Consider the following 57,671-nt stretch of genomic DNA (forward strand, 5'->3'; position numbering starts at 1 on the left):
CTCGCGGCGCGGGCGGACGCGGACGATCTCACGCGGCTGCACCAGGGCTTCTCGCGCGCGTTCGACGACATCGCCCGGAGCGGCCAGCCGCGCGCCTCGTTCGAGATGGCGCTCGTCCGGCTCGCCCGGAGGCCGCCGCTCCTGCCGATCGACGAGCTCTTGCGCCGCCTTGGCGATCTCGAGCGGCGCCTGAACGGCGGAGGCGGCGGCGGGGGTGGCGGTGGCGGCGCGCCGGAGCGCGGGCCGCAGCGGCCCGGCGCGCCGTCCGGCGGAGCGGCGGCGCCCCGGCGCGGGGCGGCATCGGCCGAGGCTGCGCCCGAGGACGCGCGCGCCTCCGGCGCGGCGGCAGCCGGCGCGGCGAGAGCGAACGACGCGGCGACAGCCGGCGCGGCGAGAGCGAACGACGCGGCGGCGTTCAATGGCGCGCCGGCGGCGAACGGCGTGGCGAGAGCGAACGGCGCGGCCGCCACCGGCGCACCGGCGAGCGGCGTCGCCTTCGCGAGCGGCGCGGCGGGCGCGGGCGGGGCTGGGAGACCGACTGGCGCGGCTGCGAACGGCGTGGCGGCAAATGGCGTGGCGGTGAACGGCGCGGCGGCGAACGGCGTGGCGCGAGCGAACGGTGCGGCGGCCGTCTATGGCGCGCCGGGCGGGAGCGGGGTGGCGAGAGCGCACGGCGGCGTGGCGGCGAACGGCGGTGTCGCGGCGAGCGGCACGTCGGCTGCCAACGTCGTCCCCTTCGTGAACGGCGCGCCGGGCGTGCACGGCGCCGCGACCAGCTTTGCAAGCGGCGGCGCCGCGCCGGCCTTCGCGAAGGCGCCGCCGTACGCGAGCGGCGCGGTCGCGCCCGCGTACCGCGCCGACAGCGCTCCGCCACCGTCGCCGCGCGGCGCGCTCTACTCCGTTCCGCAGAGCGCGCCGCCGTTCGCGGCGCCGAGGTCGAGCGCGCCGCCCTCGGCGCAGGGCCCGGCGCCAGCGTCGAGCGCGCCGCCCTCGGCGCCGAGCCCGGCGCCAGCGTCGAGCGCGCCGCCGCCGCCATCGATGAGCGCCGAGGACCTCGCCACCTGGCGCGCGGTGATCGCCGCGGTCCGGGTGCAGCGGCCAGCGCTCGCCTCCGTCCTCGAGCACGCGGCGGTGCTGGAGCTCACGCCGACCCGCGTCGCGCTCGGCTACGAGGCGAACTCGTTCCTGTCCGGCCAGGCCACCGAGCCGGCGTCCCGCGACCTGCTCGCCCGCGTCCTCGGCTCCCACTTCGGCGCCCCCGCCGAGCTGGTCTTCGAGACGATCACCCGCGGCAGCGCCGGCCCGTCGCTCGCCCAGGTCGAGACCGCCGAGCGGAAGGCCCGCATCGAGGCCGCCAAGCGTGCGGTGGCCGACCACCCGCTCGTCACGGCCGCGATCGAGCTGCTCGGCGCGGAGCTCAAGGACGTGCGGCTCGCTCAGGACTTCGCGGAGGGGTGAGGGCTCCGCGCCGCCGCGCCATGCGCCCCGGCGCGCCGGGCATGGCCTTGGGCTGACGGCGGGGTGGCCTCAGCCTCCGTTTCGCAGCCAGCTGCGGAACGCCTTGACCGCCTCGTGTTGATCCGGCCAGCGCACGAAGCGCGCGAGCGCGACGAGATCCAGATCCGGAATGAGCTCGCTGGCCGCGATGGGCTCGTACTGCTCGCCGCGCAGCGCATGAATGTGGAACGCGTCGCGCTCCCAGAGCCAGACTTCGTGCACGCCGAGCCCGCTGTACACAGGCAGCTTGTCGAGCCCGCCGCTCGTCAACACCACCTCGATCGCGATATCTGGGAATTCCTTCAGCGTGCCGCCAACGCAATAGCACTCGTCGGGCTCGAGGCCGCGTGACTTGGCCTCGCGCCGGAACGTGGTCGAGCCGTAGCCGTAGAGAGGCACGTCCCGCTCCAGCGCGAAGAGCTCGATGAGGCGGGCGATGCTCTTCTTCGCGACTTCGTGATCGGTCGACGGGCTCATCAGCTCCAGCGTTCCATCGCAGAAGGTCATCCGCAGGCCAGGGGTGTCGAGCTCGTCCCGCAGCCTCACGTAGGTCTGCCAGGGAACACCGTGGAGCACGAACCTCTGCTCCTCCGCAGGAGCGGTCGAGGACGGAAGCGGCATGTGCGCAGCGGCTACCATGGGCTCGTGCCGAGAATAGCACGCTCGATGAGCCGCGCGCGGCTCGCCAGGAACTCCGCCCGATCCTCGACCGTGCCGGGGCCGACGTCGATCACCTCGAAGCCCGCCGCGCGGTAGAGCGCGCCGAGCCGCTGGTTGATCCGCTCCGCTTCGGCCGCGCGCGCCTCACTGCTCTTGCCCCAGCGCGGCTCCTGGAGCTCCGGCATCACGGCGAACAGGAACACGAGCGCATAGCGCTCGAACGCGGGCTCGCCTTCCGGCCAGGGGTACTCCGCTTCTCCGCTCGTGCGCAGGTAGTACTCGACCGGATCGAGGTACCCGCGCTCCAGCCAGTCCCCATCGCGCGCGTCCGCCTCGATCTTCTTCTGGGCCTCCAGCACGAGCGCGGCGAACTCCCGCTTTCGGCACATCGGACAGAGGTGCTCCGGCGCGTCGATCGGGCGAAACGGCGCGTCCGGCGCGTGGCCGTGGGTGCGCGCGCCGAGCTCGTCGAGCACGCGCCGGTGCGCCTCGCCGTGCACGCGGCAGCCCCGCGTGGACGCGAGGTGACGGAGCGTCGTGGTCTTGCCGCACGAATAGGCCCCTGTCGCCACGAAGAGAGGTTTGCCCATCACCATCCCACCTAGCGCCGCGCCCACCACAACGAGCCTGCGCCGCGCTCGATCGCCCGCCCGGCGCGGGACATGAAGTGAGCGACGGCTTCCATGACGCCCGCGTGATCCTCGTTGTGGTCATGGCCCGCCAGGACGGCGCCCGGCTTGAGCCTGGGCCACCAGGCCTCGAGATCGGCGAGCACGGCCGCGCGGTCGTGCGAGCCGTCGAGGAACACGAGATCCAGGCTGGCGTCGGCGAAGCGCGCCGCCGCGTCCGTGGACGCCATCCGGAGGACGTCTGGCTGGATCCCGAGCGCCGCCATGTTCGCCCTGAACGCGCCGGGCACGTCCTCCGAGGCGAGCATGGCGCGATACCTGTCGGCGTACTTGTCGCTCGAGCCTTCCCAGGTGTCGACGCAATGGAGCGCGACCCCGTTCCTCGCGGCGAGCCGCCCGACGTACGCCGTGGAGAGCCCTTTCCACGAGCCCACCTCGACCATCGCGCCGCCCCGGATGGGGCGCACCAGCGCCCGGTAGGCGAGGCCTTCCTCCTCGGAGAACCAGCCCTGGATGGGCGCGACCCGGGTCACCGGGAACAGAGCGAGCAGCGCTGCTCGCTTCTCTGCAGGATCGCGGTACTCGTACTGCCGGTCGCACAGCTGGACGAAGCAGCGGGCGTCGTGCGCGATGAACAGAGGCCGCTCGATCACCGCGAATTTCTTGAGCGACGTGGACCGCTCGGGCTCGCGCTCCCCTCTCCGGATCTCGCCTTCGGTCGTCGCGAAGATCACGTCTTCGTGCCGGATCGACCGCCCTTGATCCGGGCCGTCGGTCCAGGCCCTCTCTCCGGGGTATCCTGCGCGGTCGGTGCCGTGCTCGAGGAGGCGAGCCAGCTTGTCCGCCTCGCTCGCGCGGAACAGGAGAGGGGGCGGAGTGCCGCGCTCTTCGAGCTCGTCCAGGACCTCCTCGAGGAAGAGCAGATTCCGGCCGATGTAAGGAAGGGGGATGATGAGCGGTGTCATGACGTGGTCAGCGAGGCGCGCATCGAAGGGGGAGGGCCGAGGACGCCATCCCAGGGTTGCCAGGTCGAGGCGAGCCTCGCATTGGGATGGAAGATGAGCTCGTGGACGACGCCCGGGCCAGAGCGCTTCGTCTCCTCGAGCTGGGCGAGGTCGGCCTCCTCGAAGACGACATCCATGTCCTCGAAGCGGAACACCTCGACATAGTAGTAATAACCCACGATCTGCCGCTCGAACGAGAACCGCGCGTCGGCGCTCAGCGCGTCGAGGAGCGGCTCGAGCCGGACGCGCGCGCGATCGCTGTATTTGACGACGTGGTTCTCGACCACAGCGGTCGGGTCGGTCTTCATCAGCTGCCGGAAGATCACGTTGTCCACGCCGAGCGACCGGGCGAAGCGCAGGTAATCGACGATGGTCTCGACCGCGTCGATCTGCCCGTCGAGGAGCACGCAGGAGAGGCGCACCCGGGTGCCGCCCGCCGTCGCCGCCGCCACGACGCTGCGCAGCTCGTCGGCGCGGAGGCCGTCCTTCATCACCATCAGCCGTGCGTTCCTGTCGTGATCGGGGTGGGCGCGGCTGATGTTGAGGTGCTGGACGCCGGTCTCGACGATCCAGTCGATCACCCGCTTTCCTTCGCGCTGCTGGAGCAGCCCCGAGCCGTTCGTGGTGAGCGTCCGCTTGCGGCCCCGGTGGGCCTGCCCGAGCGCGAGGATGCGGGGCAATCGCGGATCGTGGCTCGGCTCCCCGCCCGTCACCGAGATCGTCGGATCGAGCGGCCGGAGCGCTTCCAGGGACGCCGTCATGGCATCGAAATAGCGCCCGTCGTCGTCCTCGACGCTCTTCTGCACCGACAGGCTGCGCCCGCGCGAGGCGGGCCTGAGCTCCTCGACGCAGAAATGGCATTTCGCGTTGCAGGGCTGACGGCTGTAGATGGAGAAGTTCGCGTTGCGATAGACCTCGATTGGCCGGCCCCACAGGTCGAAGCGCACCGTGTCGCCGGCCGTGCTGTTGCGCTCGAGATCGAAGGCGCGGCTCTTCAGGCGGCGCCATTCCTCGCGGAAGGGACGTGCGCTCACGGCAGCCTCCTCATCGCGTCGGAGCGCGCCACGAGGTCGGGGCCAAAGGCGCTGCCGTCCGGGTTGAGCATCGTGAAGTGGGTCCCGACGAGGAAAGGCTCGTCCCAGTCGTCGCGCTTCTGCGCGAAGCCATAACGCTGGAGGTGGAACACGTTGGCGAGCTCGAGGAGCCCCGCGTCGCGCACCGCCTCGACGACCCACGCGTCGCCGTCGGCCTCGGTCTTGCGCAGCCGGACGTTCAGGACGAGCTGGCGATCGCCGCCGAGCGCGGAGAGCCGCTCGCGCAGGGCGCACGCGAGGGCGAGCAGGCCGCTATCGTTCTCGAGGAGGTGGTGGTTCACCGAGAGCTTGATCGTGGCGGGCTCGCCGAGCTTCTGGAGCCAGGCGTCGAGCCCGGCCGGATCACGCGGGATCTCGACGCCGTTGGTCACCACGACGACGCGCGCGCAGCGGGGCTCGGCGCGGGCGAGGCGGACCATCTCGTCGAAGTGCGGGTGGATCGTGGGCTCGCCGCCCTCGAGCTGCACCTCGAAGGGGCCCTCGGCCGGGAAGCTCGCGAGGTAGCGGTCGAGGGCGAGGAAGGTCTGCCCCCGGGGCGACGAGCAGGTGCAGCACCACGGGCAGGAGCGGTTGCAGTGGTTCGAGGTGGCCACGTAGAGCCGGTGCGGCCGCTCCGCCGTGGGGCGGTCGAGCGGCAGCGTGCCCGTGAGCGTGGCGTTCTGGGGGCGCGTCGCGGTCGGCATGGAGCCTCCTGCGAGGAGGATACGGCGGCGGGGGGAGGGGATGAAGGAGATCCGCGGAAGCGGATCACGGCGATGGGGCCATCGCGCCGAGGCCGAAGTGGGAGGCGTAACCGAGGGCGATGGGGCCGCGGACGGGCTCGGCGAAGGTGAGGCGCAGGCCGAGGCTCGCGGCGATGGGAGGGCGCTGCATCACCAGCCAGGGCGTGGTCGTCCTCATCCTGAGCTCGCCGTCGGAGCCGCGAGCTACGCGTACAGCGCGTATGCGGGTATCCCTCCGCCGCAGAAACGCGGTGGCCCCATTGAAGCGCGCGGTGCTGTCTCGCGCGGAGGCGCTCGCCGTCGCTCTCCGCCGCAGAAAGGCGGCGTCCCCATTGAAGCTTCCTTAAGACGGTTGGTCTCGCCAACAAGTATTTGCCCTCTCCGCCGCAGAAAGGCGGCGGCCCCATTGAAGCAGCATCTGGTAGGGATGCCCGTAGGTGTAGGCGAATCTCTCCGCCGCAGGAAGGCGGCGGCTCCATTGAAGCTGCCGCACCTCGAGCGGGGCGCGCTCGATCATGTCGCGGTCTCTCCGCCGCAGAAAGGCGGCGGCCCCATTGAATCTGAATCCTCCCCCTCCACCCGCCGCGGCCCGTGACGCGACGATCACCGACACCATGCGAGCGGCGCCCTCGTTCTTGGGCCTTTTCGTCCACCGCGCATCCCCGAGCGCCAGCCCGCGTTGGTGGCCCGCGCGGTTCTACTTTTCGTGATCCGGCCGGCTCGTCCTAGCCTCCTCGCCTCGTTGGCGTCCCCACGTCCAAGGGCTACTGCTTCGTAATCGTTCGCGGATCGATTCAATGAATGCAACAATTCGCGTGCTTGCAAGACTGAGCGAGCATATGAAGACAACCGTTGCTGGCACTCGCAAGTGCCCGAGGTTGGTCAGGAATGCGATCCAGCCCGTGAACGGTTACACTGCTTCCTCCTGACCAACGTGCCCCGCAAGACGCACGGCCCGCATCAGGTAGGTGATCTCTAATGCGTCCGCTGGGAGAGCGAAGCTGCAGTTCTCGATGCCGGGCACCGGATGGGCGACCGTCGTCGCGCCGTGAGATTGCCATAGGCTGCCCGATCGTCGATTCCGACTGCCGTCGTTTCAGTTGACAACGCCGTAGCCTTCGGCGTTACCATCCTCCGGCATGAAGCCGCTCACATCCTGGCCGGTTGTGGCCGGGCTCGTCGTCATCGCTCTCGGCTGCAGCGGCGGCGGCGCGGGCGCCGGCGGAGCGGGCGAAGTGGGCCCCGGCGGCGGCGCAGGCGGAACGAGCGACGGTGGCGGCACGGACGGCGCTGTCGCAGGCACCGGCGGAACGACCTCTGCGGCCGGCACCGGTGGATCGCTCGCGGGAACGGGCGGTGGCGGGGATGGCGGCGGCGCGGCGGCCGGCGGCAGCGGCGGCGACTCGGGCGCGCAGGGGGGCGCCGGCGGCGGCGCGGGCTCGACCTATCGGCCCTGCCCGACCGACGGTACGGCGTGCAAGATCATGCCGTTCGGCGACTCTATCACCGACGGATACAACGGGGACACGCCGGGCGGCTATCGCGTCGAGCTGTTCCGGCTCGCGCACGCGGCGGGCAAGAACATCACGTTCGTCGGTTCGGGATCGAACGGACCGAACACCGTTGGCGGCGTGGCGTTCCCGCACAACCACGAGGGCCACAGCGGCTGGACGATCGCCCCCGCCGGCGGAAGGAGCGGCATCTCGACGCTGGTGTCGACCGTCATGCCGCAATACAAGCCCGACATCGTGCTCTTGATGATTGGAACCAACGACGCGATCGACAATTACGACATGCCCAACGCCCCCGAACGTCTGGGCGCGTTGATTGACAGCATCTACGCGCAGCTCCCCAATGTTTTCATCGTGGTGGCGGCGCCCGTCCCGTCGCGCGGCGACGCGAGCAAGGGGGACGACACCGCGCTCAGCGCGCGCATCAAGACCTACGACGGCGCCATTCCGGCGGTGGTGAAGGCCCGCGCGGACGCAGGCCGACACATCATCTCCGTCGACATGTACACGCCCTTCAATCCGAACAAGACCACGTTACTCGAAGATCAATGGCACCCCAACCTCCAGGGCTACGTGCTGCTGGGCGGGCAGTGGTACGCGGCGTTGCAGCCTCTGCTCTGACGGCGCGGTCGCTCAAGGGAGGCGCGCGGAGCCTGACGCCCGGCGCGGCATGTGCAGGCTCGACCAGGGGGTAGGTAATCTTAGAACGCCTAACAAAACCGGACCGAGCCAGGCGGCGGAGGGTGGGTGTAGCGCTAGACGGCGGCGCCGGCTGCCCCGCGCACGGGCGCTCGGGGGAGCACGGCACCTCGGCCGGCGTCAACGCGCTCTTCTTGCGGGGCAGGCGCTGCCTGCAGCGGCGGGGCTCGCGGGGCGCGCTGGCGCTCCGCCGGCGTTGACGCCGCTCGACCGGCCGCCGAACATCCGCTCCCGTGCAGGCGCCCTCGCCCTCGGCCCTCTTCCAGCTCCTCCTCGACGCGCCCGGGACACCCGATCTGGAGGTCGTGCGCTTTCGAGGGATCGAGAGGCTCTCACGCTGCTTTTCCTTCGATGTCACCGCGCGGCTCGACGCCGGGGCGATCGATGAGGCGACCCTTGCCGCGACGCTGATGGAGCGGCCTGCGTCCCTGCGCGTGCCCACCTCGGCGACCGAGGCGCGCGCGGTGACCGGCGTCATCACCCGGGTGAGCGTCGAGGGCGCCGACGGCGACGGGCGCGCCGTCATCCGCGTGCGCATCGAGCCGCGGCTCGCCCTCCTCGGCGAGGGGCGGCAGAGCCGGATCTTCCAGGAACAACCCCTCTCGGGCGTCCTTGGCGCGGTGCTCACCGAGGCGGGGCTGTCCCACCGCTTCTCCCTCGCCGCGCCCCGGCCCCCGCGCGTCTACTGCGTCCAGCACCAGGAGAGCGATCTCGCCTTCATCACCAGGCTCTGCGCGGAGGACGGCGTCTTCTTCTGGTTCGAGCCGCCCGACGGCGGCAACCCGGCGGCGTCCGAGGTGATCGTCTTCGCCGATTCCCCCGGGGCCTATGCGCAGATCGCCGGCGATCCCACGCTCGCCTACCGCCAGGCGACCGGCGCCGCCGCGCTTGCTCCCGAGGAGCGGCACGTGACGCGGTTCGTGCGGAGGCAGGCCAAGGCGCCGCGCGGCGCGCGCGTGAAGGGCTTCGACTTCGCGCGGCCTGCGCTCGATCTCGGCGGGACCCGAGGGGAGGCGATCCGGGCGCGCACGACGTACGAGCACCACGATCACGACGAGAGGATCGACGCCGGCGCCGAGCGGGCGCAGATCGTGCTGGAGCAGGCCCGGGCCCGCGCGGATCTCGGCGAGGGCGCGTCGTGGTGCCGGCGGCTCGCGCCGGGGCACAGGTGCTCGCTGGAGGGCCACGACGTCGCCGCGCTCAACGGGCGCTACGTGCTGACCCGGGTCGAGCACGAGGGCCACAACGCGCACCTCTCGGGCAGCGACGGGCCGAGCTACGAGGCGCGCTTCCGCTGCGCGCCCGAGGCCGTGCCGGTGAGGCCCCCGGCGCCCCGCGCGTCGGTGCGGCAGGCGCTCGAGACCGCGACCGTCGTCGGACCGCCCGGCGAGGAGATCCACACCGACGCGCTCGGCCGCGTGAAGGTGCAGTTTCACTGGGACCTCGACGGCGCGCGCGACGACAGGAGCTCGTGCTGGCTCCGCGTCGCGACGCCGTGGGCGGGCGCGGGCTGGGGCTTCCAGTTCGTGCCTCGCGTGGGGATGGAGGTCCTCGTCGGCTTCCTCGGCGGCGATCTCGACCGCCCCGTCGTCGTGGGCGCGCTCCACAACGGCCTCCACGCGCCGACGCACCGGCTGCCGCGCTCGCGCTCGCGGAGCGGCATCCGCACGCAGTCGACGCCGGGCGGCGGCGGATACAACGAGATCGCCTTCGAGGATCGGGCCGGCGGCGAGCAGGTGGTGATCCGCGCCCAGCGCGATCTCGACGCCTCGATCGAGAACGACGCCACGGAGACCGTCGGCCGCGACAAGACCCTCAACGTCGCGGGGAAGCAGGTCATCCGCGTCGAGGGCGACCGCGACGATCACGTCACGGGGGCGCTCGTCGAGGTCGTCGAGGGCGGCGCGTCGAGGAGCTGCGGCGGCGACGCACGCGGCCGCACCACCGGCAGCGTCGCGGAGGAGATCCTCCAGAACCGGAGCGTCGAGGTGCACGGCACGGACACGGCCACGCTCCACGGCGGCTCGACGACCGTGGTGGGCGGCCCGCACGTGCTCCGTGTCGACGCCGAGCACACGCTGCTCGTGGGCGAGGGCCGCGACGACGGCCAGGCCGAGGTCTCGGTGTCACACAAGTACCTGCTCTCCTCGGGCAGCGTGATCCGCGTCCGCGCCGAGGACTCGATCGTGCTCGAGTCGGGCCAGAGCTCGATCGAGGTCACGCCGAAGGGCGTCGTCATCCGGGCGAGATCGATCGAGATCGTGGGCTCGGAGCGCGCGTCGCTGTCCGGCCCGGGCCCGGCGGTGCGGCTCGCGAGCGACGCGGAGATCGTGTCGAAGGTCGTCAAGATCTACGGCGAGGAGGCCTCGATCGAGCTCGGCAAGAAGGCGAGCGTGAAGGGCGAGCAGGTGCTCCTCAACTGCGACGAGGGCGCGCCCGAGCCGCCGGAGGACGGCGAGGCGCCGCCCGGGACGAAGAGGTTCAGCATCCGGCTGACCGACGAGAGGTTCGAGCCCTACGCCGGCAAGCGGTTCAAGATGGTGTGCGAGGGCCTGAAGCTCGACGGCGAGACGGGCGGCGACGGATCCATCGAGGCGGACGTGCCGGAGGCGGCGAGGACGGCGGAGATCATGCTGTGGCTCGGCGCGTTCCCCACGGGGCAGGTGCGGCGCTACTCGATCCAGATCGAGGACCTGCCGGCGCCGACGTCGATCGCCGGAGCGCAGATCCGGCTCAAGAACCTCGGTTATTACCGGGGCGCGGGCAAGGGGGAGATCGACGACGAGACGCGCGCCTCGCTGCGGAGGTTCCAGAGCGACCACGCGCTGGAGCCGACGGGGGAGCTCGACGGGGCGACCGCCGGGTCGATCGTCGAGCGGCACGGGAGCTGACGCGACGCCAAGGGAGAGAAGAGACGATGCCTGCTCCGAGCGCACCGATGGGAGTCAAGGTCCCCGCAGGCGGCCCTGGCCACGCCTCGCCGCCAGCCGCGTTCGAGGCCGAGCCGCCGCGGCTCACGACGTGCCTCAACATGACGCCCGTCGACTACCCCGACGGGACCACGGGCGCGCCGGAGTTCCCGGCGCACGAGCTGGATCTCACCGACGCGACGAGCATCGAGCAGATCCTCGCCCACATCGACGCGCGGATCCACGCCCCTCTCGACGACGCGTGGGCCGGCCCGCCGGGCACGGACGGCGAGGACGAGTGGGTCGACGACCCCGCCGAGGAGGCCTGGGCCAAGGCGCTCAGCGAGGCGATGTTCGGCCAGCGGTACGGGGGGCCGGGGCAGTGCTACTTCGGCGATTCGAAGTGGGACTCGTTCATCTTCTCGCGGATGCAGAAGACGTCGATCGACTACATGAGCCAGGACGTATGGGGGCTGCGGAAGAAGGCGACGGCGCCGGCGACCTGGCTCGAGGTTCAGATCTTCAAGAAGCAGCTCGAAAAGAGGAACACGGATCTCGTCGCGATGATGACCGACAACGACGACCCGGCCATCTCGATCTGCTGTGCGTGCGAGCACAACGCGACGTATGGAACCATCACGCGCGGGTTCACGCTCGAGCAGCACATGAACGGCGCCTGTTGGGCAGCCGGACAGAACCCCGGTCGCCCCATCTTCGACGCCCAGCAATTTCCGGGCGGCAGGTGGTACCCGACCAAGGAGGCGACGCTCGACGTCGCTGCTGGCCTGGAGAAGACTCCACCGATCGGCCCTGGGACCATTTATTGTTACAATCCGTTCGGCGACAACAAGATGGTGACTGGCTATGTCCCTATCGCCTGGGTCGTGACCGATGCGCAGGGGCGCCCGACGGTCGACCAGAAGCATGCGGACCACGTGCTCAACGATCTACCTGAGAAGCACTCGAAGCACGACGCGCCAAAACGGATGGTGACGAGCAGCGCCGACCAGCAGTCGAAGATCGACACACTGCTCTATTCACCCTCCGCGCCGACCTCCGAGGCAGAAGCAGAGAACATGTATGTGGGCGTCACCCTGCCCGCCACAGGGCAGCGCAAGGGCTCGCACATCTTCTTCGTGCTCCGCGTGAGCAAGGACGAGAAGCGGATCCAGAAGTTCGACACGAGCAACGGCTACCCGCTCGACAAACATGCAGGTGACACCGTGATGGACCCGCTCGGCAAGGAGGGGATCTACGATGGCATCTCCCTCACCACAGCTCCTCCTGGCAACGTCTTCTGCGGGATGGGCGTGCTGCCCGAGGCCCCCGTGGCGCTCGACGTCATGGCGGCGCACATCCGCCGCGCGCGCCCCATCGGCCTCATGCGGCTCGTGATCGCGGAGCGCCGCCCTGGGCGCGAGCTCAGCGACCGACACGTGCTGTTCGTCAGCAAGCTCATGCGGATGTACGATGACAAGGACCAGAATTTCTGGGTGAGCAAGTGCGCGTGGTCGCTGCGCAACACCCCCGGGTTCACCAGCATCCAGCCCTGGTGGATCATCTACATCCCGCGCATGGAGCTCGCGAGGATGATGTGGACCAAGGGCGCGCGGAGCCGGAAGCTCTCGGAGATGGCGCGCGACGTGTCCGTCATCCGCCGCATGAAGTTCGACAGGGAGCAGGCGAAGAAGACGAAGAAGGATCCCCCGCCCGCGCCGGGGCTCCGCTACGGCGAGGACTACGTGGCGCAGATCGTCCTCACGAACGATGACCGAGGAGGCGCGCTCTACTGGAGCCGGGCTCGGTCGGAGCTCAGCTTCGGGGTGACGAACGAGCAGATCCAGGGCAACCCGCTGCCGAACGCGATCAAGGACAGCGTGACGCCCGTGGCGCGGCAGGGGCGCGATCCCAAGCTCGAGGTGCCCTGGAACGGCGAGCGCTTCGACGACCGTTACAGCGACATCGACATCGCGATTCCATCGCTGTTCCGCGACGGCGAGGACACGAGGACGGCCGCCGAGCAGGACTCCATGCCCATCGCGACCGACGACGAGCACGCCAACGCACTCAGGGTGTGCATGATCGACGACGAGCCCAAGGAACCCGGCATCGTGGAGCTTGTATGAGAGCGCTTGCAACAGCGCTGTCCTCCGGACTCCTCACCTTGCTCGGGTGCTCAGGAGCGCCGTCGACGACGCCGGCGCCCGCGGTGTCGCGAACGGCCGCGCCTCCCGTCACAGCGGCTGCGCCACCCACCGCGAGCGCGTTGCGAGCAGCTCCTACGGACTGCACGAGATCCGATCCTTTCGAAAAGTGCAAATGGGCCTGCGACCAGGGCGCGCTGCGGAGCTGCGTGCGGGTCGGGGACATCTACCGACAGACGGATCCGAAGCAGGGGGCGATCGCGCTCGAGGCGGCGTGCAATGGCGGAGAGCAGAGCGGGTGCGACCGGCTCGCGGCGCTTTACCTCGGGGACTCGCTCGAGATCGACTACCCGCGCGCGGCTGAGCTCTACGGAAGGGCCTGTGACGGCGGATACCTGCCGGCGTGCGGTCATCTCGCTCAGCTCCGCTTCCGGAGCGAGCCGGGCGTCGAGGCGCGAACCGATGAGGAGCGAACCGCCGCGGTCAAGCTCCTGGAGCGGGCCTGCGAGGCCAAGGACGGCGACGCCTGCGGCTTCCTGGGCGCCGTCCATTTCGTACCCATCCATGGGACGAAGAACCAGGCTAGGGGGAGCGAGCTTTTGGCAGAAGGCTGCTCCCTCGACAGCGAGTGGAGCTGCAAGCATGCCACCGAGATGTGGCGGACCGCCGATCTCACCGCGCTCGGGAACATCAAGGAGCACGAGCGCACGGCGCGGATCGAAGGGTTCGTGAAGCGCCAGCAGAAGCTCCGGCAGGCAGCGTGCGAGGACACAGGCCTCTTCTGCAACGTGCTCGAGGGGGTGCGCGCGAGCACGGCGAGGGCGCGCCTCGGCGAGCTCTGCCGGACGCGCAACCACCTCGCATCGTGCAACGACCTGGCGTTCATGCTCGAGCGAGGAGAGCAGGGAGACAAGGACTTCGCTGGCGCAGCGCCCCTGTTCGAGATCGCTTGCAAGGGCGGCATCGGAGGCGCGTGCTACGAGCTCGCCGCGCTCCACAAGTTCGGGAGCGGCGTGGCGAAGGACCTGCGCAAGAGCTTCTCGCTCATGGAGCGAAGCTGCGCGCTCGGCTTCGCGCAGGGGTGCGACGTCCTCGGCTCGATGTACCTCGACGCGGAGGGCACGGAGCGCGACGTCTCCCGCTCGATCGCCGTCCGCCGGCGGGCCTGCGGCTGGCACGACAGCAATGCATGCCGTACCCTCGGTGTCTGGCTCATCTCCCACGACGGCGAGGAGGTACGGGAGGGAGAAGGGATGCGCGAAGGCGCCGAGCGTCTCCGCGAGGCATGCAATGGCGATAGCAGCCCGAGCTGCCTCGATTACGCCCTGCTCCACGACAAGGGCTGGGGCGTGCCCAGGGACCCGAAGAAGGCGCGCGAGACCGCGCAGCTCGCGTGCGATCGAGGCGATCGCGAGGCGTGCGGGTGGCTGAAGAACCCCGCGCTCCACACCCCGAGATGGGTGAAGGAGCGCGAGCAGCGGCTGGCGAAGCGCAAGGCGCGCGGCGCCGCGGCCGAGGAGCCGAGATGAGCGCGGCAGAGCGAGGGCGGCAGGCAGGGGGCGCGCACCAGCGCGAACCCCAGATCGAGGGGCTCACGATCGAGCGCTACGCGGAGGTGATGGCCTATCGCCGCCACTTCCCCGCGGCGCGCGCGACCGAGGTGCTGCTCCGGCTCGGCATCCAGCCGGCGCGCTGGGAAGCGGCGACGCGCGGCTGGGGCACGGCGATGAGCAGCGCGCTCGCCCGCGACGAGCCGGAGATCCTGACGCGCTTCGCGAAGGCCCTCGCGACCCAGGAGCGGCGACTTCGCGAGTTCCCGCCGCGCATCGAGTCGCTCGGCGAGCCCGTGGCCCAGCAGGGGGACATCGACGGCGCGCGCGCGTTCGAGGGCGAGCGCGCGGCGGAGCGGCCGTCGTACCTGCGCGACGAGGCCGCGAGCGCGCCCCGGGAGGCCGCGAGCGCGCCGCGGCCCGCTCCGCCCGCCGAGCCGGCGCCCAGCGCGCTGCGGAACCTCCACGGGACCGCGGAGATAAGCCGGTTCGTCCCCCGGCCCGCGCTGCCCTTCCAGGAGCTCGATCCGGCGCGCGGGCCCAGCAAGAAGCGCTGATCCCAAGATGGACCCTGTACCGCCTGGGCCAGGAGTACGACCGAGCGCTGCTCGGTCCATGCCGGCTCGGACAAATCAGCGCGGCTGCAGGTCACCTCGCCCAGAGGACCGAGAGATCGAGCTCGATGGCGTCGAAGGGCTCGGCGCGGACGCGGGCGGCGTCGCGGTGGACGACGGCGGGCCCCCAGCCGCGATCCGCGCCGAGCACGTAGACCTCCAGCGTCCGGGCGATCGGGTCGACCAGCCACGCGTGCCGCACGCCCTCGCGTGCGTAGATCGGCATCTTGTCGTCGCGGTCGACGCCCTCCGTCGAAGGGGAAAGCACCTCGCAGATCCAGTCCGGGGCGAGCGCGAAATACGCCGTGTCGGGCATCTCGGGCATGCGTTCGCGGCGCCAGCCGGTGAGATCGGGCACGAGCGCGTCGAGCTCGCCCGGCGCGTCCGGGTCGGGGAAGCGCAGCTCGGGCTCGTCGATGATGTGCCAGCCGCCGGGCCCTCCGTCGCCCAGGTCGAACGGTCCGCCCAGCTTGATGCCCAGCCTGGACGACGCCCGTGCATGTCGCGGTGCCGGCCGGGGGAACACGTGCAGGGTGCCGCTGACGAGCTCTGCCACCTGGTGCGACGGAACGGCTTCGAGGTCGGCGTACGTGGCGCGGCGCTGTTTGTCGGCGGCTTGGCCCATAGGGGCCAGGTCTGCCCGGGGGCGCACAGCGGGGCAAGGCGGTAAGGCGCAGGGTCGGGTCGGCGCGCCGGCCGGCTCGCTCATTGCGCCACGAGGTCTCCTGTCGAGCGCGGCGCGACCTCGTAGGTCGTCTCGTATTGCGCGGCGAGGCCGGTCACCGTGATGTCCTGATCGATCGCGAGCGACGCCGTGTCGATGACAGGTTGCCCGTCCACGATATGCACGAAGACCTGGATCTCGCCCGAGCCGTCGTCGATGTACACCTTGAAGCCGTAGGGCTGGTCGTCCTCCACGGCCTTGGTCACGCTGCCGCTCACGCGCACCAGCAGGCCCTCGACGGGCTCTCTGACCTCTCCTGTCGTCACGTCCTTCGGTTCCACGGAGCCGGTCCCATCGAGCTCCGTGACGGAGGCCGCCTCGGCGTTGAGCACCGTCTGCTGGGCCGTCTGCCCGAGCTTCCCCGTGACGCGCACCCTGGTGCCGAGGCCGACATCGAGCGCCTCGGGCAGGCTCACGTAGATGCCCCCGGTGCTGTCCTGCAGGGCGAAGCCCTGCTCGCCGGTAGCCGAATTGAATGTGCCGGGCGCGACGGTCACGACACCGTCGACCGTCGCCGTGGAGCCTTCGGCCAGGCCGCGGGCTTCGGAAATGGCGACCACGACCTCCTCGTCCGGAGCAGGCGACTCTTCGTCAGAGCTGCAGGCCGTCGTCGCGAGGACGCAGGTGGTGATGGCGATCGAGACGATGCTGCGAGTCGAAACGGTCTTGCGCATTCCCCGTCCCTAGCCGTGCTGTCGCCCAGGGACAAGACATGGCCCGGAGCGCTGGATCTCGGTATACCGCCTTCGCCTCGTCGTCATTGCGCGACCTGCTGAGCCGCGCGTTCCGTCTCGCCTGTCATCAACGCGGATCCGCGTGAACCACGACGTGGAACGAGCCGGCGGAGGAGGCGAGCCCGAGCGACGTTCCCCCTCGCTCTTGAAGCGCTGCTCGGGAGCACGCCGGTGCCGCGGGGCGACGTTCGCCGGATCAGCCAGGGATCAGGCGCGCAGGCGCGTAACCCGGGCTCCGATCCTCGTACAGCTGGGGGCTCGGTGGCGGTTCCGCCTCGCCCCTTGGCACCAGCCCCCGTCGATTCTGTGACGATCCCAAGAATCCCCCGCAATTCTAAGCATGAGCCCTCTCTCTCCCCTCCCGCCTCCTCCCGCCGACCTCGTCCAGCACAGCACCTGGACGTCGATGCACGCGACCGCTGTTCACGTGCTCCCGGGGATGCTCCGCTACCTCGGCGTGGTCGAGGACGACATCGACGACCTCTCCCAGGAGGTCCTCCTGGGCGCCTACACGAGCCTCCCCCGGTACAACCCCGCCTATCCCGCCGCAGCACCCAGCTCTGCCTCACTGCCGCCGGTCGCCTCGCCGTTTCTCCAGGACTTCGTGTTGACCCTGCCCGCTGCCGCCGCGGACACCGGCCAGGAGCAGCAGGAGCAGGACGACCCGGCGTCGCTCCCGCTGCCGGCGCCGCGCAATCCCCCTCGGTCATCGCGCCCGCACGGCCTCGGCCCGCGCTGGCGAGCCGAGTCCAGCTGGCTCTTCGGGATCGCCTGGCGAAAGGTCCGGCGCCATCTGGAGCGCAACTACCGGCGCCTCGAGGTGCCGGTGGGCCTCGCGGACGAGGCGTTCTTCGAGGGCGCCGACGTCGCGCCGAGCAGCGAGCAGCGCATCGCCACGAACCAGCGGATCGCGATCGCGACCCGCCTGCTGGCGACGATCGCGCCCGAACGGCGCGCCATCCTGATCATGGCCGACATGGTCGAGATCCCGTTACGCGAGATCGCGCGCTCCCTCGAGCTCAACGAGAACACCGCTTCAAGTCGGCTGCGCCTCGCGCGCGAAGACTTCCGTGCCGCCGTGAAGCGGCTGCGCCCCGAGGAGCAGCGCGCGCTTCGGTCCGGCCTGCTCATGGTCCCGCTCTTCTCCCTCGTCTCCTCGCGCTCCGCCGCGTCGCCGGCCGTCCACTCCGGCGCCTCCGCCATCGTCGAGACGAACGCGCCCGCGACCCGCCCCGAGCTGCCGAGCGATCTCGGGCCCCAGGACCTCGCAGATCGACCCGGGCGCGCAGCTCGCCTCGCGCGCCCGCTCGCCAGATTCATCCGCCCGGCGCTGGTGTGGGCGACGGCAGGCGTCGGCGTCGCCGTGCTGTTCGCCGCGCTCGCGCCAGCGCCGGCCCTCTGGGCCCACCGCCTGGGCCCGATCGCAACACCGCTCCTCCTCTCGCGTGCCGTCCACCCCGATGCGCGACCGGAGACCGGTCCCGGTGGGCGATCGCGCTCCGATGCGCCGCGAGCCGATGCGATCTCGGACAAGGAAGCTCCACCCCCTCGTGCGCCCACGGCCGCGCCGGCAAGTGCCTTCCGCCAGCGCAAGCGCACCGCGCCGGAGCAGCACGCTCCCTCCGCCCAGGATCGAGAGCCGCTCGCCGACGAGCTGCGGCTGCTCGACGCCGCCAGGCAGGCGCTGTTGCAAGGCGACAGGGCGATCGCGCTGGAGCGCATCGCCGCCCACGAGCGACGGTTTCCCGAGGGGCAGCTCAAGTTGATGCGCGAGCGCTTGCGAATGAAGGCGGCGGCGGCGCGGGCGACGCCGGCCGGCGGCGCGGCGGGGCAGAAGCTTCCGTGACCGCGCGGAGGAGGCACGTGCACCGGACATCGCGCGGCGAGAGCGCGAGCATGAAGCGGGCGGCCCACGCAGCCCTCGCCTCGATCGCCGCGGCCGCGATCTCCGTCGTTGGGGTCACACCGGTCCGGGCCGAGCCCATGGCCACGCCGCTCCGGGTGCGGATCGAGTTCATCCGCGGGCCAGGCGCCGAGGATTGCCCGGACGAGCAGTTCCTGCGCGCGGAGACGGCCCGGGCGATGGGAGGGGTCGACCCCTATGATGCGGAGGCTCCGTTCACGATGACGGCGTCCATCGAGCGCCGGCGCGGCAAGCTCGCTGCCTCGCTGTTCCTCCGGGATGACGACGGTCACGGACGCTGGGCCGACGGGTTCAGCGCGCGCGACGACTGCAAGGTCCTCGTCACCGCCATGGCCCTGTCCATCGCCTTGCTGCTCGACGACGCCACCGAGCTCCCCGCACCACCGGTCGCACCGGCGAAATCCGCTTCGCCGTCCGCGCCGCCCGAGGAGCCCTGCTCACCGGAACGGCCTTGCCCGCCGAAGCCGGCCCCTGCGCCGCCATCACCCCCGCGCACGGCGTCGCCCGTGCGCGGGGCCCCCCGGAGCCGCGTGTCGCCGGTTGTGGGGGAGGGCTTCCGCTGGCTGGCAGGCCTGGACGCGGTGACGGGCCTCGGGATGACGCCCGGCGTTGCCATCGGCCCGGCATTGTCCATCGGAGGACGCTGGCCAGCGTGGTCGGTTGCGCTGGAAATCCGCGGGCTCGCCTCGCTATCGCAAGAGATCGAGAAGGTGCCCATGGCAGCGTCGCTTTTCATGACGAACGCTGCGGTGTGCCTGCATCGCCACGTTCTGTTCGCCTGTGGAGCCGTGGAGCTCGGCATGCTTCGTGTCACGCCGGAGGTCCCGCTCGGCGCGGCATCGTTCCTTCACCTCCGTGTTGGGCTCGGTGGTCGGATCGGCATCGACTGGCCTTTCTCGAAAGGCCTCTCTGCACGGGGGCACTTAGGCGTGGCTCCCACCCTGGTCGGCGCCGCGATCGACCGTCGTCCGAACGACCGGATGTCCGACAGTTCGCTCTGGACCTCACCCGACATCGCCGGCACGCTTGGGTTCGGCCTCCAGGCGAACCTGTGAGCGAGCCGGCGGCGGAAGGGGGGCGGGACGAAGCGATTCGTGCTCGAGTACTATGAGAAATTATCCCTCAAACTTGTAATGGTTGACCGTGAAGCTATCTGTCGAATCTTTGCGTTGTGCCGAAGATACGCGTCTGAGTAGGCTCTCTGCTATGCGCGTTCCCCGCCTTCTCCTGCCGTCGTTGCTGCTGGTGATTGCCTGCAATCAAGAACCGATCGTCATCACCGGCCCTTGTACGCCCGGAGAAATTGAGCATCAGCTGCACGGCTGCGGACAGCCGCCCGACACCGGAACGGGCGGTGCCGGCGGCCAGGGTGGCGCCGGTGGCGACGCCAGCGCCGGCGGCCAGGGCGGCACCGGCGGCGACATGCACAGCTCGCTGTGCTCCGGCCAGTGCACTCCGCCTGCGCCGCTCGGCTGGTTTGGCCCGGCGCTGCTCTGGTTCGGCCCACCCGAGGCCGTCCCCGACTGCCCCGCCGACGCGCCCACGCTCGGCTACGAAGGCTTCGCCGATCTCCAGCAGCCGCCGATGGACTGCGCGATCTGCGCGTGCGACCCGCCCGAGGCCTCGTGCGCGCTCCCCACCGGCTGGGCCGCATCCTCGTCCGCCTCGTGCCCCGGCGATGAGCCGGGCGCCGTGATGACCTCCTTTGCCGCGCCCGACGGCTGGGACGGCGCGTGCACCGCGGCGAACCCGATCCCCGAAGATCAGCTCTGCGACGGCGAGGCCTGCGTGCAGTCGCTCACGATCGCGGCGCCCTCGATCACGACCGGCGCGTGCGCGCCGCGCCTCGACGCCCCGCTGCCTGTCCCCAGGCTCGATCCGTGGGCGACGCGGGCCAGGGCGTGCCTCGCCGGCGCCTACACCGCGTGCGAGGACGCGACGACATGCGTGCCAGCGGCGCCGTCGGGCTTCCTGACGTGCGTCTACCACGAGGGCGACGACGCCGGCTGTCCGGAGGGGTACGCCGTCAGGCATGTCTTCTTCGAGGACGTGATCGACGGCCGCGAGTGCACCCCGTGCGGCTGCGGCGATCCGACCGGCGCCTCGTGCACCCTCATGGCGTCCGTGTTCCGCGATGCCGCCTGCACGGACCTGCTCGCGTCGAACCTCGTCAGCTCAAGCGTCCCGTTCTGCGTCGTGACGCCTCCCGGCGCAGGCCTGGGGAGCAAGTCGGCCGTGATCGCGGATGTCGAGCCGGGCGCGTGCCCGCCGCACGGTGGCGAGCCCGTGGGCGAGCTCCAGGCGAGCGCGCCATCCACCTTCTGCTGCACGGCCTGACTGGCTCCTTCCCGGAAGCCCTTTTGCACGAGCAGATCGCGTCCGCGCCGCCCCTCAGCGCATCTCCGCCCCCGCCCTCCGCGGCAGCCGCGCCGTGAACGTCGTCCCCCGCTCCGCCTGGCTCGCCACCTCGATCGTCCCGCCGTGCGCCCGCGCGATCTGATGCGCGATGAACAGCCCGAGCCCCAGCCCACGCCCCGCGCTCGCTCGCCCCTCCGCGGGCGACGCCTGCTGCCACGGCTCGAACAGCGTCGCCAGCCGCTCCGGCGCGATCTCCGGGCCCTTGTTGTGCACCTCGATCAGCACGTCGCCCCCGCGCGGCCGGATCGCCACCCGCACGGCGCTCCCGGGCTCGGCGTGGTCGACCGCGTTCTGCACCAGGTTCGTCACCATCTGGGCGATCCGCTCGGGATCCCACAGCCCCGCGCCGCTCCCCCGCAGATCGAGCCGGATCGGCACCCCCGCGCGCGTCGCCCGGAGCTCGTCGATCGCCCCCTTGCAGAGGACATGGAGGTTCCCCGGCCTCCGCGCGATCGGGATGCTGTCGCCGAAGCAGCTCCGGGTCAGGTCGAGCAGGTCGTCGATCGTCCGCGCCATGCGGCGCGCGCTCGCCGCGATGCCCTCGACGCTCGTCGCCTGGCGCGGCGTCAGGTTGCCGTGGCGCACCAGCGTGCTCGACGCCAGCGTGACCGCCGTGAGCGGCGTGCGCAGGTAATGGCTGAGCGCGGCCAGGAATCGATCGCGAAACGCGAGATCGTCCAGCCGCGCAGCCTCCGCCCGCTTGCGATCGGAGATGTCGATCGCCGTGCCGATCATCCGGACGCTGCGCCCGGTCGCGTCGAAGAAGGTGCGCCCCTGCACGCAGACCCAGCGCTCGATCCCGTCGCGGATCCCCACGAGGCGGTACTCGATGCTGTACTCGCCGCCGCTCTCCTGGGCCTGCGAGCGCAGCACGGCCTCCTGCACGCGCGCGCGATCGTCCGGGTGGATCGCCGAAAGGAAGAGCTCGTAATCGACGGCCGACGCCGGCTCCAGCCCGCACACCTCGCGGCAGCGGTCGTCCCAGCGCAGCTTGCCGGTCACCGTGTCGTAATCCCAGACGCCGACGCCGCCGGCCTGCGTCGCGAGCCGCAGGCGCGCGCCGCTGTCCTCGAGCGCGGCGCGCGTCGCCCGCTCGATCTCGAGGGCGCTCGTCCACATGCTCGCGTCCACCAGCGCGTGGAGGACCTGCGCTTCCCCCACCCCGAGCGCGATGCCCTGGGCGACGCACTCCTCGAGCAGCGCGGCCCGGAGGTGCGATAGCTCCCGCAGCGCCGCCTCGATGCAGCGGCCCCGCGTGACGCAGCGGCGCGCGTGGTCCTCGACCCGCTCGTACGCGCCGCGGAGCGCCGCGTCCTCGCCGGCGAGCCGGCTCGCCGCGAGCGCCTCGATGAGGTGCTCGAGCAGCGCCGGCGCCGCGTCGACGAGCACCGGGCGCTCGCCCCGCCGCGGCGCCGGCGCCCTGGGATCGTCGAGCACCCGGCGCGTCCAGCGATCGAGCACGTCGCGCTTGCAGCTGCGGAGCCGGGAGGCAGCGGAGGTCTTTGCTAGGGGGCCGGCGTCATCCATCGATACAAAGCGAGCGCTCGCCGGCGCGGATGTCACGTGAGGACACCCCCTGATTGGCGCGTAAGTGACCGTCACCGGGCGCGACGTCTCCGCCCTCGGCCCGCCGGCGCATAAGGCCCCGGCCGATCGGCGTCTGCCGCGCCCCGGCGCTAGCACCACTGTGTCACGACCGGGCGGGATGAGCCGAAGCTGCCTCAGGAATCTCCCGGAAAGCGGGAGCCTTTCTGCGGACCGGAGCGTGCCGCCCGATGGGCGCGACGCAGCCTGCAGTACCGTGGAGTACACGATGGACGCTGCCGCTCACCGGCGGCTGGACGCCTACTTCTCGGACATCGGGGCCATCCTGGCCCATCCGCTGCGGCGCGAGGCGTTGGCGATCTACGCGATGGGGCTGCTCGGCGAGGCGGAGCGCAAGAGCATCGAGCCGCTCGCTGCCCGAGCCTGCCGACTTCGAATTGTACCTAGCTCGGAGCTGGGCCGAGGAGCCGGCGCGACGCCCGCATTCCTGCGGCCGTGCAGTACAAGAGCAAGATCGACTTCGCGCTCGGCATGCTCGAGCGCGCCGTGCGCGAGGGGATCCCCGGCGACATCGTGCTCGCCGACTCTTTCTACGGCAACGCCCATGAGCTCCGGGAGACTGTGCGCCTGCTCGGGCTCGACTACGCCGTGGGGATCGATGCCCGTCGCCGAGGCGCAGGACCTCGATCCCGGTCGGGCGGAGCTCCGGTGCGCCATGACATGTCACGTGACATCGCCCCGGTGCGCCATGACATGTCACGTGACATCGCCCCGGTGCGCCGTGACATCTCGTGGCTCCTCTGCCATCTGAGCCGGCTGACACCGCGGCGGCGGCCCGCGAGGTCTCTCCCCGGGCGCCATGGGCTGGCGGAAAAGCAGATGTAGGCGCCTGGTACGTACGTTGCTTTGCGTTCCAGCGCTCTCGGAAGGGCGACGCCATCTCGACGACTCATCCACGCACAGAAGAGGTGGTGTTTGCTCCGCGGCTCGCGGTGCCATGGCTCCGACGGCGAGGCGCTCCGGCCGTAGGCAGAGGAGAAGGCGTGTGCTCATCCATCCGGGTCAGTCCCGTCGGGGGACGACGGCGAGGTACTGAGAATGATGAAGATCGATAGGCTCTGGTTCGCCATGCTCGCGGCGGCGCTCGCTGGCTGTGCCTCCGAGACCGGGGAGCTCGAAGGCCCCGGCGCGCTGGGCACGGAGGAGCTGCTCACGTCCGAGTCCCCCCTGACCAGCGGCTTCGCCGGGCAGCTGTCCAACCTCGTCGCTCGCTGGAGGCTGAACGGAACCACCATCTGCTCCGCGGTGGTCATCCCGGACTCCGTCGGCCCCACGATCGATACAGGCTGGGCCATTACGGCCAGCCATTGCGTCGTGGATACGGATCCGACCCTCTACTCGGTGGTCACCAACAACGGCTTCCCCTCGAACGTCGACAAGCTCTACTGGCATCCGATTGCCGAATCGAACCTCGGCACCGTCAACAACTACGGCTCGGTCGACATCGTGTTCGCTCGCCTCGCGGGCCCCTCGCCCTTGATCGCTGACGTGAGCTTCCAGATGCTCCGAGCGAACAGGGACGTGTTCCAGGAGAGCGCGAGGATGAACGGGACCTGGACGTTCTCGAGGGACACCGGGCACGTCTCGCCGGACCCGACGTACGAATCTCGGATCCTGGTGGACGGCATCACGTCTGAACCGGGCGACTCCGGCGGCCCCATCTGGTACAGCGCAGACCCGAACAACGGAAGCACCCTCGAGGGAATTCACCTAGGGAGCGGCCATGCGATCCACACGTCCAGCTTCGGCGAGTGGCTCCTGAACGCGATGGCATGCGGGCCGTTCGACACGAGCGAGCCCGACACCGGCTTCTGCACCCCCCAGTGCAAGTGCGGCGCCGGAGAGGGAGACTGCGACTCCGACGCCGATTGCAAGGCCGGGCTCGTCTGTGGCCAGAACATCGGCGACCTCGTGGGCCTGCCCGCCAGCTACGACCTGTGCGTCGAGCCTGGTACCCGCCAGTCGAGCAGCACGAGCGGGTACTGCGCCTCGGTCGGCGGCTGCCAGCTCTACGAGGGGGACTGCGACACGCACGACGACTGCCGGGATGACCTGGTCTGCCGCCCGGACGTCGGGTTCGCCATCGGCGAGCCCAACTGGGTCGACGTGTGCGATCTGCCGCGAATGCCAGGCACCAAGGCCTACAACGACAGCAAGGATCCAGTCTCGGGCAGGTGCACGGTGGATGAGCCGTGCGCGCTCGGGGACGGCGATTGCAATCCCAGCAATCACGCGACATGCCGCGGCAACCTGAAGTGCAAGGAGAACGTCGGCCAGCAGTTCGGCTTCCCGGGCAACGACGTCGACGTCTGCGTCCACCCGGACTTCTACTAGCTCTGCTGTCCGGGAGGCGGGGGTTCCAGACGCACGCCACCAGCAGGCCCACGTTCGCGGATAGGAAACCTGGCGGGCGGAACTAGAACGCGCCCAGCACCCCGACCCCGCCGCCCTCCGGGCCGATGAGCGGCACGATGCGCGCGTGCGCCCGCGCTGGCGAGCCCTGCCGTGCCCCCGCGGCGCTCGCGCCCTCCGCCCTCGATGGGCCCGAGGTCAGCACGAGGACCGCCCCCGCGGCGAGCGCGGCGACGCCCACGCCGACGCCGATCGTGGACACGAGCGCCTTGGTCTCCGCCGCGTTGATTTCTTTGCGACCTTCCGGCGTACACCGCTTCTCCGGACAGAGCGCTTCGTCCTTTTCCGCGTCGCTCGCTTGCCCCGCGGCGAGGATGCCGAACACCGCGCCGACGCCGAGCACTGCCACGCCGGCGCCCCCGATCACGAAGCCCGCGGTCTGCAGGCCGCGCCCGCCGCTGCGGCCGCCGACGGTGCCGCCGGCTGGCGGCGCCTGCGGCCCGGCGGGCTTGCTCGTGGGCGCCACCGGCAGGAGCTTCGGGATGGCGATCGCCTTCAGATCGGCGCTCTCGCCGACCTGGACGGTCGTCGACCAGACCGTGTAGCCGCTCGCCGTCGCCTCGACCTCGTGCGCCCCAGGATCGATCGGGATCGGCGTGCCGAGCGCGGCCGCGGGGATGTCGCCGCCGTCGACGCGGACCAGAAGGCCGGGCGTGTTCTCCGCGTTGAGCTGGATCTTCGAGAGCCTCGGCTCCAGGGCGTCGATGTGCTCCTGCGCGAACGCCTCCCGCGCGGCGTTGCCCTCCTTCTTCGAGGCGAAGAGCGCCTCCTTGAACTGCCCCCACGCCGTCGCCGTCTTGCCGAGCCCCTCGTTGCACAGGGCCAGGTTGAGCAGCGTCCCCGTGCCGGGCCGCAGGCGCTGGCTCTCGGCCAGCTTGGGGCACGCCTGCGCGTACGACTTCGCCTCCATCAGGCGGCGCCCCTCCTCGAACAACGTCTGGGCGAGCGTCGGATCGCCGCCCGCGCCCTGCGCCGCGGCGCCCGAGGGCGCGAGCAGGGCGGCCGAGGCGAGCACGACCGCGGCGAGGGCGAGGCGGGCGCGACGGATCGCGCGGGGGGCATGGACTGTCGAGGGGATCATGGCTGTGGGCTCAGTGCGGATCGTTCAGGTCGATGCCCTTCGGAGGGCGCTGCGTCGTCGTGGCTTGCGACGGGCGGGCGGCCGGCGTGGTGCGTCCCGCAGGCGCGCCGCCCCGGGCGGCGGTGGGTGCCGTCCTCGGCGACGCCGCGGGGGAGCTCGCGGCCGCCGCGGCGTTCGGCGCGGGGGCGCTCGCGGTCGCGGAGGCGCTCGCCGCCGCTGCGTCAGCCGTGGTCGCCGCGTCGGCTGCCGCCCCTGTCGGTCGGATCGTCGGCCCGTCCGGCGTCGTCGTCCCGGCGGCAGGCGCGGGCTGCTCGGGGGTCGGCGCCGGCGCCGGCGCGGCGGTCTCCGTCGCGCTCACGGCGACCGTCGGCGCCGCCGCCGTGCCCTCCGTCCCGTCGGCGCCGCCCCGGCGGAGCATGTAGACGCTGCCGACGATGAGCCCCAGGAGGAGGGTCGCGGAGATCAGCGCGATCGCGAGGATCGCGGAAGGGGAGACCGATAGCCCAGGGATCCGACGCCCGTCCGACGAGATCCCGAGGTGGGTCGACGACGCGAAGGTCGCGGCGGCGCGGGAGCTCATCGGCGCGCTGTACGGACCGGGGATGATGTGCTGCTGCGGCGTGGGCGCCGGGAAGCCGTTCGGCGGGATCGGGCTCGGCCTGCCGTCCTCGGCAGGGCGAGGCCCGAAGGCGCCGTTGCCCGGCGACGGGGAGTGCGAAAACGGCGACGATGGATGGGGGTAAGGCGTCGAGGCGTGGGCGACGGGCGACGGCGCCTGCGAGAACGGCGTCCCGTGGGGGAGCGGCGTCGGCGGGCGCGGCTGCGCGGTGTCGTGCTGCCAGGCGGGATGCGAGGTGGGCCCCGGCCACGACGGCTCGCGAGCAGCCGGGCCAGGGATCCTCGAGTCCACCCCAGCGAGCGACGGCTGTGACGCGCGCTGGCCGCCGGGGATCGCGGCGTGCAGCGACAGGCCGCCCATGCGCGCGATCCGGGCCAGGGTCGTGTACGTGCGCGCGGGCGCGAACGGCGCGAGCGACACGATGAGCTCGGCGACCGACGCATGCCGGTGCTCGCGCTCGCGGGCGTACGCCTTCTCCAGCACGGCCGCGAGCGCGGCGGGCACGTCGGGGCGGATCTCCCGCAGCGGCGTCGGCGTGCCTGTCAGCACCTCCGCGCAGAGCTGCGGCAGGGTCTCCGCGAAGTACGGCTGCCTGCCGGCGAGCAGCTCGTAGAGCGAGACGCCGAGCGCATAGATGTCCGTCCGGTGATCCACCGAGCGCGTCTGCCGCATCTGCTCCGGCGACATGTACAGGGCCGAGCCCAGCGCCGCGTCCGTGCCCGTCAGGACGTCGACCGCGCCGGTCGCCATCTTGGAGATGCCGAAGTCGAGCACCTTGACGAGCGGCGAGCCGTCGACGCGCGTCGTCAGGAACAGGTTCGCCGGCTTGAGATCGCGGTGGACGATGCCGAGCCCGTGGGCCTCGACGATCGCCTCGCTGCCCTGCGCGATGTAATCGATCGCGTCCTCGATGCCGAGCACGCCTTGATCGCGGAGCAGGCGCGCCAGGTCGCTCCCGATCAGGAACTCCATGACCATGTAGGGAGCGCCGTTCTCGAGCGTGCCGACGTCCGAAACACGGGCGACGTGCTCGCTCTTGATCTTCATGCCGGCCTTCGCCTCGCGGAGGAAGCGGGCCGACCCCTCCGGGTGCTCGGTGAACGCGGGGAGCAGGAACTTCAGGGCGACCCGCTCGTCGAGCACGATGTGGCGGGCCTCGACGACCACACCCATGCCGCCCTGGCCGATGACCCGCTCCACGCGGTACTTGCCGGCGAGCACCGTCCCCGGCTCGACCGGGGGCAGCGAGGGCTGTTTCGTCTCCGAACCCGACACTGCCGGCGATGATCACCGCTTCGCCCTCGGACGGCAAGCGCGGGCGGCGCCGGTGTCGGGGCGCGGCGTGGCGAGGCGGACAGAACGGCGCCAAAGGCGCCGCAGCACGCTGTTTTTGTGCCGCCGCACGGTCGCCTCGTCACGCGGCTCGCGCCGTCGCCAGGCCGCGTCGCTGTGCGGTAGCTCCGTCATACGCTCGCGTCGCTGTGCGGTAGCTCCGTCATACGCTCGCGCCGCCGTGCGGTCGCGTTGCGCCACGATCGCCGTCGGACGCTCGTGGTATCGCGTCCGCGCGCCGCGGTGCGCTCGCGTTCACGCACCGCCACGCGCTCGCGCCGCGACGCGCTCGCCCGCCGCATGCCCGCGCGCTCGCCCGCCGCACGCTCGCGCCCACGCGCCGCCACGCCGTCGATCCCTGGCCGAATCGTCCTCGAAACGATCTCGCACCGCCCTTCACGCGCGTCACGGAAGGCGAGACGGAAGGGGGCACTTCTGGTTGGATAGGGCCACCCCCGGAGACAAACCACCGTGCGCCTGCTCATCCAGCACCGGACCCGTTACAATTATCCCCGCCCCGCCTCGCTCGGCCCGCAGCTCATCCGGCTGCGGCCCGCGACGCACGCGAAGGCGAAGATCGAGTCGTACAGCCTGAAGATCGACCCGCCGATCGCGGCGCGCTGGCAGCAGGACCCGTATGGCAACCACGTCGCGCGGGTGCTCTTGCCCGCGGGCGAGCGCGTCCCTCACTTCGACGTCCTGGTCGAGCTCGCGGTCAGCGTGCGCCCCGTGAACCCGTTCGACTTCTTCCTCGACGAGCGCGCGAAGGAGGTCCCGTTCGCGTATCCGGCCGAGCTCAAGCAGGACCTGGCCCCCTTTCTCGACAGCGCCGACCCCTCGTTCGCCCGCGGTCCGCTGCTCGACGAGTTCCTCGCCGGGCTACCCTCGAAGGGCGACACCGTGTCGCTCCTCGTCGCGCTGAACACCGCCGTGAACCGGCGCATCAAGTACGTCATCCGCGAGGAGGCCGGCATCTGGACGCCGGAGGAGACGCTCGCGCAAGGGCGCGGCAGCTGCCGCGACTCGGCGGTGCTGCTCATCGCGGCGCTCCGGTCGCGCGGGCTCGCCGCGCGCTTCGTGAGCGGCTACCTCGTGCAGCTCACGGACGAGGGGATGATCCCCGACCAGCCGCGCGGCGTGAGCCGCGACGTCGTCGACCTGCACGCGTGGGCCGAGGTCTACCTCCCGGGCGCAGGCTGGATCGGCCTCGACGCGACGAGCGGCCTGCTCTGCGGCGAAGGCCACATCCCGCTCGCCTGCACCGCCTCGCCCGCGCTCGCGGCGCCGGTCGAGGGCACGAGCGACACGCGCGCGACCGACGTGACCTTCGAGATGAAGGTCGGGCGGCTCGGCCACGAGCCGAGGCCCACCACGCCCTACGAGGAGCCCGTGTGGCAGGAGCTCCTGTCCGTGGCGGATCGCGCGGACGAGCGGCTCGCCGCCGCGGGCTTCTCCCTGACGATGGGCGGCGAGCCGACGTTCAACTCGCGCGAGTACCCGGATGCGCCCGAGTGGTGCGAGGGCGCGCTCGGCCCGACGAAGTGGTCGCAAGGGCTCCGGCTCGCGCACGAGCTCCGGCGCCGGATCACGCCGGGCGGCGTCCTGCTGCTCCGCGCCGGCAAGCACTACCCCGGCGAGAGCCTGCCCCGCTGGGCGCTCGAGATCATCGGCCGGCGCGACGGCGTCCCGATCTGGACCGAGATGTCCCAGGCGCGCCACGCCGATCCGGCGACCAGCGCGTCGCGCGGGCGCGGCGTCGAGCTCTCGCGGAAGTTCGCCGACGCGCTCGCGGCGCGGCTCGGGCTGGCCGACTTCCTGATGCCGGCCCTCGAGGACCCCTGGCGCCACCTCCAGGACGAGGCGAGCCTGCCCACCGACGTCGACCCGCTCAAGGCGAACCTCGACGACCCGGAGGAGCGGCGGCGCCTCGCGCGGGTCCTCGATCGCGGGCTCGGGCGCGAGGTCGGCTTCGTCCTGCCCCTCGCGCGCCAGTGGGGGTCGTGGATCAGCGAGCGCTGGGGCTTCCGGCGCGGGCACCTCTTCCTGCTCCCGGGCGACAGCTCCATCGGCCTGCGCCTCCCGCTCCGCTCGCTCGTCGCGGTGGCCCCGCCGCCGCCGATCGAGGAGCTCGTGTCGCCGCAGGACCCGCGGCGCGGCGAGCCCGAGGCCGACGAGGAGGAAGAGAGACAGCGCCGCGTCCAGCTCCTGGACGGCGACGGCGACCCGGAGCACGCCGAGACGGCGCGCGCGCGCGCGGCCCAGCGGCACGCCCCCGAGGACAAGCGCGCCCAGCGCGCCGCGCCCGCCGCGGGGCGATCGGGCTACGGCGTGCGCACGGCGCTCTGCGTCGAGACGCGCGACGGCATCGTCCATGTCTTCCTGCCGCCGCTCCTCTCGCCGGCCGACTTCTTCGATCTCATCGCCGCGATCGACGCGACCCGGCAGGAGACGGGCATCGACGTGCTGCTCGAGGGGTACCCGCCCCCGGCCGGCGCCAACGTGCTTCGTTTCTCGGTGACGCCGGACCCGGGCGTGCTCGAGGTGAACCTGCCGCCCTCCGACGGGGTGCGCGCGTACGCGTCGCTCCTCGAGACGGTGTTCGACGCGTCGCTCCACACCGGCCTGCACTGCGAAAAATACCTGGTCGACGGGCGCATGGCGGGGAGCGGGGGCGGCCATCACCTCACGTTCGGCGGCCCGACGCCGCTCTCGAGCCCCTTCCTGCGCCGGCCGGATCTCCTGGCCAGCCTGCTCACGTTCAACCAGCACCACCCGTCGCTCTCGTACATGTTCGCCGGCCTCTTCGTCGGCCCGACGTCGCAGGCGCCGCGCGTGGACGAGGCGCGCCACGAGAACCTCTACGAGCTGGAGATCGCGCTCTCGCGCGCGTTCGAGCGCCGGCAGAACGAGCCGGCGTGGCTCTCGGACCTCCTGTTCCGCCACCTGCTCGTGGACATGACGGGCAACACGCACCGCGCCGAGGTGAGCATCGACAAGCTGTTCGATCCGCAGACGGCGCACGGCCGGCAGGGGCTCATCGAGCTGCGCGCCTTCGAGATGCCGCCGCACTTCCGGATGGCGGTCGCCCAGGCGCTCCTCGTCCGCACGCTCCTCGCCTCGTTCGCCGAGGAGCCGTACTCGGGCCGGCTCGTGCGCTGGGGCCAGGCGCTGCACGACCGCTTCCTCCTGCCGTACTACCTGTGGCGCGACTTCGAGGACGTGCTCGATCACCTGAAGCAGCGCGGGCTCGCCCTGCCCGCGGACGCGTACCGGCCGTTCATCGAGCTGCGCTGCCCGGTGGTGGGCACGCTGCACGCCGGCGACGTGGTGCTGGAGGTGCGCAACGCGATCGAGCCGTGGAACGTGCTCGGCGAGGAGCTGACGACGACGGGCACGTCGCGCTACGTGGACTCGTCGATGGAGCGCATCGAGGTGCGCGTGCAGGGGCTCACGCCGGAGCGCCACACGGTGCTCGTGAACGGCCACGTGCTGCCGCTCCGGCCGACGGGGACATCGGGCGAGCACGTGGGCGGCGTGCGGTTCCGCGCCTGGGCGCCGCCGCACAGCCTGCACGCGCACATCGGCATCCACCACCCGGTCCACATCGACATCCTGGACACGTGGGGCAAGCGCTCGATCGGCGCGTGCGCCTATCACGTGTGGCACCCCGAGGGCCGCGCCTTCGACGGCGCGCCGCTCACGCGGTTCGAGGCGTCGGCGCGGCGCGCGCAGCGGTTCACGATCGAGGGGCCGACGCCCTGGCCGGTGACCGCGAAGCAGGCGATCGCGCACGGGGACGCGCCCTACACGCTGGATCTGCGGCGCTACGCCGTGGACCGGCCGCCGCCCAAGCCGCAGAAGGCCGAGGACGAGGGGTGAGCCGCGGGGCCGCGCTCCGGTGAGACCCTGAGCGGCCGGAGGCTCAGCTGGACGGAGGTTCGGCGCTCACGGTCGAGCCGGGTGTGACACTTTGGCCCAGCGCGCACGCCCGCGCGCTGCGCGGGAAATCCCGGCGCCCATCGCGCCGAGCGCCGCCATGGCCTCCTCCGCTGTGGCGATTTGCCTTCTCGCGGGATCCCCCACGTCCGCCGGCCGGGGCGCTCGGGTGACCCGGAGCTCCGGCGCCGAGCTCGCTTTGCGCGGCATAACGGCTCTGGAATCTGCGGCCCGACGGGTGAGTCGCGTCAGAACAGCGATTGGTACGCCCCCTGCTTGAGTGTTCGATGTCCCCTGCATCGCATGCGGACAGTACACCACGAAGGAGGACAACCCATGTTGCGCAAGGTGCTCGCAGTGCTCTTGGTCTCCACGATTCCCCTGGCCGCCGGCTGTTTCGTCGACTCGGACGACGACAAGGACGAAGGCGAGGACGACTGCATCACGGCGTGTTCGACGGATCGAGACGATTGCATCGCGGCGTGCGACGATGAGGGCGATTGCGTCGCGGCGTGCGAAGAAGATCACGATTGCGACTCGCTCTGCATCTGAGCGCGCCGCGCCGTCGCTGGTTCAGTGATGTTGCCCCGCCAGGCGCCGCGAGAGCCTGGCCGCGAGCGACGGGCGCGTCCGGATCATGTGCCGCATCGGCCGGATCCCGGAGGGGAAGGCGGCCTCGGCGAGCGAGGGCATGAGCGCCTCGTCGACGTTCTTGAGGGCGATCACGCGCTCTTCCCTCCGCTCGATCCAGATGAGCTCGCCGTCGCCGGCGCGCCCGAGCCGCGGCTCGTCGCCGGCGATCGGCGAGCCGTCGTAGAGCTGCCACAGCGCGGCCTCGACGCCCGCCGCGGCGCCGGCGTCGTCCCACGCCGACGCCCACGCCGTGCCGATCGCGTCCGTCTTCCGATCGCGCACGAACAGGGCGCGATCGCCGTCCCAGGCCGCGGCCAGGGCGCGCATGTCGCCGAGATCGGGCGCGCCCTCGAGGGGGCGCAGGAGCAGGTAAGTGAGCCACTCACCGAGGGTGTCCCAGTCGAGCCGCTCGAGCCGGTCGTCGAGCGTGGACGGGATCTCCTCCAGGCCGGCGCCGACCTCGGGGTCCTGGGCGTCGAGGGCGAGGATCTGCTGGGTGCTCGCGGGCGCCCGCGTCGTGAAGAGCGCGTCCTCGCTCGACCAGTCGAACGGCGGGAGCCTGTCGATCACGGGCGTCGCCGCGCTCGCGCCGGTCAGGTTGTGGGCGCAGTACTCGAGCCCGAAGCTGTAAGCGAACGATGGATACGCCATGAACAAGAGGGGGAGCTCGCTGCCGGCGAGGAGCTCCTCCCGGCGCGCATGCACCGAGGACAGGAGCGGGCCCCAGTCCACGAGGTGCAGATCGGCGTCGAGGTGCTCCTGCATGATGAAGCGCCCCTCCGCGAGCGTCGCGTCGCCCTCGGTGACCGCCCGCTGCGCGAGGAACGCGTCGCTCGTCAGCGCGTCGTCCTGGTCCGGCGCCAGGTCGAAATGCTGATCCTGGAGCCCATGCACATACTCGTGGATGAGAACAGAGTCGTCCACCTCGCCGATGAGCACGATGCCGTTGCTCTCGGGAGAGTACCACGCAGCGGCCCAGTCCCCCGAGCGAGCCAGCGGCTCCCGAAGGTCCGCGTCGACGGCGAAGTAGCCGAGCCGGCCGTAGGTCGCGGCCATCTCCGCGAGATCGTCCTCCTCGGCGGCGGCGGCCGCCTCCTGGTCCGCCTCGAACTCGTCCCGCGTGATCGTGACGACCGGCACGGCGTCGCGGAACGACAGCTCGCGCACCTGCTCGGCGCGCTTCGCGAGCCGGGCGAAGCGGCGCTCCTCCTCGGATGGCTCGTCGCTGCAGCCGGCGATCGTCGGGATGACGGACAGCCCCACGAGAAGAGCGATGCCATCGAAGAATCGGTTCATGGTGGGCGGGCGCCTAGCACCGCATGTGCCGGGCTCCTCGTCGCGGCGTTCCCGGCCGATCCAGGCGATCCGAAGGCGCCCCCGCCCGCGCGTGGCGCGCGCGGCGGGGCGGCGGAGCGCGCGCCGTTGTGCGCTTGCGCAAACGGTCGCGCGATTGCGCAATGGGCCGTCCGCTCGACGCGCCGCCGCCCCCGGGATGCCGGCGCGCAGCCCGCCGCTGCGGTCCGTCCCGGCGGGCGACGCATGGCCGGAAGGGGAGGAATCAGGCCGCCGAGAGGTGGTGGCGCGCGAGGAGGTCGTTCTGGAGCCAGAGCAGCTTGTTGAACGCGCGGAGGGTGCGCACCTCGGTTTCCCGGTCGAGGCCCAGCGACAGGATGGTCTGGAGCAGGGCGTCCGACACGAAGCCCATGAGCGCGTTCATCTGCACGAGCGGGACGACGACCTCGGGATTGCCGGCCTTCGCGGTGTGGATCTTCCCCACCATGTCGAGGTAGGCGACCATCTTCGGATCATACGGGTGGGTCACGAGCCGGACGAGGTAGGTTGAGAGGTGCTGCTTGCGGAACTTGATCTGCTCGTGGTCCAGCGTGAGCGACGCGAGGTCGGCCGGGGGCGCCCCCTCGTAGCCATGCTGCTTCGGCACGAAGTGGCGCTTCGTGGCGTCGTAGAGGAACAGCTTCTCGTACACCGCGTTGACGAGCGCCTCGACCCGCGGGGCGAGGTGCGGCGCGGCGCCGTGGATCGCCGCGATGTCCGCCTCGCCGAAGCCGACAAACTCGATGAGGTACCCGAACCGATACTCGAGATCTGACTCCAGACGGCTCTCGTCGACGTGTTTCATCACGACGGTTCTCCTCCGCGTCTTCGCCGGCGGCGTGCCGCGAGACAACGCAGGGTGAAGACACCGGACCAGCTGTCGCCTGTCAAGCCTTGACGTGACAGGCCGCGGCGGTACCGCGCGACACGGGCGCGCGCCGTCTGCTCGATCACGTCCATCACGTCCATCGCGTCCATCACGTCCATCACGTCGATCCATGACCATCACGTCCATCCACGACCATCCACGTCGATCGCCGAGAGAGGTCTGCCGCCGTGTCCGCTCGGGAGCGCCCGGCGGGGATCCGACGGCGCGCGCTGCTCGCTGGTCGCCGCGCCGGTGTTGGTAGGGGGAGTTCTGATCCGGAGAGCAGGCGGCCACCGATGGCTGGGCTGCGCCGCCGCCCTTATGGCCAGGGTTCGGTGGGAGCGCGTTCGGCCTCTCACCACAGCGCAGCGTCAGGAGGAGGTTATGCAGAACACTGGACCGACAGCGGATCCGAAAGGCGCGGGCCCGAAGCCGCCTTTCGAGGGCAAGACACAGGAGCGTCCCGGAATCGAAGCCAAGATGGAGCCGAGGCCCGATTACGGCGAGTCGTCGTACAAGGGGCTCGGCCGGCTGAAGGACCGCATCGCGCTGATCACCGGAGGGGACAGCGGGATCGGCCGCGCCGTCGCGCTCGCGTTCGCCCGCGAGGGGGCCCACGTGGCGATCTCCTACCTGAGCGAGCACGAGGACGCGAAGGAGACGGCGCGGGTCATCAAGGAGGCCGGGCGCGAGGCGCTCACGCTACCCGGCGACCTGGCCGACGAGGCCCATTGCCGGAAGGTGGTCGAGGAGGTGGCGCGTAAATTCGGGCGCATCGATGTCCTGGTGAACAACGCGGCGGAGCAGGGCAAGGCCGTCGAGCGGTTCGAGGACATCGACGCAGCGCGCCTCGAGCGCACCTTCCGCGTCAACATCCTGGCCATGTTCCACATGATCCGGTACGCGCTGCCGCACATGAAGGAAGGCGGCTCGATCATCAATGTCGCCTCGATCCAGGCGTACCAGCCGAGCCCGCAGATCCTCGATTACGCGTCCACCAAGGGGGCGATCGTCACCTTCAGCAAGGGCCTGGCGCAGGACCTCATCGAGCGTGGCATCCGCGTCAACGTCGTGGCGCCCGGCCCCGTGTGGACGCCGCTCATCCAGCAATCGTTCGACAAGGAGAAGGTGGCCACCTTCGGCAAGAATCATCCAATGGAGCGCCCGGCGCAGCCGGCCGAGCTCGCCCCGGCGTTCGTGTTCCTTGCCTCGAACGAGGCGAGCTACGTCAACGGCGAGGTCCTCGGCGTAACCGGCGGCAAACCGCTCTCTTGAGCGGGTGAGCCCCGCTCCGGGGCGGCGGGGCGCGTCAGGGATCGGTGAGCTGCTTCAGATCGACGCTGACGCCGAGGTGGTGGAGCGCGTCCTCGGGGCGGGTGAAAATGCCCATCGGTTTTTCATAGCCCTTCGAAAGCCGGCCGAGCTGGAGCACACCGGTCGCGCTCTTCAGGAGGACCGCGGTCTTCTTGAAACCTTGCGTCAGCCTCGTGTGACAGTGCGCGAACGCATTCTCGAATCCGTCGTCGTTGCGCAGCGGTGCGTCGCGGGCGTCGACGAGCAGGAGCGTGCGCCGCCTGGCGATCGCCTCGAGCGACCGATCAATGCGCTGGAAGCTCAGCTCGATCGCCGCGATGCTCGGATAGTTCAGCGAATATCGCTTGATGAACACGAGCTGCTGAGCGGGGTCGTGATGGACGACCGTGTACGGGTCCCGCTCGATCTCGCGCAATCCGAGGAAGGCCACGACGGAAGGGTATGCCTGTTCGCCCAGGGCGTCGACCCCGGCGACGCCGCGCGGCATGGCGGCCCGCGGCGGCTCACCGGTCACTCGCAATCCGCCCCGCACCGCGCCTCTTCGCATGCGAAGACCGCCCCGGCAGCCTGCACGCCGTCCGCGTGCATCGCCGAGCACACCTCCAGGCAGCCATCTCCGTCCGCACGGCACGCATCCACGCACGCGAGCATTGCCCTGCACGACGGCTCGGCGACACACGCGTTCATCTCGGCTGCGCACCCTGTCAACCGGCAGGACGCGCAAGGGGACAGCGCGTCTCGCGATGGGCATTGCGCGCTGCACCGCTCGGACGCGCAGCCGCCCTCGAGGAAGATGCCCGAGATGCCCGCCCGGTGCGCCGTCAGGCACGCCTGCTCGCAAGCCACGTCCTCCGCGGCGCAGCCGAGGAGGCAGTTGCCCAGCGCGGCGCACTCCGCGCTCCGCTGGCACGCGCAATAGCTCTCCTGGCAGCGCAGGGCGAGGCAGGTCGTGCACGGATCGCCGAGCGACGCGCAGTCGTAGACCGCCTCTCCCCCCGCGCCGCCGCCGGCCGCCGTGGAGCTCGCCACGCCGGCGCCGGCGCCACCGGAGCCGCCGGCGCCGCCCGCGCCCCCGCCGGAGCCGCCCATGCCGGCGCCGCCGGAGCCGCCCATGCCGGAGCCGCCCGTGCCCCCGCCGGAGCCGCCCGTGCCGGCGCTGCCAGCGCCGCCCGCCCCGGGGCTGCCGTCCGTCGAGCTGCAGGCCGCGGCCAGGAGCGCCGCTGCGGCGCACGTCTTCCAGGAAGAGAAGGCCATGGTCGACGCTACCGCGAAGGCCGCCGGCGGCTCAAGGTGAGGTGAGGAGGGAGCGCGCACCGATGCTACGGTGCCTCGCCGAGGAACCTCGCCATGATCGCTATCGTCAATCCAGAGCTGGATCGCTACGTTCACGACCACTCCGAGCCGCCGCCCGCGCTCCTCGATGAGCTGCGCGAGTTCACCCTGGCCCACGAGCCGAGGGCGGTCATGCAGGTCGGGCGGGTCGAAGGCTCCCTGCTCAGGATGCTGGTCGCGCTCATGCAGGCGCGCCGGGTGCTCGAGATCGGGACGTTCACCGGCTACTCGGCGCTCAGCATGGCCGAGGCGCTCCCGCCGGACGGCGAGCTCATCACGTGCGATCGCGACCCCGAGGTGGCCCGCATCGCCCGATCGTTCTTCGACCGCAGCGAGCACGGCGGGAAGATCCGGATCGCGCTCGGCGACGCGCTCGCCACCCTCCGCGCCATGCCGGCGAGCCCTGCCTTCGATCTCGTGTTCATCGACGCCGACAAGGAGCGGTATCCGGCCTACTACGAGGAGGTCCTCCCGCGCTGCCGCCGCGGCGGGCTGATCGTCGCCGACAACACCCTCTGGAGCGGCGAGGTCCTCGCCCCCGAGAGCGCGGACGGTCGCGCCATCGCCGCCTTCAACGATCTCGTCTTCCGCGATCCCCGGGTCGAGAAGGTCATGCTCACCGTGCGCGACGGGGTGACGCTCGCGCGCAAGCGCTGAAGGTCGGGCGCGGCGGGCGTGCGGCAGCGCGCCGCCAGCGTCGGTGGCGCGTCCGAAATCCTGGCCGGATCCCGGGCGCGCGGCGCTAGAGTCGGGCCAGCATGCTGCTCGCCATCGACGTCGGGAACACCAACATCAGCTTCGGGGTGCTGGAGGGCGAGGTGCTCCAGCATCACCTCCGCTGCGAGAGCGCGCGCTCCCGCACCTCGGACGAGTACGCCGTGCTCGTCCGGCAGATGCTCGACCTCCGCCGCGTCGACCTCGCCCGCATCGACAGCGCGATCGTCGCGAGCGTCGTGCCGACGCTGACCGACACGATGGTGGGGCTCGTCGAGCGGGCGTTCGGGATCGAGGCGCTCGTCGTGGGGCCTGGCATCAAGACGGGCATGGCCATCCTCTACGAGAACCCGCGCGAGGTCGGCGCCGACCGGATCGTCAACGCGGTCGCGGCGCACGAGTGGGTGCGGCGGCAGCCCGAACCCGCGCCCCGCGCCGCGCCGGCGCGAGCGCACGCGGCCGAGCCCGACCGGGGCGATCACGCCGCCGCCGGCGTCATCGTCGTCGATTTCGGCACGGCGACGACGTTCGACTGCGTGACCCCGAAGGGAGAGTACCTGGGCGGCGTCATCGCGCCGGGCATCCAGATCAGCGCCGAGGCGCTCTTCTCCCGCGCCGCGCGGCTGTCCCGCGTCGAGATCGCGCTCCCGCCCCGGGTCGTCGGCCGCAACCCCGTCCACTCGATGCAGTCGGGCATCGTGTACGGCTACGCGGGGCTCGTCGACGGGCTCGTGGGCCGCCTCCGGCGGGAGCTCGGCTACCCGTGCCGGGTCATCGCCACGGGCGGCCTGGCGCGGCTCATCGCGCCGCAGACCGAGACCATCGAGGGGGTCGACGACGACCTGACGCTCACCGGGCTGCGCCTCATCTACGAGCGGAACGCCGAGCGCAACAGCGGGCCCGCCACCCTGCCGCCCGCGGCGCGCGGAGGCGGCCAGGATTGACGTCGCCCGCGTCCGTCCGCGCCCCGCGTCGAGCGAGCGCGCCCTCCCTCCCGGCGCCGCCGGCGTCCAGCCGGGGCCTCCGCCGCGCGCTCGTCCTCGCCGCGGCGCCCGCCGCGCTCGTGCTCTCGCTCGTCCTCGCCGTCCTCCTCGGCGCCGAGCCCGTCTCGATCGCGCGCGCCGTCGCCGAGCCCGGCCTCGACCGGACCCTCCTCATCGACGTGCGCCTGCCGCGCGTGCTCCTCGCGGCCATCTCCGGCGCCGGCCTCGCGGCCGTGGGCGCCGCGTTCCAGGCGCTGCTCAGGAACCCGCTGGCCGAGCCGTACGTGCTGGGCGTCTCCGGCGGCTCCGCGCTCGGCGCCGCGGTCGCGATCGCGCTCGGCATCGGCGCGACGACCGTCCTCGGCGCCACGCTCCTGCCCGCGGCGGCGCTCGCCGGCGGCCTCGTCGCGACGGTGCTCGTCTACGCCATCGCGCGCGGCGCGGCCGAGGGCACCTCCGGCGCCTCGATGCTCCTCGCCGGCGTCATCGTGAACTCCATCGCGGCGGGCCTCATCTCCTTCCTCAAGACGCTCGTCTCCCCGTCGCGCGCCCAGCAGCTGCTCCGGTGGCTCATCGGCTTCGTCGAGCTGCCCACGACCTCGGCCCTCCTCGGCGTCGCCGCCTACGTCGCCGCCGGCTGCGCCGTGCTCCTCGCCGACGCCGCGCGGCTGAACCTCCTCTCGCTCGGCGACGAGTCGGCAGGGACCCTGGGCGTCGACGTCCGCGCCGTCGAGCGCCGGATCTTCCTCGCGTCCTCGTGCATCGTCGGCGCCATCGTCAGCCGCACCGGCCTCATCGGCTTCGTCGGGCTGATCGTCCCGCACGCGGTCCGCCGGCTCTGCGGCGCGGATCACCGGCGGCTCCTGCCGCTGTCGCTCGTGGCCGGCGCGGTCTTGCTCACCACGTGCGACCTCGTCGCGCGGCTCCTGTTCCGGTGGCTCGGCACGGAGCCGCCCGTGGGCGCGGTGACCGCGGTGCTGGGCGGGCCGATGTTCCTCGTGCTGCTGCGGCGCTCGCCGCGCCTGTGAGGGCGCGGGCGCGTCAGGTCATGCCGAGGAGCTTGTTCATGCTGGCCTCGTCCGCCGGCGTGAACGGGTAGCGATCGAACTCGGCGCTCGTGACCCACCGGAACGCGTTCACGGCCAGCGACGCGAGCTCACCGCTCTTGATGTGGCACTCGTAGAGGTACAGGTCGACGACGTAGCGCTCGTAGGGGTGGCTCACGAACGAGATCAGCTGGCCCACCTCGATCTCGACGTCGAGCCGGTGGCGGACCTCGCGCTTCAGCGCGGCCGCGTCCGTCTCGGTCTCCTCCACGCGTCCCCCGGGGAACTCCCAGAGCATCGGGAGCACGGCGGTCGGCCGGCGCTGGGTGATCAGGTACCGGCCGTCCTGTTCAATCACGGCGGCGACCACGCGGATGGTGCGGACCATTTCCATGGCGAGTGCCTCAGGGCTGCTGAGCGTACGATGGGGCGTCGGGTTGTGCGAGCGGGACGGTCGCGTCCTCGGGGCGCCGCTGGCGCGCGCTCAGACGTTGATGCGGAACAGTTGCTGACCCATGAGCAGGATGTCGCCGCCCGTGATCTCGGTCTCGCCGAGGACGCGGAGGAAGGTGCCGTTCGAGCTGCCGAGGTCCGTGAGGAACAGCCGGCCGCCCTGGAGCGAGATCTGGCAGTGGAGCCCGGAGACGTAGCCGTCCTCGGGGAAGAGGATGTCGCCGCGCTCGCGCCCGAGGTGCAGGCCGGTGTCGGGGACCGGGAACGCGTTGCCGGTCGCGTCCCTGCCGATGATGAGGGCGAGCCGCGCGACGTAGCCCTTCGAGGGGCTGCCGAGGCGCTCGACGCCGTCGGGGGTCGTGGGCGCCGGGGAGAGCGGCTCGACGCGGACGATCTCCTGGCCGATGCGGAAGACGTCGCCGTTGTCGAGCTGCACCGGCGTGTCCCTGCGCAGCCTGCGGTAGACGCCGTTCAGCGAGCCCTCGTCCTTGACGAAGAGCCGCCCGCCCTTGATCGAGAACGTCGCGTGGCGCGGCGAGAGGTAGCTGTCGCCGCCGAAGATCGTGCCCGAGTCGCGCCCGACCAGCGTGGGGTTCGTGGGCAGCGTGTACGAGCCGGCCTCGGTGCCGTCGGCCCGGAGCGCCGTCAGCACGACGTTCGCGGCGCCCGACGTGGAGACGACCGGCGTGGAGGGCTGCGCGGCCTGGCCCGCCGGCTTGACGAGCTTGAAGCCGCACAGCGCGCAGAACTTGTTCGACGGCGGGTTGGGCTCCTGGCACTGGGGACAGACGACCGTCCCTGCGCCGGCCGCCGCCGGCGTCGCGGGCGCGGCCGCTGCGGCCTTCTTGCTGGCGCCGGTGTCCTCCCCGCGGGCCGGGGCGATGAACGCCGCGGGATCGACGAGCGCGGGCGGCGGGGGCGCGACCGCCGGGCCCTTCTGGGCGCCCGTGCCGATGGCGGTCGGCTCATCGCCGTAATCCTTCGCCCGCGTCGCTGCCGGCACGCCGTGGGGCGGGGTGCCTGCCGCGAACTTCTTGGGCGAGACGTCGCGAGGTAGCTCGGCGCCGCAGCCGAGGCAGAACTTGTAATGGTCCTGATTTTCCTTGGAGCACTTCGGGCAGGTGATCACCACGCCTCCTCACAACGAGCGACCGGACTGGATCCCAGGGCGAACGGCGGCGGGAGCATATTCGCCGCGGCGGCCCTCTGTCGACTGTCTGTCGCTCCTCCGCCCCTCGAGCGGGGGGTCGCGCGCCGCCGCCCGCCCGTTCGCTGGGGCGATTCCGCCCGGCAAATCGCGGCTCGCCGGGCGCGGACGGCCGCGTTTTTCCGGGCGCGGGCGGCCGCGTTTTGTCGAGCGCGAGCGGCCGCGGTTTTCCGGGCGCGAGCGGCCCGGCTTGCCGGGCTCGTCGGGCGCCGGCGGCGTGGCTCACCTGGACGGGCTGCGGCGTGGCTCACTTGGAGAGGAGCGCGAGCGCATCACGCACGAGGTCGCCGAGCGGGGCGCTGTCGACGCGCGCGCCGAGGGCGGTGACGGCGCGCTCCGCCTCGGCCGGGCGGTAGCCCATGCGGGTGAGCGCGCTGTGCAGGAGGTCCTGCTTGGCGCCGGTGTCCGCGGGCGGGGGGGCCGCGGAGGAGAGCGGGGCCGCGGGGAGGTGGACGAGCTTGTCCTTCAGCTCGAGGACGAGGCGCTCGGCGGTCTTCTTGCCGACGCCGGGGATGGCGGTGAGGCGCGCGGTCTCTCGGCGGGTGATCACCGCGGCGAGCTCCCCCGCGCCGAGCGCGCTGAGGATGGCCATCGCGATCTTCGGGCCGATGCTGGAGATGCCGATGAGCACGCGGAAGGCCGCCCGGTCCTCGCGCGTCGCGAAGCCGTACAGGAGGAGCGCGTCCTCGCGCACGTGGGTGTGCACGAACAGGGTGATCGCGTCCGAGCCGGCCTTCGCGTTCGCGGTGATGCCGCGCGCGCGCCCCACGGCCCCGAGCGGGACGGTCACCTCGTAGCCGACCCCGCTGACGTCGAGGACGACCGTGCCCTCGTCGCCTTCTTCCACGACGTGGCCGGAGAGCCGGCCGATCAATTGACCTTGGCCCCTTGCTGGATCCACCTGCGGATGGCGTCGCGCTCCGCCGAGGGCAGGAGGTCGCCGCCAAAGGGCATCGGGGCCCCGCAGCCGTCGGGGGCGCACTCGAGGTCCCCGCAGCTCAGGGTGTCGTCGAGCTTGTGCATGAGGAAGCTGTTCGCGGGGTCGCCGGCCGTGATCCGCGGCATCCCGGAGGACGCCCTCGATGCGGCGCCGACGTTCTGGGCCACGATCGCGTCGATCTGCGCCTGCGTGGCCTGCTCGCTCAGCGTCGGGCCGAGGTACGCGAACCCGGCCGAGCCGGCCTCGGCGCCGTGGCATGTCGAGCTGAACGCGCAGGACCGCTGGAAGATGGGGAGGACCTCGCCCGCGAAGCTCACCTCGGGCGCGGCGCCGTCGAACTTGCTGTAGTCGAAGCACTCCGTCGCCGCGGGCCCGTCGTCACCGCAGCCGGCGCCGGCGCAAGCCGTCGCGACAAGGAAAATCAGGAAGAATTTCCGCACGTTCACCCCTCGCACCCAGATCTCGGGCTGGGACCCTAGCAGAACTGCGCGCGCTCCGTAACGCGTGACGTCGCGCCGCCCACCTCGGGTCGCGTGCGGTTGTTCCGGCGCGGCGCGCGCGGCGCGTCGCCCCGTCGGGGGGCGCGGAGATCGCCGCGCGTTTGGCCGGCCGGCGCGGCGGCGGGTAGGCTGGGCGTCCCATGAGGATTGGCCTGGGCATCGGCGCGATGGCGCTCGCGCTCGCCGCGCTCAACGTCGGTTGCGGCGGAGGGCGGGACGCTGTCGAACGACAGCTCTCCGAGCTGCGCGCGGAGCTCGTCAGGGTGCGCGCGGAGAACGCGGTGCTCGCGGATCGTTTGGGCTCGCTCGAGCGCTCGCAGGGCGGCGCCCGCAGCGCGGCGCGCCCTGACGAGGCCGGGGCGCGGGCCGTGCCTCCGGAGGAGCCGGACAGGCCCGACCTCGAGGTGGTGCGGCTCGCGCCGGAGGACGACGGCGCGCGGCCGCCGGTGCTCCGCTCGACCGCGAACGGCGCCGTGATCGAAGAGCCCCCGGGCGGGTCGTCGCCGCCGAGCCCGCCCCCCTCCACCCTGTCGAGGCGCAAGCGATGAAGTTCCCCGCGAAGGCAACGCTGGTCCTGGTCTCCCTGCCGATCGTCGCCGCGCCGCCGCTGGCGCGCGCTCAGGACCAGCAGGGCGGCGAAGAGGGCGCCGGCCAGGCGCCGGGCGTCACCGTGGTCCAGCTCCCGAGGGCCGAGCCGACCGTCGAGACGCAGGTCGTGGTGCCGGGTTATCCGCAGCCGGGGTTCGATCCGAACGCCCACCTGCCCTCGAGCTCGCGGGGCACGACGGACACGTCCCGCCCGTCGGACGGCTTCGATCTGGGCCGCCGGAGCGAGGGCCCCGCCTCGGTGAAGGGCGGCGCGAACGGCAGCTACGTCGTCGAGGGGCAGTTCGTGCCCGAGTCGCACTCGGTGCGGCGCGGCGACACGCTCTGGGACATCTCGGGCAGGTACTACACGAACCCCTACGCGTGGCCGCAGGTCTGGGCGCTGAACCCGCAGCTCCAGAACCCGCACTGGATCTACCCGGGCGACCGGATCCGGCTCCGCGACCCGAGCGAGGGCCCGACCCGCGGCAGCATCGGGTTCGGCGCGAACCAGCTGGGGCGAGGGGGGCGCGTGCCGTCGAAGACGATCTTCCTGCGCGAGCTCGGCTGGGTCGACGACGTGAAGAAGGACACGTGGGGGGAGCTCGTCGCGAGCCCCGACGACCAGATGCTCCTCAGCGAGGGCGACGACGTCTACCTCCGCCTCTCGGACGATCACGAGGTCGCGATCGGCCAGGAGCTGACGATCTTCCGCGAGATCAAGAAGGTGAAGAGCGGGGACGTGAAGGGCGAGCTCGTGACGGTGCGCGGCACGGCGCGCGTGGATCGTTACAACCCGAAGACGCACATGGTGCGCGCGCGGCTCATCGAGTCGCTCGACGTGGTCGAGCGCACGGACAGGGTCGGCGCGGTGCTGCGGCGCCTCGACGTGGTGCCGCCGGTGGGCGCCGAGGCGGATCTCGAGGCGAAGATCATCGCGGCCGTCTACCCCTACCAGCTCGTCGGGCAGCACCAGGTGGTGTTCATCGACAAGGGCGAGAAGGACGGCGTGAAGCCGGGGCAGCGCTTCTTCGCGGTCCGGCGGGGCGACCGCTGGCTGCAGCAGATCGGGGGCGCGGGCAGGCTGGCCACGGTCCGGCCGCGGGTGCAGGACGAGCGTCCGGCGCAGGTCGACGAGCCGAAGTTCGGCGTCGACGAGGAGCTGCTGCCGGACGAGACCTACGCCGAGCTGCGGGTCGTGCATGTGCGCGAGCGCACGGCTGCGGCGCTCGTGACCCACGCGATGTACGAGGTCGAGCGGGACGCGGTGCTGATCTCGCGCAAGGGCCTCTGATGATCGACCGCCTGCGGCGTTTCACGGCCGGGGTGTGCGGGGCGAAGCCCACGGGCCCGCGTCCGATTGCGTGAGCGAGCCAACGTGCGCGAAGGCAGCGGCCCCAGCCGTCGGCGCGCCGCCGCTCGGAGGGCCGGAGGGGGCGGAGGGGAGGGGGCAGAGGGGAGGGGGCAGAGGGGAGGCGGCGGAGAGGGACAGCGCGCAGCCGCCGCGCTGACCGCGCAATGTCTCCACGAGGGGGGCGCCGGCGCGGTATGATGGTCGGCCTGGCATGCGTCGCCTTCCCGAAGTCCAGTCCGAGCTGAGGGGCGTGGATGGCGATCCTCCCACGCAGCGCTCGTTCGACAGCGTGACGGATCGCTGCACGCCGAGGAGCGGATCGCTGGCCGAGGTGCTCGGCGAGGGGGTGGTGCGGGGGCCCCGTTCGAGCGCGGCGCCGCCGAGCCTCAACAGCACCCCGCCGGAGGCGCGCGGCCACGCGCTGCGGGAGCGCGGCAACCTGCTCCTCCGGCGGAACGACCACGCGGGCGCCGCGCGCGACTACGACGAGGCGCTCGCGCTGTTCCGGGCGACGGGCGACGTGCTCGGGCAGGCCCAGGTGCTCATGGATCGGGGCGCGCTGCGCCTGCGGGAGGGCGTCTCCGTGCAGGCGGTGCGCGACTACGACGAGGCGCTCGCGCTGTTCCAGGCCGCGGGCGATCGCGCGGCGGAGGGCGACGCGCTGAGGGCGCGGGGCTTCGCGCGCGCCGAGGAGGGCGATCTCGGCGGCGCGGTGTGCGACTACGATCTCGCGATCCAGCTCTTCCTGCAGCTCGGCGATCGCGAGCCGCTCAAGCCCCGGGCCGGGTCGCGCGGGGCGGCCGCCGACGCCGACGCCCCGGGCCCCTCGGAGCCGCCGCGCGCCCGCCCTCACGGCGCCGCGCACGGGCGGGCGCTCAAGGCGCGCGGCGATCTGCGGGTCCGGCTCCGCAACCTGCCGGGAGCGGCGCGCGACTACAGCACAGCGCTCGCGCTGTTCCAGGACACGGGGGATCGGAGCGGGCAGGCCAGCGTGCTGAAGGCGCGGGGCGACATGCGGTTCGGCCAGGACAACGTGACGGGCGCCGCGCGCGACTACGACTGGGCGCTCACGCTCTACCAGGCGACCGAGGACCACCTCGGGCAGGCCGGCGTGTTCAAGGCGCGCGGCGATCTCCGGGTGCGGCAGGGGGATCTGGCGGGCGCCGAGAAGGACTACGACCAGGGGCTCGAGCTGTTCACGGCGACGCGCGACGCCCTGGGCCAGGCCGCGGTCCTGAAGGCGCGGGGCGATCTGCGCTCCGTGCAGGAGGACCTCGTGGACGCTGTCCGCGACTACGACCGGGCGCTCGCGCTGTTCCGCACGGGCTTCGAGCGCCGCGGGCAGGCCGCGACGCTCAAGGTGCGGGGCGATCTCCGCCGCAAGCAGTTCGAGCTGGTGGCCGAGCTCGTGGGCGTCGCGGCGGCCGACGCGTCGGACCTGGAGGAGGCGCTCTCGGACTACGAGCAGGCGCTCGCCCTGTTCGAGGTGCTCGAGGACGGCGCGGGTCAGGCCGGCGTGCTGCGGGCGCGGGGCGATCTGGCGCGCATCCAGGGGGATCTCGCCGGGGCGCTGTCGCTCTACCTCGGCGCGAAGCGGCTCCTGGACGTGTCGGGCAACGCCGCGGAGCTCTCGGCGACCCTCGCCGAGATCGCCCGGACGCACGCGCTCGCGGGCCGCGCGGCCGAGGCGCGCGCCGCGGCGGAGCAGGCGCTCGCGCGGGCCGATCGCGCGACCAGCGCCGAGTGCCGCGAGCTCGCGGAGGCGGTCCTCGCCGGCCGCGTCGCGGCCCGGGACGAGGCTTTCGCGAAGCGCGACTCCAGGGCGCCGAACGGCCTGAAGCGGTTCGACTGAGAGAGGCCCTGAGCCGCGCCGGGGCGCGGAGGGCGCCCGGGCGAGCGCCTGCTCCGCCGCGGCGCGCGCCTGGGCCGCCGCGGGCGGCGCGGCGCGCACCGAGGACCCGCGCGCCGCTCCCGGCGAGCGGAGACAGACGTTGATTGCGCTGATGGCGAGTCGACCCGATCGACGGACAACCATCATGACTCCGACCGATGCTGCCGAGAGCCGGGATGACCCGATAAGGGGTATCTCCTCCCCGAGAGCTCCGGAGTGCGTCGTCTACGTGTACGGCACAAATCCAGGCGCACCACGGCGCGGGTGATAATGCCCGCTTCCGTACATGTCGGCATGGCATCGCGCCGCGGTGTGATGATCCGCCGTCACGACAGATGGGCGACACCACGGCATCGCGAGCACGTTGCAGCGCTGTTTCCTGGTTGGCCGCCGCGCGCGCTTCGGGATAGAAAAGAATGTCTTAAGGAGTCATCTATATGAAGAGAGGCTTGAAAGCAGTGCTCGCCCTGTCCGCTGCGCTCGCTCTGCTAGGCATCGGTGCGCCCGCAGACGCGACGACGGCCGTCCTGCTCTCGCGGGAGGAGCTCGTGCGCCAGTCGGCGACGATCGCGCGCGTGAGCGTCGGTCGATCGTACACGACGGAATCCGACGACGGAAAATCGATCGTGACCCGCACCGAGCTCACGATCACCCAGCCGCTCAAGGGCGGCGCGGCAGACAAGGGGGGCTCGAAGATGATTGTGCTGGAGCAGATGGGCGGGACCTACAACGGCAAGACACAGCGGCTGCTCGGCGACGCCAAGCTCTCGCCTGGCGAGGACGCCGTGGTCTTCCTGCGCTCGGGCGACAAGGGGCGGTGGCACCTCACGGCGCTGGCGCTGTCGGCCTATCACGTGGACAAGAAGGGCATGGCGCGGCGCATCCTCGATGGGCTGCACCTCGTCCGGCGGACCGGAGCCGCGCTCGTGCCCGTCGAGGTGCCCGTCGAGGAGGTCGAGCCCATCGAGAGCCTCATGACGGACGTCGTGCGCATCGCGGGAGGGAAGTGAGGTGAGGCGCCGCGTCGCCCTCGCCGCCCTGCTCGGCGCCGCCTCGTCCCTCGCCGTGGCCCGTGAGGCCGCCGCGTGGACACCGCTCGATGACGTGGTCCCCCGCTGGGACAAGCTGCCCGTCGCCTACTACATCAACCGCTCGACGATCCCGGGCGAGATCTCCGCCTTCGCCGTCGACCGTGTCGAGTCCGGGTTCGAGACGTGGTCGAACGCGGGGTGTACGGCGTGGCAGGTCGACTTCCTCGGCGACACCACCGATCGTTACACCTACAACGACGGCAAGAACGTGTTTCAGTGGATCAGCTCCTCCTGGCCGAACATGCTCGGCGACGTCAACTCGGTCATCGGCGTCACGATGCCGGTCTGGAGCTTCGACGGCGCGATCGTGGACGCCGACATGGTCTTCAACGACGTCGGGTTTTGCTGGAACGACACCGGCAACAACGGCTGTGTCGACACGCAGTCGATCGCCACGCACGAAGAGGGGCATTTCCTGGGCCTCGGCCACTCCGGCGAGCGGAGCGCGACGATGACCCCTTACTATGTCGTGGGCTCGTCGATGCGCACCATCGAGCAAGACGACATCGATGGCGTGTGCGCGCTGTATCCCATCGGCGGGACCACGGTCGCGAGCGCCACGAGCGCTGCCAGCGGCGGCGGCGGCAGCTGCGATAGCTGCTCGAACGATTCGCTCGCGGACACCTGCAAGGCGCCCTATGACGCGTGCGGTGCGTCGACCGCGTGCGGGGGATTCATCGGCTGTGTCAACGAGTGCCAGGACGACGCGTGCGTCGAGCGATGCATGAATGACCATGCCGAGGGGGCCGGCATGTATATCCGCATCCTCGAGTGCATCTGCGGGGAATGCTCGACCGAGTGCTCGACCGAGTGCGCTGGCTTCGATGGCGGCGGCAGCGGCGCCGGCGGCAGCGGGGGCAATGGCGGAGCGGACGGCAGCAGCGTGTCGACCTCCTCCTCCTCGGCCGGCGGCGGATCGACCGTGGGCGCGACCGTGAGCTCGTCGGTCGCCTCGAGCGGCGGGGCGGGCGGCGCGGGCGGCGCCGAGCCGGACGACACGCCGAAGAGCGGCGATGAGGAGTCTGGCGGCGATGCCGGGTGCTCCTGCTCGACGACCAGCCGATCGGCCGATCTCGGTGGCGTCATGCTCCTCGGCGTGCTCGGCGCGCTGGCGTCGCGACGGCGCCGGCGCTGAGCGCTCGATCGCGGGGCTTCAGGGGGAGCACCGGCCCCCGCGGCGGCGCGGATCGAGTCTGGGCCTGCAGCGCTCTTCCGGGCCAGAGAGCACCTGAGAGGACACCTGGTGGAGGCCCGCGCCGTCGGCGTGGGGGCTCTGACCTCCACCGCGCCGCGCGGGCGCCCGCCGGCGCGGCGCGGTGGAGCGCGAAAACCCCGAGATAGGCCGCCTTCCACGCGGATCCTGGGCGCGCCTGGGGGCGGCCCGAAGCACCCCGACAACCTGGTCCGCCGGTTGCTCTATCCGGATGCGGCGCCGCGAGACAGCGACGAGGGACGCCGAGGCGAGCTCGAGCTCGCCAGAGGCCGCCGACACGCCATCTCGCGAGCGCGAACACCCGACCCAAGGACACACCACCATGAACATCAAGAACCTGCTCCTCTGCTCGCTCATCTCGTCCTCCTCGCTCGTCGGCTGCATCGCCGAGCCGCTCGAGGGCGACAGCGTCGATGAGGGCGCGAGCGACGCCGCCGAGGTCGTGGGCGAGGGCGCAGAGGCGATCATCGGTCCTGGCGGCGATGACGGCGGCGGCCCGGTCACGAAGACCGTGAACCTCTCCTGCTCGATCACCTATCCCAGCATCTTCAACCCGAACGCCGCGATCAAGAACACCTCGCTCTTTGGCGTTCCGGACTCGGCGAAGATCACCTTCACCGTCACGCACTACTACGGCGATCCGGGGCCCTACACCCGCTCGGTCACCGGGCCGCTCGCCAAGGGCCAGACCAAGCTCGTCCCCCTCACGCACCCCGGCGCGCTCGACGCTTACGGCTGCACCGCCAAGGCCACCTGGACCCTCCTCGACTGAACCCGCGGCGCAGACCAGCAGCCCTGTTGCAGCGCCAGGGCGTCACCGCGCACGGAGTCTCGATGTCCCGAGGCGCGCGTCCACGCGCGCCTTCGCGGCGCTCGCCCTGGCTCCCGATCTCCACGAGCGCAGCGCTCGACACGAGGGCAGCACGCGACGTCTTACCTGTTCCTACCTCTCCCACCTCGCTCTCAATTCTTGTTTTGCTAATTGACACAATAGAAAATCGGGCTACCCTGAAGCTCGTGACTGCGCCAGGCCGCCCGCGCGGCAGACCGAGGAAGGATCCGCAGCAGCTCGCGACATGGGTTCCGCCCGAAGGCTGGTCACGCCTCGTCGCGTGGATCTCGCCGGAGGAGCGGATGGCGCTGAAGCGCGTCGCGCTCGAGGCGAGCACCTCCGTCGCGGAGCTGGTGCGTGCCCTGGCGAGCGGGCTCGCTGGGGGTGTCATCACCCCTGACGAGCTGCTCGGCCAGGTACGAAAGGGCATTCAGGTCATGGAGAAGATTCCGACGATTTTCGATCGCGGCGACGACTTCAAGGTGCTCCCGAAGCCGCGGGAGGGGTGCGAGTGGGTCTTTGCGGGCGAGGGCCGTCCCACCGAGAAGCTCGACGGCACGAACGTGCGGTTGACCATTCGCTCGGGCCACGTGGTCCGGGTCGAGAAGCGCAGGAACCCGAGCAAGCTCCAGAAGCAGCAGGGAATCATCGACGGCTGGTACGTCGACGCCGACGAGCACGGTCCGGAAGACAAGTGGATCTTCGAGGCGGTTCGCGGGACGGAGTTTCTGGGCTGGCCGGACGGCGAGCACTCGGCCGAGGCGCTCGGACCGAGCATTCAGGGCAACCCGCTCGGGCTCGCCAGGCACATGGTCGTGCCGTTCAACCTCGAGATTCCCGTCTACGATGACGTCCCGAGGACCTATGACGGCCTCCACGGCCTGTTCCAGCACCTGGAGAGCCGCTTCGCCCCGGGCCACCTCGCCGAGGGGATCGTGTTCCACCACCCCGACGGCCGGCGCGCCAAGATCAAGCGCAAGGACTTCCCCGGAGGGGCCGGCAAGTCGCGGTGAGGCTCCGGCCGATCGGGGCGTCCCTCCGCCGGGATCGAGGCAGCTCGCGATTCGCGCCCGTACCGTGGGCGCTCAGCGCCGCCGCCTGCCGCGCGCCGGCTTGCTGCTGCCTCCGCCGCGCGGCGCTGGCTTCTCTCCGCCGGGACGCCGGGCCGGCTTCTCTCCACCGGGACGCTGGGCCGGCTTCTCCGGCGGCGCCTCCGTCGTCCGGACGACGAGCAGCGCCCGCCCGCGCTCGAAGGTCGGCGTCACGCTCACGTAGCCGTTCTCCCGCGCGAAGCCCGCCGTGTCGCCGCGGTGCTCATCCATGTACCGGCTGAACCGCGTCCAGAGATCGCGCGCCTCCTCGTCGGCGAGGGGCGCGCCGTCGATGGAGGCGGCGAGGTTCGAACGATCGCTCACGTGGATCCCGTGGCCGGGATGATGCGCCGGGAAGTGCGGCGTTTCCAGGGGTTATTGGCGGGTCGACCCCGCACGTCTCGCCGCCTTGCCGCGCCATCCGCCCCCGGGCAGGCTTCGCCCATGGGCCAGCCCGCCGAGAAGCAGCGCCGCGCGACGTACGCCGACCTCGAAGCCGTCCCGCCGAACAAGGTGGCGGAGCTCATCGGGGGCGTGCTCCACGTCATGCCCCGGCCGGCGCCGCGGCATTCCAGGGCGGAGAGCGCGCTGCAGGGGGAGCTCTTCGGCCCGTTCGACCGCGGCCGCGGCGGGCCCGGCGGCTGGACCATCTTGGTCGAGCCCGAACTGCACTTCCCCGACCCGGACGCGCCGGGCGAGATCGACGCGCTCGTGCCCGACCTCGCCGGCTGGCGCCGCGAGCGCATGCCCGAGCTGCCCGAGACGGCCTATTTCGCGCTCGCCCCGGACTGGGTCTGCGAGGTCGTGAGCCCGTCGACCGAGGACGTCGACCGCGACGAGAAGATGCCCATCTACGCGCGCGAGGGCGTGCGGCACGCGTGGCTCGTCGACCCGATCGCGCGGACGCTCGAGGTCTATGTGCTCGGCCAGGATCGTCGCTGGGGGCCCGCCGTCGTCCACCACGACTCCGCTCGCGTCCGCGTTGAGCCCTTCGAGGCCATCGAGCTCGAGCTCTCGGTCCTCTGGGCGAGGTGACGCGCCACCGCGATGACACGGCTGCTCCGGCCGGGGCGCCGGTGTTCCCCCAGCTTCTCCGCCGCGCCCTTGCCCCGAGCGCGGCCCCCGTGTCACTGGATCCCGTACTCCTTGAGGCGCCGGTAGAACGTCCGGCGCGGCAGGCCCACGACCTGCGCCGCCTTCACCCGGTTCCAGTTACAGCTCGAGAGCGCGACAAGGATTCGCTCCCGCTCGCTCGCCTTGTGCGCGTCCAGCGACGTCTCGACGTGGTGCGGGTCGCTCGACGGCGGAGCCCGGCCCGCGCTCGCGGGCGCCCCGCCGCCAGCGGGCGCTCGCGGCGGGGGCGTGGCGCCGCTGTCGAGCGAGCCCCGCAGCGACCGAGGCGCCGCGTCGGGGAGCTCGAAGTCCTCGCTCTCCAGCTCGGGGCGATCCGACAGGACCCACGCGTTGAGCAGCACGTTCTCGAGCTGCCGCACGTTCCCGGGCCAGGTGTACGCCGACAGCCGCTTCAGCGCGGCGCGGGACACGCTGCGGCGATCGCGGCCGTAGCGCGCGGCGAAGATCCCGAGGAAGTAGTCGATGAGCAGCGGGATGTCCTCGATCCGCTGGCGCAGCGACGGAACCCGCACCTCGACGACGTGCAGCCGGTAGTAGAGATCCTCGCGGAACGTGCCCCTCGAGACCATGTCGGCGAGATCCCGGTGCGTCGCCGCGATGACCCGCGCGTCGACCGGCTCCTCGCGCGCGCCGCCGACCGGACGGACGACCTTCTCCTGCAGCACACGCAAGAGCCCCGCCTGCATCTTCTGCGGCATCTCCCCGATCTCGTCGAGCAGGATGGTGCCGCCGGTCACCTCCCGGAAGAGCCCCTTGCGGTCGCGATCGGCGCCGGTGAACGCGCCGCGGACGTGCCCGAAGAGCTCGCTCTCCAGCAGGTGCTCCGGGATCGCGCCGCAGTTGATGCCGACGAACGGCTTCTTCGCCCGCGGGCTCGCGTTGTGGATCGTCCGCGCGACGACCTCCTTGCCCGTCCCGCTCTCGCCCGTGATCAGGATCGGGATGTCCGTGTCCTTCACCCGGTCGATGAGCGCGTAGACGCGGCGCATCGCCTCGCTCGTGCCGACCAGGCCCTCGTAGCCGAAATGGCCGCGGATCACCGCGCGCGCCGAGCGCAGATCCCGCCGCGTCGCGGCCAGCTGCGCGGTGCGGTGGCCGAGGAGCTCCTCCAGCTTGGCGCGCGCCGCGCGCAGCTCCTCGTTCGCGCGCTCCAGCTCGCGGGCGCGGCGCTCGTTCTCGCTCACGAGGCGCGCCGTCTCGATCGCGATCGCGACCTGATCGGCCAGCGCCGTCAGCGTCGGGAGCTCCACCTCGAACTTCGCCGCCGCGCTCAGCCGGGTCTCCAGGTACAGCGCGCCGATCACCTGCCCGCTCCGCTGCCGGATCGGGACGCACGCGACCGACTGCAGCATGAGCTGGTGCACGGAGACGTAATCGCTCATGCGCGCGTCGTCCCGCGCGCTCGCGGTCACGACCGGCTCACCCGTGGAGATCACACGCTCGGCGATCGAGCTGGAGAAGCGCGCGTGCGGGTCGTCCCCCGCCTGGTCGCGCGAGGCGTGGATCGAGAGATCGACCGCGCCTTCGCCCCCGACCTGCTGCAGCTCGTCGCGCGGCGGTCGCTGCAGGATGATGAACCCGCGCTCCGCCTGGAGGAGCGCGATCGCATGATCGGTCACCTTCGCCAGCAGGCGCGTGAGATCGTGCTCGCCGGCGATCTCGCGGTTGATCTCGAGGACCCGCGCCAGCCGGTCCTCGCCCTGGGGGGCCGCAGCGCCTGCCTGAGCCGCCGCGCTCTGCTGGGTGAACGGCACCGTGCGGCTGCTCATCAGCTCGAGCATCGCGGCCGCCCGGATCTCCTTGCGCCGCGCGTCGTTCCAGAACACCTCCCGGAGGTCGCGCGGCAGCTTCGAGGCGATCTCCTCCAGCGTGATCAGCGCCTCCTCGCGGTCGTGGCGCGCCCGGATGAGGTGCCCCCGCTCCGTCTCGAGCTGCGCCCGCGCCTCCAGCGCGCGCCAGATCCAGTCGCGCTGGCCCGCGGCGCGCGCCGCGTCGAGCGCCTCGTCGTACGCCGCCCGGGCCCGCCACTCGTCGCGCGCGAGCGCCGCGACGCGGCCGCGCGCGAGCGCGAGCAGGGCGCGGTGGGCGCCGGTCGTCCCCAGGCGCTCCGACGCCACGTCGATCTCCTCGCCGAGGGCGCGCGGATCCGCGCCGGCGCGCGCCACCGCGAAGAGCACGCGCTCGAGCCGCGCCTCGACCCCGTCGATGCGCCGGCCCATCGCCTCGTACGCCTCGGCGCACTCGAGGCAGAGCCGCTCGGCCTGCTCGAGATCGCCCGAGCGCGCGGCGTGCTCCGCCTCGAGCGCGAGCAGCTGCGCCTGCTGCTGCGGCGCGAGATCCGCGCGCTGGGCGGCGAGCGCGTCGAGCGACACCCGGGCCCGCGCGAGCCGCCCGAGGTAGAGGTCGAGGTTCGCGAGGTTGAGGAGCGCCTGGCGGATCGTCGCCACGCGGCCGGAGCGCCGGCCCAGGTCGACGGCGGCCTCGAGGTGGCGGATGGCCGCGCCGAGGTCGCCCTGGAGCTTCGTGAGCGCGGCGAGGTTCAGGCGGGTCGTCGCGAGCGTGCCCGCGTCGCCGGCCTGCTCCGCGGCCGTGAGCGCCTCCTCGTAGACCGCCTTCGCCTCGCTGAGGTGGTCGTCCCGCTGGAGCGCGAAGGCGAGCGACACGAGCGCGACCGACAGGATCCGTGGCTCCCCCGTGAGCCGCGCGAGCCGCACCGCGTGCTCCAGCGTGCGCTTCGCGTCCTCGTGCCGCGAGGCGAAGCTCTGCGCGAGCCCGCGCGTCGCCACCGCCTCGGAGACGATCGCCTCGGGCGAGGCGCCGAACGCGGCGGCCGTCGCGAGCTCGGGGCGCGACGCGCCGGTCAGCTCCGCCTCGATCTTGAGCGGGCCCACCCGCTCCACGGCCTCGCCCGCGCGGCGCTCCGCCTCGCCGTAGTCGCCGGCGCGCACGAGCGCGCGGGCCATCTGCAGCGACCAGAACGCCGCCAGCGCGTGATCGCGCGAGGCCTCGACCTGGTCCTTCACGCGCCCGAGCTCGGCGAGCGCCCTCGCCGTGTCGCCGCGGTTCATGGCGAGCCGCGCGCGCGCGATCGTCAAGCTGGGCACCGCGGCGGCCGAGCCGTCGCCCTCGTGCCGCCCGAGCGCCTCCGCGGCCGCGTCGAAGTGGCCCCGGTCGAGCAGCCGGTGGATCTCCGCCGGCGGCAGCGCCGCCCCCTCGGCGCCCGCGCCGCCCGGCCCGGACGCGACCGCGCTCGTCGGGGGCGCGTCGAGCAGCCGATCGACGTCCTCGGTCGACGCGACGGGCGCGCGCGCGATGCACGCGACGATCTCGCGGATGCGCCCGGGCCACCGCCCCGCGCGGGAGACGACGTGCGCCGCCACCGCGTCGCTCAGCGACGGGATGGTGCGCTGCACGAGCTCGCGGGCGACCTGCTCGTCGAGCGGCGCCATCTCGAAGCGCTCGAACCCGCGGCCCAGGCGCGCGGGTGAAGGCGCGTCGTCAGCGGGCGCGCCGCGCGCCGCGCCTGGCCCCCGGTTCGCGCCGCTCTCCGATGGATCCCCGAGCACGAGCACGAGCTTGCCGCCGGCCTTCCGCACCTCGTCGAGCCGCTCGATCGCCGCGTCGCCGAGCCGATCGGCGTCGTCGACGAGCGCCGTCACCCGGCCGAGATCGTGCTCCGACAGCTCGATCGAGAGCGCCTCGCGCTGGTCTGCCACGCGGGCCGCCTCGACCCACGCGACGGCGTACCCGCCGACCTCGAGCGACCACGCGATGCGCCGGAGCAGCGCGCTCCGCCCGGAAGCGCGCGGGCCTTCGATGGAGAGCCCGCCGCCCGCGGGCAGCGCCATGATCTGCGCGAGCAGCCGCGTGGAGGGCGCGTCCAGCCCGACGATGGGCCAGACCACGGCGCCCGCGTCCGCGTCGGGACGCGCGCCCGCCTCGCCCGACCTCGCGGCCTCCTCTCCCGGCCCGGAGGGGAGCCGCGCCGCGCGCCGGAGCGCGTTCGCGAGCTCGTCGGCGCTCGGGTAGCGCGCGTTCGGGTCCTTGGCGGTCGCCCGGTCGACGACCCCCTGGAGCGCCTCGACGACCTTCGGATCGCGCTCGCCACCGCTGTCGCGGAGGGCCTCGGCGAGCGTCGCGCCGAGCGCGAACACCTCGGCGCGGACGGTGAGCGGGTCGCCCTTGAAGAGCTCCGGCGCGGCGTAGCGGGGCGTGAGGCCCACGGGCCGCGAGCCGTCGTCCCGGAACGGCGCGGCGAGGCCGAGGTCGACGAGCGTGGCGCGGCCGCCCTCGCCGACGATGATGTTCGCGGGCTTCACGTCGCCGTGCAGCAGGAGCGCGCGGTGCAGGCGCGTCAGCTGATCGGCCGCGTCGGCGATGGCCGCGAGGTTTTTGGCCAGGTCGCCCTTGCGCGCGAGCAGATCGGCGAGGCTCGTCCCCTCGACGAGCTCGCGCACCATGAAGGGCCGCCCTGACGCGGGCAGCCGGCCGAAGCGCAGCACGCGCGGCACGCCGAGGCCCTCGACGCCCGACAGCGCCGCCGCCTCGCGGACGAGCGCGAGCACCTCCGGCTCGTCCGCCTCCTCGCCGAGCGTCTTCAGCGCGGCCGTCTTGCCGGTGAGGCGGTCGCGCACCGCCCACACCTCGCCACCACCGCCCTTTCCGAGGGCCCCGATCGGCTCATAACGCGGCGGAAACAGCGGACGCGACGTCACCTCATCCCTCGATCAGAGGCCATACCCCGCGGACAGCCCGAAGAACAACCCTGTGATGGAGAAGCCGGCGTCGAGCCGCGTCTGAAGCTGCTTGATCGGCTTGTACCGGAAGCTGAGCTGCGGGAACGAGATCCACGGGAACACCGACGGCTTGGAGCCTCCGTTGATCCAGCTCGGCTCGTCGTAGTCGCCGAAATGCTCGTTGGAGCCGTCGCAGAAGCCGCCGGTCGGGCCGGCGCACTTGCTCCACGAGCCCACGTCGTCGGGGTCGAGGCGCGACGGGTTGTTCGGGTACGCCTGCGCGCGGTAGAGGTTGCCGAAGACGACGCCGAGCCCGACGCCGCCGCCGATCAGCAGGGAGAAGCGGCCCTTCTCCTTGTCGAGCGGGATCTCGTAGAGGAGATCGGTCGTGAAGTAGACGAGCTTCATGGTGCTCGACACCATCTCCCAGGCGTCGTTGCCGTCGTTCTTCCCCTTGAAGAGGAAGGGATCCATCGAGTAGTCCGCGTAGGAGATCGCCAGATCGATCTCGAGCCCGTCCCTGCGCGTCGAGAGCTCCGGGCCGAAGGTGAACACGTTCACGCTCGACCCGCCGTCCGCGAAGAGGTTGATCATCGCCTTCGGC

Annotated in this window: 48 protein-coding genes and 1 pseudogene (2 of these 49 only partly in view); 26 read left to right on the forward strand and 23 right to left on the reverse strand. The window is 72.0% G+C overall.

From position 1 onward, the window contains the following. Window positions 1-1,458, forward strand: partial view of a DNA polymerase III subunit gamma/tau gene (gene dnaX, locus WME82_RS01315; protein WP_438041339.1) — the 3' portion only. It extends 960 nt beyond the left edge of the window; 1,458 of the gene's 2,418 nt are visible here — the last part of the coding sequence; its start codon lies beyond the left edge, outside the window; its stop codon occupies window positions 1,456-1,458. A gap of 69 nt (window positions 1,459-1,527) precedes the next feature. On the opposite strand, the gene WME82_RS01320 is transcribed toward dnaX, so the two are convergent. The 6 genes from WME82_RS01320 to WME82_RS01345 form a co-directional block, all read right to left on the reverse strand. After that, entirely contained in the window at window positions 1,528-2,136 is a 609-nt protein-coding gene (locus WME82_RS01320) for a Uma2 family endonuclease (protein WP_438041340.1), read from the reverse strand. Beyond that, window positions 2,130-2,747, reverse strand: coding sequence for an ATP/GTP-binding protein (locus tag WME82_RS01325; protein WP_438041341.1), 618 nt, complete (start codon window positions 2,745-2,747; stop codon window positions 2,130-2,132). Before WME82_RS01325 ends, WME82_RS01320 begins: the two co-directional genes overlap by 7 nt. A gap of 11 nt (window positions 2,748-2,758) precedes the next feature. After that, window positions 2,759-3,751 (reverse strand): class I SAM-dependent methyltransferase, encoded by a 993-nt coding sequence (locus tag WME82_RS01330; RefSeq protein WP_438041342.1) that lies wholly within the window; start codon window positions 3,749-3,751, stop codon window positions 2,759-2,761. Further along, entirely contained in the window at window positions 3,748-4,824 is a 1,077-nt protein-coding gene (locus WME82_RS01335) for a radical SAM protein (RefSeq protein ID WP_438041343.1), read from the reverse strand. The genes WME82_RS01330 and WME82_RS01335 overlap by 4 nt, the downstream gene beginning before the upstream one ends. Then, a complete protein-coding gene (locus WME82_RS01340) occupies window positions 4,821-5,567 on the reverse strand; it encodes a radical SAM protein (protein ID WP_438041344.1) in 747 nt (248 codons plus the stop codon). Before WME82_RS01340 ends, WME82_RS01335 begins: the two co-directional genes overlap by 4 nt. 64 nt (window positions 5,568-5,631) lie before the next feature. Continuing rightward, window positions 5,632-5,784, reverse strand: coding sequence for a hypothetical protein (locus WME82_RS01345; RefSeq protein WP_438041345.1), 153 nt, complete (start codon window positions 5,782-5,784; stop codon window positions 5,632-5,634). 1,057 nt (window positions 5,785-6,841) lie between these two features. Between WME82_RS01345 and WME82_RS01350 the strand changes: the two genes are divergently transcribed. The 6 genes from WME82_RS01350 to WME82_RS01375 all read left to right on the forward strand — a co-directional run bounded on the left by WME82_RS01350 (window position 6,842) and on the right by WME82_RS01375 (window position 14,976). After that, window positions 6,842-7,738, forward strand: a complete 897-nt coding sequence (locus WME82_RS01350) for an SGNH/GDSL hydrolase family protein (RefSeq protein WP_438041346.1) — start codon at window positions 6,842-6,844, stop codon at window positions 7,736-7,738. Window positions 7,739-7,860: 122 nt separating this feature from the next. Beyond that, window positions 7,861-8,016 carry a hypothetical protein gene (locus tag WME82_RS01355; protein WP_438041347.1) on the forward strand — a complete coding sequence of 52 codons (156 nt, stop codon included), beginning with the start codon at window positions 7,861-7,863 and terminating at the stop codon, window positions 8,014-8,016. A 33-nt stretch (window positions 8,017-8,049) separates the two neighbouring features. Further along, window positions 8,050-10,707 (forward strand): type VI secretion system tip protein TssI/VgrG, encoded by a 2,658-nt coding sequence (tssI, locus tag WME82_RS01360; protein ID WP_438041348.1) that lies wholly within the window; start codon window positions 8,050-8,052, stop codon window positions 10,705-10,707. Window positions 10,708-10,754: 47 nt separating this feature from the next. Continuing rightward, a complete protein-coding gene (locus WME82_RS01365) occupies window positions 10,755-12,851 on the forward strand; it encodes a hypothetical protein (RefSeq protein ID WP_438041349.1) in 2,097 nt (698 codons plus the stop codon). Window positions 12,852-13,078: 227 nt separating this feature from the next. Then, window positions 13,079-14,398 carry a tetratricopeptide repeat protein gene (locus WME82_RS01370; protein WP_438041350.1) on the forward strand — a complete coding sequence of 440 codons (1,320 nt, stop codon included), beginning with the start codon at window positions 13,079-13,081 and terminating at the stop codon, window positions 14,396-14,398. Further along, complete coding sequence (locus WME82_RS01375) at window positions 14,395-14,976, forward strand: hypothetical protein (protein ID WP_438041351.1); 582 nt, start codon at window positions 14,395-14,397, stop codon at window positions 14,974-14,976. Before WME82_RS01370 ends, WME82_RS01375 begins: the two co-directional genes overlap by 4 nt. A gap of 91 nt (window positions 14,977-15,067) precedes the next feature. Here WME82_RS01375 and WME82_RS01380 read toward each other — a convergent pair whose 3' ends face one another. After that, window positions 15,068-15,658: a Uma2 family endonuclease gene (locus WME82_RS01380; protein ID WP_438041352.1), complete on the reverse strand. Its 591-nt coding sequence runs from the start codon at window positions 15,656-15,658 to the stop codon at window positions 15,068-15,070. 80 nt (window positions 15,659-15,738) lie between these two features. Further along, window positions 15,739-16,431: a DNA-binding protein gene (locus tag WME82_RS01385; RefSeq protein WP_438041353.1), complete on the reverse strand. Its 693-nt coding sequence runs from the start codon at window positions 16,429-16,431 to the stop codon at window positions 15,739-15,741. A gap of 400 nt (window positions 16,432-16,831) precedes the next feature. On the opposite strand from WME82_RS01385, the gene WME82_RS01390 reads away from it, so the two are divergent. The 3 genes from WME82_RS01390 to WME82_RS01400 all read left to right on the forward strand — a co-directional run bounded on the left by WME82_RS01390 (window position 16,832) and on the right by WME82_RS01400 (window position 20,752). After that, entirely contained in the window at window positions 16,832-18,337 is a 1,506-nt protein-coding gene (locus WME82_RS01390) for an RNA polymerase sigma factor (protein ID WP_438041354.1), read from the forward strand. 17 nt (window positions 18,338-18,354) lie between these two features. Beyond that, complete coding sequence (locus WME82_RS01395; RefSeq protein WP_438041355.1) at window positions 18,355-19,470, forward strand: hypothetical protein; 1,116 nt, start codon at window positions 18,355-18,357, stop codon at window positions 19,468-19,470. Between the two features lie 151 nt (window positions 19,471-19,621). Beyond that, the gene (locus tag WME82_RS01400) at window positions 19,622-20,752 is read left to right on the forward strand and encodes a hypothetical protein (protein ID WP_438041356.1); all 1,131 of its coding nucleotides are present in this window, start codon (window positions 19,622-19,624) and stop codon (window positions 20,750-20,752) included. Between the two features lie 54 nt (window positions 20,753-20,806). On the opposite strand, the gene WME82_RS01405 is transcribed toward WME82_RS01400, so the two are convergent. Continuing rightward, on the reverse strand, window positions 20,807-22,360 hold the full coding sequence (locus WME82_RS01405) for an ATP-binding protein (RefSeq protein ID WP_438041357.1): 1,554 nt from the start codon (window positions 22,358-22,360) through the stop codon (window positions 20,807-20,809). A 495-nt stretch (window positions 22,361-22,855) separates the two neighbouring features. Between WME82_RS01405 and WME82_RS01410 the strand changes: the two are divergent. Both WME82_RS01410 and WME82_RS01415 read left to right on the forward strand, forming a co-directional pair. Then, a pseudogene (locus tag WME82_RS01410) lies at window positions 22,856-23,263 on the forward strand (transposase); the annotation flags it as partial. Between the two features lie 213 nt (window positions 23,264-23,476). Continuing rightward, on the forward strand, window positions 23,477-24,772 hold the full coding sequence (locus WME82_RS01415) for a hypothetical protein (RefSeq protein ID WP_438041358.1): 1,296 nt from the start codon (window positions 23,477-23,479) through the stop codon (window positions 24,770-24,772). A gap of 82 nt (window positions 24,773-24,854) precedes the next feature. Here the strand turns inward: WME82_RS01415 and WME82_RS01420 are convergent, their stop codons facing one another. After that, complete coding sequence (locus WME82_RS01420) at window positions 24,855-25,931, reverse strand: hypothetical protein (protein WP_438041359.1); 1,077 nt, start codon at window positions 25,929-25,931, stop codon at window positions 24,855-24,857. A 10-nt stretch (window positions 25,932-25,941) separates the two neighbouring features. Then, complete coding sequence (locus WME82_RS01425; RefSeq protein WP_438041360.1) at window positions 25,942-27,825, reverse strand: serine/threonine protein kinase; 1,884 nt, start codon at window positions 27,823-27,825, stop codon at window positions 25,942-25,944. A gap of 528 nt (window positions 27,826-28,353) precedes the next feature. On the opposite strand from WME82_RS01425, the gene WME82_RS01430 reads away from it, so the two are divergent. Next, window positions 28,354-31,761, forward strand: a complete 3,408-nt coding sequence (locus WME82_RS01430; protein ID WP_438041361.1) for a DUF2126 domain-containing protein — start codon at window positions 28,354-28,356, stop codon at window positions 31,759-31,761. 393 nt (window positions 31,762-32,154) lie between these two features. Further along, entirely contained in the window at window positions 32,155-32,370 is a 216-nt protein-coding gene (locus tag WME82_RS01435) for a hypothetical protein (RefSeq protein WP_438041362.1), read from the forward strand. 21 nt (window positions 32,371-32,391) lie between these two features. Here the strand turns inward: WME82_RS01435 and WME82_RS01440 are convergent, their stop codons facing one another. The 3 genes from WME82_RS01440 to WME82_RS01450 all read right to left on the reverse strand — a co-directional run bounded on the left by WME82_RS01440 (window position 32,392) and on the right by WME82_RS01450 (window position 34,770). After that, on the reverse strand, window positions 32,392-33,747 hold the full coding sequence (locus tag WME82_RS01440) for a hypothetical protein (protein ID WP_438041363.1): 1,356 nt from the start codon (window positions 33,745-33,747) through the stop codon (window positions 32,392-32,394). A gap of 262 nt (window positions 33,748-34,009) precedes the next feature. Further along, window positions 34,010-34,588, reverse strand: a complete 579-nt coding sequence (locus WME82_RS01445; RefSeq protein WP_438041364.1) for a protoglobin family protein — start codon at window positions 34,586-34,588, stop codon at window positions 34,010-34,012. Further along, entirely contained in the window at window positions 34,588-34,770 is a 183-nt protein-coding gene (locus WME82_RS01450; protein WP_438041365.1) for a hypothetical protein, read from the reverse strand. The genes WME82_RS01445 and WME82_RS01450 overlap by 1 nt, the downstream gene beginning before the upstream one ends. Before the next feature lie 265 nt (window positions 34,771-35,035). Between WME82_RS01450 and WME82_RS01455 the strand changes: the two genes are divergently transcribed. Further along, entirely contained in the window at window positions 35,036-35,926 is an 891-nt protein-coding gene (locus WME82_RS01455; protein WP_437743809.1) for an SDR family oxidoreductase, read from the forward strand. A 34-nt stretch (window positions 35,927-35,960) separates the two neighbouring features. On the opposite strand, the gene WME82_RS01460 is transcribed toward WME82_RS01455, so the two are convergent. Both WME82_RS01460 and WME82_RS01465 read right to left on the reverse strand, forming a co-directional pair. Then, a complete protein-coding gene (locus WME82_RS01460; protein ID WP_438041366.1) occupies window positions 35,961-36,563 on the reverse strand; it encodes a hypothetical protein in 603 nt (200 codons plus the stop codon). Next, complete coding sequence (locus tag WME82_RS01465) at window positions 36,476-37,219, reverse strand: hypothetical protein (RefSeq protein ID WP_438041367.1); 744 nt, start codon at window positions 37,217-37,219, stop codon at window positions 36,476-36,478. Before WME82_RS01465 ends, WME82_RS01460 begins: the two co-directional genes overlap by 88 nt. Before the next feature lie 93 nt (window positions 37,220-37,312). On the opposite strand from WME82_RS01465, the gene WME82_RS01470 reads away from it, so the two are divergent. The 3 genes from WME82_RS01470 (at window position 37,313) to WME82_RS01480 (ending at window position 40,022) form a co-directional block, all read left to right on the forward strand. Next, window positions 37,313-37,954: an O-methyltransferase gene (locus WME82_RS01470; protein WP_437743812.1), complete on the forward strand. Its 642-nt coding sequence runs from the start codon at window positions 37,313-37,315 to the stop codon at window positions 37,952-37,954. Between the two features lie 101 nt (window positions 37,955-38,055). Further along, window positions 38,056-38,955 carry a type III pantothenate kinase gene (locus tag WME82_RS01475; protein ID WP_438041368.1) on the forward strand — a complete coding sequence of 300 codons (900 nt, stop codon included), beginning with the start codon at window positions 38,056-38,058 and terminating at the stop codon, window positions 38,953-38,955. Next, window positions 38,952-40,022 (forward strand): FecCD family ABC transporter permease, encoded by a 1,071-nt coding sequence (locus WME82_RS01480; protein WP_438041369.1) that lies wholly within the window; start codon window positions 38,952-38,954, stop codon window positions 40,020-40,022. Before WME82_RS01475 ends, WME82_RS01480 begins: the two co-directional genes overlap by 4 nt. A 13-nt stretch (window positions 40,023-40,035) precedes the next feature. Here the strand turns inward: WME82_RS01480 and WME82_RS01485 are convergent, their stop codons facing one another. The 4 genes from WME82_RS01485 to WME82_RS01500 form a co-directional block, all read right to left on the reverse strand. Beyond that, entirely contained in the window at window positions 40,036-40,434 is a 399-nt protein-coding gene (locus WME82_RS01485) for a (deoxy)nucleoside triphosphate pyrophosphohydrolase (RefSeq protein WP_012232930.1), read from the reverse strand. A 90-nt stretch (window positions 40,435-40,524) separates the two neighbouring features. Continuing rightward, window positions 40,525-41,622 carry an FHA domain-containing protein gene (locus WME82_RS01490; RefSeq protein ID WP_438041370.1) on the reverse strand — a complete coding sequence of 366 codons (1,098 nt, stop codon included), beginning with the start codon at window positions 41,620-41,622 and terminating at the stop codon, window positions 40,525-40,527. Between the two features lie 325 nt (window positions 41,623-41,947). Continuing rightward, window positions 41,948-42,574 carry a Holliday junction branch migration protein RuvA gene (ruvA, locus tag WME82_RS01495; RefSeq protein ID WP_438041371.1) on the reverse strand — a complete coding sequence of 209 codons (627 nt, stop codon included), beginning with the start codon at window positions 42,572-42,574 and terminating at the stop codon, window positions 41,948-41,950. Beyond that, complete coding sequence (locus WME82_RS01500; RefSeq protein WP_438041372.1) at window positions 42,571-43,086, reverse strand: hypothetical protein; 516 nt, start codon at window positions 43,084-43,086, stop codon at window positions 42,571-42,573. The genes ruvA and WME82_RS01500 overlap by 4 nt, the downstream gene beginning before the upstream one ends. A gap of 194 nt (window positions 43,087-43,280) precedes the next feature. Between WME82_RS01500 and WME82_RS01505 the strand changes: the two genes are divergently transcribed. From WME82_RS01505 to WME82_RS01535, 7 genes are all read left to right on the forward strand, one after another. Next, window positions 43,281-43,688 (forward strand): hypothetical protein, encoded by a 408-nt coding sequence (locus tag WME82_RS01505; protein WP_438041373.1) that lies wholly within the window; start codon window positions 43,281-43,283, stop codon window positions 43,686-43,688. Beyond that, window positions 43,685-45,019, forward strand: a complete 1,335-nt coding sequence (locus tag WME82_RS01510; protein ID WP_437860646.1) for a LysM peptidoglycan-binding domain-containing protein — start codon at window positions 43,685-43,687, stop codon at window positions 45,017-45,019. The genes WME82_RS01505 and WME82_RS01510 overlap by 4 nt, the downstream gene beginning before the upstream one ends. Before the next feature lie 271 nt (window positions 45,020-45,290). Next, entirely contained in the window at window positions 45,291-46,931 is a 1,641-nt protein-coding gene (locus WME82_RS01515; protein ID WP_437743820.1) for a tetratricopeptide repeat protein, read from the forward strand. A 476-nt stretch (window positions 46,932-47,407) separates the two neighbouring features. Then, window positions 47,408-47,980: a hypothetical protein gene (locus WME82_RS01520; protein ID WP_437743821.1), complete on the forward strand. Its 573-nt coding sequence runs from the start codon at window positions 47,408-47,410 to the stop codon at window positions 47,978-47,980. Between the two features lies 1 nt (window position 47,981). After that, the gene (locus WME82_RS01525) at window positions 47,982-49,196 is read left to right on the forward strand and encodes a matrixin family metalloprotease (protein WP_438041374.1); all 1,215 of its coding nucleotides are present in this window, start codon (window positions 47,982-47,984) and stop codon (window positions 49,194-49,196) included. Between the two features lie 400 nt (window positions 49,197-49,596). Next, window positions 49,597-50,046, forward strand: a complete 450-nt coding sequence (locus WME82_RS01530; protein ID WP_438041375.1) for a hypothetical protein — start codon at window positions 49,597-49,599, stop codon at window positions 50,044-50,046. A 362-nt stretch (window positions 50,047-50,408) separates the two neighbouring features. Next, the gene (locus WME82_RS01535) at window positions 50,409-51,119 is read left to right on the forward strand and encodes a hypothetical protein (protein WP_437743824.1); all 711 of its coding nucleotides are present in this window, start codon (window positions 50,409-50,411) and stop codon (window positions 51,117-51,119) included. A gap of 72 nt (window positions 51,120-51,191) precedes the next feature. Here the strand turns inward: WME82_RS01535 and WME82_RS01540 are convergent, their stop codons facing one another. Further along, a complete protein-coding gene (locus tag WME82_RS01540; RefSeq protein WP_438041376.1) occupies window positions 51,192-51,521 on the reverse strand; it encodes a hypothetical protein in 330 nt (109 codons plus the stop codon). A 120-nt stretch (window positions 51,522-51,641) separates the two neighbouring features. Here WME82_RS01540 and WME82_RS01545 point away from each other — a divergent pair, with 120 nt between their 5' ends. After that, the gene (locus tag WME82_RS01545) at window positions 51,642-52,232 is read left to right on the forward strand and encodes a Uma2 family endonuclease (RefSeq protein ID WP_438041377.1); all 591 of its coding nucleotides are present in this window, start codon (window positions 51,642-51,644) and stop codon (window positions 52,230-52,232) included. A gap of 92 nt (window positions 52,233-52,324) precedes the next feature. Here the strand turns inward: WME82_RS01545 and WME82_RS01550 are convergent, their stop codons facing one another. Continuing rightward, on the reverse strand, window positions 52,325-57,046 hold the full coding sequence (locus WME82_RS01550) for a sigma 54-interacting transcriptional regulator (RefSeq protein WP_438041378.1): 4,722 nt from the start codon (window positions 57,044-57,046) through the stop codon (window positions 52,325-52,327). Window positions 57,047-57,058: 12 nt separating this feature from the next. Then, on the reverse strand, window positions 57,059-57,671 hold the 3' portion of the coding sequence (locus WME82_RS01555; protein ID WP_437743828.1) for a hypothetical protein. The gene runs 317 nt beyond the window's last position; the window shows 613 of its 930 coding nt (coding positions 318-930); its start codon lies off the right edge, out of view; its stop codon occupies window positions 57,059-57,061.

It is taken from the genome of Sorangium sp. So ce128, assembly GCF_051525245.1.
Lineage (GTDB): Bacteria > Myxococcota_A > Polyangia > Polyangiales > Polyangiaceae > Sorangium > Sorangium cellulosum_B.

Excerpts from the sequence above, each read along its gene's own strand:
- WME82_RS01435 (WP_438041362.1), top strand. The coding sequence starts at position 32,155 with ATGTTGCGCAAGGTGCTCGCAGTGCTCTTGGTCTCCACGATTCCCCTG.
- WME82_RS01415 (WP_438041358.1), top strand. The coding sequence starts at position 23,477 with ATGATGAAGATCGATAGGCTCTGGTTCGCCATGCTCGCGGCGGCGCTC.
- WME82_RS01330 (WP_438041342.1), bottom strand. The coding sequence starts at position 3,751 with ATGACACCGCTCATCATCCCCCTTCCTTACATCGGCCGGAATCTGCTC.
- WME82_RS01390 (WP_438041354.1), top strand. The coding sequence starts at position 16,832 with ATGAGCCCTCTCTCTCCCCTCCCGCCTCCTCCCGCCGACCTCGTCCAG.
- WME82_RS01405 (WP_438041357.1), bottom strand. The coding sequence starts at position 22,360 with ATGGATGACGCCGGCCCCCTAGCAAAGACCTCCGCTGCCTCCCGGCTC.
- WME82_RS01535 (WP_437743824.1), top strand. The coding sequence starts at position 50,409 with ATGGCGCTGAAGCGCGTCGCGCTCGAGGCGAGCACCTCCGTCGCGGAG.
- WME82_RS01420 (WP_438041359.1), bottom strand. The coding sequence starts at position 25,931 with ATGATCCCCTCGACAGTCCATGCCCCCCGCGCGATCCGTCGCGCCCGC.
- WME82_RS01380 (WP_438041352.1), bottom strand. The coding sequence starts at position 15,658 with ATGGGCCAAGCCGCCGACAAACAGCGCCGCGCCACGTACGCCGACCTC.
- WME82_RS01515 (WP_437743820.1), top strand. The coding sequence starts at position 45,291 with ATGCGTCGCCTTCCCGAAGTCCAGTCCGAGCTGAGGGGCGTGGATGGC.
- WME82_RS01505 (WP_438041373.1), top strand. The coding sequence starts at position 43,281 with ATGAGGATTGGCCTGGGCATCGGCGCGATGGCGCTCGCGCTCGCCGCG.
- WME82_RS01455 (WP_437743809.1), top strand. The coding sequence starts at position 35,036 with ATGCAGAACACTGGACCGACAGCGGATCCGAAAGGCGCGGGCCCGAAG.
- WME82_RS01450 (WP_438041365.1), bottom strand. The coding sequence starts at position 34,770 with ATGGACGTGATGGACGCGATGGACGTGATGGACGTGATCGAGCAGACG.
- WME82_RS01475 (WP_438041368.1), top strand. The coding sequence starts at position 38,056 with ATGCTGCTCGCCATCGACGTCGGGAACACCAACATCAGCTTCGGGGTG.
- WME82_RS01510 (WP_437860646.1), top strand. The coding sequence starts at position 43,685 with ATGAAGTTCCCCGCGAAGGCAACGCTGGTCCTGGTCTCCCTGCCGATC.
- WME82_RS01530 (WP_438041375.1), top strand. The coding sequence starts at position 49,597 with ATGAACATCAAGAACCTGCTCCTCTGCTCGCTCATCTCGTCCTCCTCG.
- WME82_RS01400 (WP_438041356.1), top strand. The coding sequence starts at position 19,622 with ATGCGCGTTCCCCGCCTTCTCCTGCCGTCGTTGCTGCTGGTGATTGCC.
- WME82_RS01445 (WP_438041364.1), bottom strand. The coding sequence starts at position 34,588 with ATGAAACACGTCGACGAGAGCCGTCTGGAGTCAGATCTCGAGTATCGG.
- WME82_RS01440 (WP_438041363.1), bottom strand. The coding sequence starts at position 33,747 with ATGAACCGATTCTTCGATGGCATCGCTCTTCTCGTGGGGCTGTCCGTC.
- WME82_RS01485 (WP_012232930.1), bottom strand. The coding sequence starts at position 40,434 with ATGGAAATGGTCCGCACCATCCGCGTGGTCGCCGCCGTGATTGAACAG.
- WME82_RS01520 (WP_437743821.1), top strand. The coding sequence starts at position 47,408 with ATGAAGAGAGGCTTGAAAGCAGTGCTCGCCCTGTCCGCTGCGCTCGCT.
- WME82_RS01345 (WP_438041345.1), bottom strand. The coding sequence starts at position 5,784 with ATGAGGACGACCACGCCCTGGCTGGTGATGCAGCGCCCTCCCATCGCC.
- WME82_RS01470 (WP_437743812.1), top strand. The coding sequence starts at position 37,313 with ATGATCGCTATCGTCAATCCAGAGCTGGATCGCTACGTTCACGACCAC.
- WME82_RS01340 (WP_438041344.1), bottom strand. The coding sequence starts at position 5,567 with ATGCCGACCGCGACGCGCCCCCAGAACGCCACGCTCACGGGCACGCTG.
- WME82_RS01465 (WP_438041367.1), bottom strand. The coding sequence starts at position 37,219 with ATGGCCTTCTCTTCCTGGAAGACGTGCGCCGCAGCGGCGCTCCTGGCC.
- WME82_RS01375 (WP_438041351.1), top strand. The coding sequence starts at position 14,395 with ATGAGCGCGGCAGAGCGAGGGCGGCAGGCAGGGGGCGCGCACCAGCGC.
- WME82_RS01365 (WP_438041349.1), top strand. The coding sequence starts at position 10,755 with ATGGGAGTCAAGGTCCCCGCAGGCGGCCCTGGCCACGCCTCGCCGCCA.
- WME82_RS01545 (WP_438041377.1), top strand. The coding sequence starts at position 51,642 with ATGGGCCAGCCCGCCGAGAAGCAGCGCCGCGCGACGTACGCCGACCTC.
- WME82_RS01385 (WP_438041353.1), bottom strand. The coding sequence starts at position 16,431 with ATGCGCAAGACCGTTTCGACTCGCAGCATCGTCTCGATCGCCATCACC.
- WME82_RS01325 (WP_438041341.1), bottom strand. The coding sequence starts at position 2,747 with ATGGGCAAACCTCTCTTCGTGGCGACAGGGGCCTATTCGTGCGGCAAG.
- WME82_RS01320 (WP_438041340.1), bottom strand. The coding sequence starts at position 2,136 with ATGGTAGCCGCTGCGCACATGCCGCTTCCGTCCTCGACCGCTCCTGCG.